The following is a 56812-nucleotide window of genomic DNA, read 5'->3' as shown; positions in this document are numbered from 1 at the left end:
CCGCCGCCGCGCACGCAGCACGGCCTGTCCAGACAACTGCGCCTGTACGCGGCCACCTTCGCGCGCAACAAGTCCGCCATGCTGGGCCTGGTCATCGTGATCGCATTCCTGCTGGTGGCGCTGTTCGCCCCCTGGCTCGCGCCCTATCCCGAAGACGCCGCCGGCTCCGTCAAGCTGGCGCAGAAGCTGCTGCCGCCCAGTTCCACCCACTGGTTCGGCACCGACGAAATGGGCAACGACGTGCTGTCGCGCGTCATTCTCGGCGCCCGCACCTCGCTGCAGATCGGCCTCACCATCACTTGCATCGCCGCGCTCATCGGCGTGCCGCTGGGCGTCATCGCCGGCTACTTCGGCGGCCGGGTGCAGGAACTGATCATGCGCGTCACCGACATCTTCCTGTCGGTGCCGGGCCTGGTGCTGGCCATCGCCATCGTGGGCGCGCTGGGCCCTGGCATCCTGAACGCCATGATCGCGCTGTCGCTGGTGTGGTGGCCGGGTTATGTGCGGCTGGTGCAGGCCAAGACCCTGTCCCTGAAGGGCGAGGTCTATATCGACGCGGCCCGCATGATGGGCGCGGGCCCCTTGCGCATCGTGTTCGTCCACATTCTGCCCAACTGCGTGTCGCCCATCGTCATCAAGGCGTCCATGGACATGGGCATGGCCATCCTCAGCGCGGCCAGCCTGGGTTTCCTGGGCTTGGGCGCTCAGCCGCCCTCGCCCGAGTGGGGCGCCATGATCTCGGTGGGCCGCAACTACCTGCCGCAATGGTGGTGGTACTCGGCTTTCCCAGGGCTGGCCATCTACCTTACGGTGTTGGGCTTCAACCTGATCGGCGACGGGCTGCGCGATGTGCTCGATCCCAAGCAAAGGAGCTGAGGGCATGAATGCTCCCCTGTTGGAATTCGACGATTTCCGCCTGCACTTCGATACCTTCGACGGCAGCTACCAGGCGCTGGACGGCGTCACGCTCAGCATCGCCGCCGGCGAAAGCCTGGGCATCGTGGGCGAAACCGGCTGCGGCAAGTCCGTAACTGCGAAAAGCGTGTTGGGCCTGGTTCCCAGTCCGCCCGCACGCATCGTCAGCGGCGACCTGCGCTACCGCGGCCAGAGCCTGCTGGGCATCGGCGAAGCCGCCATGCGCCGGATCCGTGGCGTGGAGATCTCCATGATTTTCCAGGATCCGATGACCTACTTGAACCCGCTTTTCACCATCGGCGACCAGATGTCGGCGGTGATCGCGGCGCACGACGCAGGCCAGCCGCGCAGCCAACGGCGCTCCGGCAGCCAGCGCCGGCGGCTCGCTGCCGAGATGCTGGAACGCGTGCATCTGCCCAATCCGGACACGCAGCTGGAACGTTATCCGCACCAACTATCGGGTGGACAGCGCCAGCGCGTGCTCATCGCCATGGCCCTGTCGGGATCGCCGTCGCTGCTGATCGCCGACGAGCCCACGACGGCGCTAGACGTCACCATCCAGGCGCAGATCCTGGATTTGCTGGACGAACTGCGGCGCGACCTGGGTCTGGCCATCCTTTTGATCTCGCACGATCTGGGCGTGATCTCGCGGGTGTGCGACAGAGTGGCCGTCATGTACGCGGGCACCGTCGTCGAAACGGCGCCCGTGGAAGACCTGTTCGACAACCCGCGCCATCCCTATACGCGCGGCCTGCTGGCCTCGGTGCCGCATCCGCGCAGACCGGCGCAAGCCCTGGCTGGCATACCCGGCACGGTACCCAATCTGCTGCATCCGCCCACGGGCTGCCGCTACCAGGCGCGCTGCGCGCAAGCCGTGCCCGCCTGCGCGCAGCAACGGCCGCCCACTCTGACGCTAGCTCCCCGCCACACCGCCGCCTGTCTCCTGCTGGCGCAAGACCACGCCTACGGCACTGCCACCCATGCTGCTTGAACTGCGCTCCGTTTCCCGTGATTTCCGCCTGAACGACGGGCGCGTGCTGCACGCGGTCAGCGACGTGAACCTGGCGATCGAGCCGGGCCAGGCGCTCGGCCTGGTGGGCGAATCAGGCTGCGGCAAGTCCACCCTGGGCCGGTTGTGCGCGCGCGCCCTGGACCCATCCCTCGGCAGCGTCCACTTTGATGGCCGCGACGTCACCCAGCTAAGTCCGCGCGACCTGCGCGCCTTGCGGCGTTCGGTGCAATTCATCTTCCAGGATCCGCATTCCGCATTGAACCCGCGCATGACCATCCAGCGCAGCGTGTCGGAGCCGCTGATCCTGCATACGGACTTGCGTGGCGCCAGGTTGCGCGCGCAGGCGGCCGAATTGATGGAGATGGTTGGGCTGCCTGCCCAGTTCCTCAGCCGCTACCCGCACGAACTTTCCGGCGGCCAGAAGCAGCGCGTATGCATCGCCCGCGCCATCGCGCTCAAGCCCAAGCTGCTGGTTCTGGACGAACCGACCTCGGCGCTGGACGTTTCAGTGCAGGCGCAGATCCTGTCGTTCCTGAAGGAACTGCAGTCGCGCTTCAACCTTTCCTACCTGTTCATCTCGCACAACCTGGCCGTGATCCGAGCGCTATGCCCGCGGGTGGCGGTCATGTACCTGGGCCGCATCGTCGAGCAGGGGCCCACCGAAGACGTCTTCGTCCAACCACGTCACCCCTACGCCGAGGCGCTGATCGACGCGATCCCCGTTCCCGAAGGCCGCCAGCCCGCGCGCCGCATCACGCTGCAAGGCGACATTCCCTCGCCCATCGACCTGCCGCGCGGCTGCGCCTTCGCCTCGCGTTGCGGCAAGGCCATCGCCGGCCTTTGCGGCGCCGCTCAGCCCGCCCTGTACGCCACCGGCCATGCGCACGAGGTGCGTTGCCACCTCTATGCGCCAGCGTGACCGCGGGCGGCAAGGCATGGCGCAAGATGGTAAAAATGCAGCTGATATGAGTCGCCCGGCATGACCGCTCTCTTGGACAAGTTCGCCAACCAGCTCGACTGGAACCTGCTGCGCACCTTCATGGTGATCGTGCAGGAACGCAGCATCACGCTGGCCGCCCACCGCCTGTCAGTGACGCAGCCTTCTGTCAGCGCGGCATTGCGTCGCCTGGAAGAACGCCTGGAGCGGCGCCTGATCGAACGCGGCGGCGCTGCCGCTTTCCAGCCCACCCCCGCGGGGGAAGTACTGTACCGCCATTGCGCCGACATCTACGGCGTCGTCACGGCCCTGCCCAACGCGCTGGACGCGGCCCATGCCGAAATCCAGGGCATCGTCACCCTGCACCTCAGCGGCCATGTCCACTGGCCGGAACTGCCCGGTTTGATCGCCGCCTACCGGCAGGACTATCCGCTGGTGCGGTTCCGCTTCAGGCGCGGCACCTGCGACGACATCCTCGGCCAGCTCGCGCAGAAGAACGCCGCGCTGGGCGTGGTGTCCGCGCACGACGCCCGTCCGGTGCTGGTGCAGCGCAAACTGTTCGACCAGGAAATGAGCCACTACGTCCGCGCTCCCGCGCCCGCCGATGACCTGCGCGCCGCACCGGTGCTAGGCTATGAAGGCGAGCAAGCGGGTTCGCCGCTGGCCGCGCTCTCCATGCATCGCATCCGCGCCGGCCTGGAAGGTCCGACCGTGGCGGAAGCGCCGGACGGCGAAGCGCTGGCCGCTCTGGTGCGCGCCGGCACCGGCATCGGGGCGCTGCCGCGCCGCCTGGCCGCAGGAGACGCCAGCCTGGCCGAACTGCCTCTTGCGCCAGTCATCTTGCCCGTCTATCTGGTCCGCCACGAACAGGGCGGGCTGAGCCCCGCAGACCAGAGTTTCCTGCAGTATCTGGACACGCGCGACGGCATCGCCTAGCGCCCCGCTGGGCGGGTGCGTGCAGAGCCAAGGACACGCCGCCACGTCCGCGTCACGAGGGCCCGCAGTATCATACGGCGATGGTATTTCCCCGGCTCCCCACCCCTCCCACGCTGACCGACACGGTCGCCAAGCGCCTGCTCGCCGAAATCGACGAGGGCCGCGTGCCGCCCGGAGAAAAATTACCCACGGAAAGCGCATTGGCGGAGCAGTTCGGCGTCAGCCGCACGGTCATCCGCGAAGCGGTGTCGCGCCTGCGGCAGGACGGCGTCGTGGAAGCCCGGCAAGGCAGCGGCGTGTACGTTACCGGCCAGTCCGGCAACCGCGCCCTGCGCATCGATGCCGCCGATCTATCCTCGCTGGATGCCGTGCTGCATATCGTCGACCTGCGGCGCGCGCTGGAAACCGAGATCGCGGCGCAGGCGGCGGCGGTACGCAAGAAGCAGGACATGGTGGAGATCGACGCCGCGCTGGCCGCCATTTCGCAGGCGGTGGCAAACGGCGGCGACGGCGTGCAGGAAGACGTGGCCTTCCATCGCAGCATCGCCCGCGCCACCGGCAACCCCTATTTCCTGACGACCCTGGCCTTCGTCAGCCAGTTCCTGGAAGCGGCCACGCGCGTCACGCGCGCCAACGAGGCCCGCCACGCCAGCCTCATGCGCGCCGTGCTGCAGGAACACATCGCCATCGTCGAAGCCATACGCGGCAAGGATGTGGATGGCGCCCGCGAGGCCGCGCGCATACACATGGTGAATGCGGCCAAGCGGCTGAGCCAGGCGCACCGCTGAGCCTGGCGGGCGCGGATAGGCGCCTAGCCGAATGCCTTGATGAAGAAATCCCGCGTGCCGAAGTTGCCCGACTTCAGCGCGATGTGGATGTCGACGTGCGCCGCGGAAGCATGGCCCGAGCACCAGGGCACGCCGGGATCGATCTGCTCGCCGATGGCGATCTGCCGCAGTCCCAACGCCTGCACCACCGCCCCGGAAGTCTCGCCGCCCGCCACGATCAGTTGCCGCACGCCGCGTTCAACCAGCCCCACCGCGACGCGCGCGATGGCCTCCTCGATCATGGCGCCTGCGCGGGCGGCGCCCAGCTCGCCCTGCGCCTGCCGCACCTGCTCTGGCTGCGCGGTGGAGTAGACCAGCACGGGACCGTCGTCGATGCGCGCCTCGGCCCAGGCCAGCGCCTCTCCCACGACATCATCGCCGGCCGCCAGCCGCAACGGGTCCAACGCCAGGGCCGGCCGGCCGCTTTCAATGAACGCGGCCACCTGGCCATTGGTAGCCGCCGAGCAACTGCCCGCCACCACCGCCTGCATGCCTGGCGCGCGCGCTTGCCGCGTTTGCGCGGACGCCGCCGTCAAGCCCCAGTTGCCCGGCAGTCCGATCGCCACGCCCGAGCCCGCCGTCACCAGCGGCATGCCGGCAAGCGCCGGCCCCAATGCCAGCAGGTCATCATTGGACACCGCATCCACGATGGCGATCTCGACCCCCTGCGCCTGCAATTCCCGGATGCGGGCGCGGATGGTCTCGCTGCCGCGCGCCACCACGCCATAGTCGATCAGGCCGACGCGGCGCGAGGTCTGGGCGGACAACACGCGCACCAGGTTGGGATCGGTCATGGGCGTCAGCGGATGGTGCTGCATGCCCGATTCGTTCAGCAGCACGTCGCCTGCGAACAGATAGCCCTTGAACACCGTGCGCTTGTTGTCCGGAAAGGCCGGCGTGGCGATGGTGAAATCCGTGCCCAGCCGTGTCATCAGCGCATCGGCGACCGGCCCGATGTTGCCCTCGGGCGTGCTGTCGAAAGTGGAGCAGTACTTGAAGTAGATCTGTTCCGCGCCCTGCGCCTGCAGCCACTCCAGCGCCGCCAGCGACTGCGCCACGGCCTCCGCCGCGGGCAGCGTGCGGGTCTTCAGCGCGACCACCACCGCGTCCGTCTCGCCGCGCAGCGGTTCGTCCGGTATGCCCATGGTCTGCACCGTGCGCATGCCGGCGCGCACGAGGTTGTTGGCCAGGTCGGTGGCGCCGGTGAAGTCATCGGCGATGCAGCCCAGTTTGATGCTCATTTGGCCTCCGGCAGGTCGATGCCCGGGAATATCTTGATCACCGCGCTGTCGTCCTCGCGGCCGTGGCCAGCGCTGGAGGCCTGCATGAACATCTGATGCGCGGTGGAGGCCAGCGGCAAGGGAAAGCGGGTATGCCGGGCGGTGTCCAGCACCAGCCCCAGGTCCTTGACGAAGATGTCGACTGCGGAAAACGGCGTGTAGTCGCCCGCCAGCACGTGGGCCATGCGGTTCTCGAACATCCAGCTATTGCCCGCGCTGTGCGTGATCACTTCATACAGGGCATCCGCGTCCACGCCTTCGCGCAGGCCCAGCGCCATGGCCTCCGCCGCGGCAGCAATGTGCACGCCCGCCAGCAGCTGGTTGATGATCTTGACCTTGCTGCCCGCGCCAGCGCGGTCGCCCAGGCGGTAGACCTTGCCGGCCATGGATTCCAGCACCGCGCCGCAGGCATCGTAGGCGGCCGCGCGGCCGGCGGTCATCATGGTCATCTCGCCCGAGGCCGCGCGCGCGGCGCCGCCCGAGATAGGCGCGTCCAAGTACAGGATGCCCTGTTCCTGGAGCCTTGCCTCCAGCGCGATCGACCAATTGGGATCCACGGTGGAACACATCACGAACACCGCCCCGGGGCGCAGCGCGGCGGCAAGGCCGCCCGCCCCATACAGGACCTCCTCGGTCTGCTGGGCGTTGACGACCACGCTGATGACAATGTCACAGGCGGCCGCCATTTCGGCCAGGGTGGCGCAGGCCACGCCTCCCTGCGCCGCGAATGCCGCGCCCGCCTCCTTGCGGATGTCGTATACGTGCACGTCGTGGCCGGCCCGGCGCAGGCTTTGCGCGATGCCCGCGCCCATGGCCCCCAGGCCGATGACGCCGACGCGGCGGGAGGGTGTTTGAGGATTGCTCATATCGTTGGCGGTCCGGCTACGGTGGAAATGAAATGCGGCCCGCGCTCAGCGCGTCAGGTCGTCGGCCATGTAGGCGCGGATGATGTCGGCGAAACTGGCGTCGCCGCGCAAACCCAGGCGTTCGGCCCGAGCGGTGTCCCAGCGGCCAGGCCAACTGCCCACGATGCGCTCGACGCGTTCGTCGGGCTGCCAGCCGACACGGCCGGCAACCTCGTCGCCCGCGACCTCGCGCAGCGCCTGCACCATCTCGCTTGCCGTGACCGACACGCCGGGCAGATTGATCGGCGCACGGTCCGCAACGGCGGCCGCTTCCAGTTCGCAGCCTGCGATCAGGGCCTGGATCGCGCCGCGCGGCGACAGCAGCCACAGGCGCGTATCGGCGCTCACCGGGCATGCCGAGTCGATGCCGTTCAACGGTTCACGGATGATGCCGCTGGCGAACGAGGAAGCCGCCGCATTGGGCCGCCCCGGACGCACGCTGATGGTGGGCAGGCGCAGCACGCGCCCGTCCACGTAGCCGCGCCGCGTGTAGTCCGCCAGCAGCAGTTCGGCGATGGCCTTCTGCGTGCCGTAGGATGATTGCGGATTGAGCGCGGTATCGTCGCGCACGGTGTCGGGCAGCGCGCCGCCGTACACCGCGACCGAACTGGTGAAGATCACCCGCGGCTTGTGGCCCAGGGCGCGGCAGGTCTCCAGCAGCGCGCGCGATGCGTCCAGGTTGATGCGCATGCCCAGATCGAAATCGGCTTCCGCCTGTCCGCTGACGATGGCGGCCAGGTGAAAGATGGCGCGGGTATCCGTGGCTATGGCTTGCCGCAGCACGGCGGAATCGGCGATGTCGCCGACCTGCGCACGTATGCGGGGATCGTCCGGGCCTGGTGCTTGAACCACGTCCAACAGATCGATTTGCGTGATGGCTTCGGGCTTGCCGCCATCAAGCGCCAGCGTGCCGCGCTCCAGCAGCTTGCGGGCCAGGCGCTGTCTCAGGAAGCCGGCGCCGCCGGTGATGAGTATCTTCATGTCGCGGTATGCCCCGTGTGTGTCAGGTAAGGCCTGGCCCAGCCCAGCCCGGCGGAGGTGCCGGCTCGCGGCCGGTATTCGCAGCCGATCCAGCCCGCATAGCCCAGCGCATCGATCTGCTCGAGCAGATAGGGATAGTTCAGCTCTCCCAGGTCCGGCTCGTGGCGGTCGGGCACGCCCGCGATCTGGATGTGGCCGATGCCCGCCATATCGCGCTTGAGCTTGACCGCGATATCGCCTTCCACGATCTGGCAGTGGTAGATGTCGAACTGGACTTTCAGATTGTCCGCGCCGACTTCGGCACAGACGGTCTGGGCCTCGTCTTGGCGGTTGAGGAAGAAGCCCGGAATATCGCGCGTGTTGATCGGCTCTATCACCACCGTCACACCGGCGGATGCCGCGGCGCGCGCAGCCCACGCGAGGTTCTCCAGATAGACCGCGCGATGCGCTGCACGGTCCTGCCCGGGCTGTATCAGTCCGGCCATCAGATGCAGCTTGCGGTTGCCCAGCGCGGCGGCATATTCCAACGCCAGGTCGACCCCGCGCCGGAACTCGCTTTCGCGGCCGGGCAGCGAGGCCGTGCCGCGCTCGCCCGCGGCCCAATCACCGGGCGGCGCGTTGAACAACGCCTGGGCCAGCCCCTGCGCTTGCAGCCGCGACTGGATGTCGGCGGCCGGATATTCGTAGGGAAACAGGAACTCCACTCCCGCGAACCTGTCCCCCGCGGCTGCCGCAAAGCGGTCCAGGAACGGATGCTCGGTGTACATCATGCTGAGATTGGCGGCCAGGCGCGGCATCGCGATTCCTTGATTCAATAGCGCGCGCCGAACACGGCGCGCAGTTCGTCGATGGCCGCTGTGCTCAATGGCGCCGGCCGGGGATCGCTCATCAGCCACAGGCGGGCGGTTTCTTCCAGCTCTTCCAGCGCGTAGGAGGCATGCGCCACGGAACGCTCCCACACCACCGGCCCCAGGCGCTCGAACAGCGCCCCGCGCACCTCGCTGGCCACGGCCGCGACCTCGGCGGCGGCTTGCGGATCGCCAGGGCGGCGATAAGGGATCAGCGGAATCCTGCCGACCTTCATGACCTGATAAGGCGTGATGGGCGGCAGCACTTCATCGGGCCGCCACACGCCCGCCAGCGTCAGCGCCACCAGATGCGTGGAATGCGTGTGCACGATGCCGCGGGCGCCGGGACTGGCCTGGTAGATGCCGCGATGCAGCTCCAGCGTCTTGGACGGCTTGCTGCCCGACACATGCCTGCCCGCGGCATCGACCTTGGACAGTTCGGCGGGATCCAGCCTGCCGAGGCAGGCATCGGTCGGCGTGATCAGCCAGCCGTCGTCCAGGCGCGCGCTGATGTTGCCGGCGGCGCCCACGGTATAGCCACGGTGGTAGAGGCTGGCGCCGACGGCGCAGATCTCTTCACGGATGCGGGATTCTTCGGTCATGGGCGCCCGCCGGCGGAACAAGGGGCGAGCATGCGAGATAAGGATGCCAAGGGCATGACGACGTTGCCTTCTGAAATTGAAGTCATAATGTCATCATACAAATTTGGCGTAAAGCACAGTGTCCGGGAAAACACTGAGCGGCCGGACGCCAATCCGGCCGCAGCGGTTTCAATCTTGCTTTCTGGCGCCCAGCTCCACCCCGGCCAGTTGCTCGGACAGGCGGGCGACGGCGGTGTGGTCCTGGCCCTTGCCCAGCGTCTTGCCGGCCGAGGCCCACAGTTCGCGGCACAGCGAGGCAAACGGCGTGGGCGTGCCGGTGTCGGTCGCGATGCCCAGCGCAATGCCCAGGTCCTTGACCATCAGGTCCAGGCCGAAGCCGGAATTGAACTGGCGCGACAGCACGAACTGCTTGAACTTCTTCTGGGTGGAATTGTTCATGCCGGTCGACGCGTTGAGCACGTCGACGATCACGTTCGGATCCAGGCCGAACTGCTGACCGATCAGCATGGCCTCGACGCCGATCAGGAAGCCGCCAGCCGACACCAGGTTGTTCAGCGCCTTCATGGCGTGGGCGCTGCCCACCTCGCCCACCGGCGTGATCGTCGTGCCCATGCTGGACAGCGCCGGACGCACCCGTTCCAGCGTCGCCGCAGGTCCGCCGTACATGATGGCCAGCTCGCCCGTGCGGGCGCGCGGCACGCCGCCGGAAACCGGCGCGTCGACCATGACGCCGCCGGCGTCAGCCACGGCCTGCGCCAGGCGCTGGGTATGCGCCGGCACGCCGGAACTCATGTCCACGATCACGCCGCCCGGGCGCAAGCCCGCCAGCACGCCCTGTTCGCCGTTCAGCACCTGCTCGACGATCCCACTGGTGGGCAGCATGGTGAAGATGATGTCGGACTGCGCCGCCAATTCAGCGCAGGTGGCGGCGGCCTGGCCGCCCACTTCCTGGGCGAACTTCGCGGCCTGGCCCGGCACGGCGTCGAACACCGTGACCGCAAAACCAGCCTGCACCAGGCGGGCCGCCATGGGCCAGCCCATGCTGCCGATGCCGATCAGGCCCACCCGTTCTTGCGGGGCGCTCATGCCTTGGACTCCTTGAAGGCGCCCTCTTCTTCCAGCACCTGGTTGGCGACCTTGAACGCGTCCAGCCCCGCCGGGATGCCGCAGTAGACCGTGGCCTGCAGCAGGATTTCCTTGATCTCCTCGACCGTTACGCCGTTGTTCAGCGCACCCTTGACGTGCAGCTTGATCTCGGCCGGGCGGTTCAGCGCGGTCAGCATGGCCAGGTTGAGCATGCTGCGGGTCTTCTTTTCCAGGCCAGGACGGCCCCAGGTATAGCCCCAGCACCATTCGGTGGTGATGTGCTGGAAGGCCATCATGAATTCGTTGGCGCGGGCCAGGGAACCGTCCACGTACTCGGTGCCCAGCACTTCGCGGCGCAGGTTCAGCCCTTGGTCGAACAGGGCCTGGGTTTCGGATTTGATGTCTGCCATGAGTTCCTCTTTGTGATGGGGTGAAGGGCGCTACATGGGTTTGCGCCCGCTTGTTTTGTCTGATTGTCAGGCAATTTTCCAGCAATCGTCAATAGTCTGATTGTCTGACAATATTCTTGACTATGAAAATGTGGCGCACCATAATTGCCGCAGGGAATGGACCGGCAAGCACGGCCTGTCGACGGGATATATTGGGTCTTTACATTGACACGGCAATTCGGGACGACGAGGCCATGAACCAGCGCCGCCACTCGAACCCTGCCGCCCGGATAAGCGAGAAATAGCAATGGCCAGCCAGACAGGCGCGGTATTCGAGAAGCCCAGCACTCTGCGCATACGCGTGGAGGAGTTCCTGCGAGCGTCCATCATGGACGGGCGGCTCAAGGGCGGAGAACGCCTGCGCGAGCAAGAGTTGTGCGATCAGCTGGGTATCAGCCGCAGCACCCTGCGCGAGGCGCTGCGCACCCTGGAAGCCGAACGCCTGATCTCCATCGAGCCGCACCGCGGCCCCACCGTAGTGCGCATCACCGAAAAGGCTGCCCGTGACCTCTATGCCCTGCGCGGACTGCTCGAAGGCTATGCGGCGCACGAGTTCGCGCGGCTGGCAAGCGACGCCGACATCGAGCGCCTGGGCAAGGCCGTCGACGCTCTGCACCGCCAGGCCAAGGGCAGCAACAAATCGGCCCTGCTGGCGGCCAAGCGAGAGTTCTACGACGTACTGCTGAGCGGCTGCGATAACGATCTGGTCAAGGATATGCTGCCCGGCCTGCTATCGCGCATCAACCTGCTGCGCGCCACTTCGTTCGCGCGCGCCGACCGCCTGCCCGAGAGCATGGCCGAAATCGATCAGATCTTCGGGCACATCCGGGCCAGGGACCCGCAAAGCGCGCAGAACGCCGCGCAAAGCCATATCGCAAACGCGGAACGCACTGCACTCGAAGTGCTCAAGCGCCAGCAACAAGAGACTTCCCAAAGTGAAGACGAGCGTCCTGCAACCAAAAAGCGGGGCGCCAGCACGGCTGGGTAGCGGCTTCATCCTGCCCGTCCTGCGCGCAACCGGAGCCCTCGCATGACGCTGCCCCACTACGAAGTCTATGCCCTGCGCTACGCCACGGTGGCGCGTAGGCGCAGCCAGAACTTCATCACGCCCCCGGACCCGCACGACGGTCCGATGCCCATGGACTACTTCGTCTGGGTCATCCGCAACGGCCAACGCGTCTATCTGGTGGATACGGGCTTCAACGAGGCCGCCGCCCGGGCTCGGGGACGCGAGTTTCTGCGCTGCCCGATAGAAGCGCTGGGAAAACTGGGCATCACGCCCGCGGACATCCGCGACGTCATCGTCACGCATCTGCACTACGACCATGCGGGCAACATCCGAAAATTGCCGCAAGCCCGCCTGCATCTGCAGGAAAGCGAGCTGCATTACGCCTGCGGCTGCAATATGCGTTTCGACATGCTGCGCCACGCCTATGCGGTGGAAGACGTGGTCGACGTGGTGAGGGGCGTGTACGACAAACGCGTGGCGTTCTACCACGGCCATGACGAAATCGCGCCGGGCCTGCAGTTGCTGCACATCGGCGGCCATACCCGCGGACTGCAGGCGGTGCGCGTGCATACCGTGCGCGGCTGGATGGTGTTGGCGTCGGACGCCAGCCACTATTACGACAACATGGGCCGGGACGCACCGTTTCCCATCGTCGACAACGTCGCCGACATGCTGGCGGGCTACGAGATCCTGCTGAAATTTGCGGAATCGCCCGACCACATCGTGCCGGGGCACGATCCCCAGGTCAGGACGCGGTATCCGGGGCTGGCCAGCGCGGATGCGGAAGTGGTGGCGCTGCATCTGGGCGGCGGCGCGCACCCCTGAACGCTGGCGCTTCGCACGTCAGCGGCGCGGCGTCACAAGCCGAGCGGCCGAATCGCCTCGCGCACGTCCTCCGCCGACATGTCCTGCACGATCATGACCATCGCGCCCGCGCGCTCCGCGCCCCCCGCCCCCGCGACTGGCTCCGGCACGGAAAAGACATGCCGCACGCCATGCACGGCGCGCAGGGTCCCGTCCGTCCAGTGCAAGAGCCCCTTCGCACGCAATAGCCGATCGCCGACCTGGCGCTGCATATGCCTGGTCCAGCGCGCGTAGTCCTCCCAGCCCACTGGCCGGCTCTGTGTGTAGGCATAGGACACGATTCCGTAGCGCAACACGTGCGCCAAAGGCCCCGCAGTTGGCGCCGCGCTCAGCGCCGCGGCATCCAGATGTTCGGCGCGCAGTCCGTCGAACAGCTCGGGCGCATCCTCATCCACGGTGTCCGGCGACACCGCGCGGATGGGTGCGCTGGCGTTATAGCCGCGCAACACGACGCGCAGGGCGCCGATGGCGGCCTCATCGGCCAGATCGGCCTTGGTCAGCGCGATGCGGTCGGCGATGGCGATCTGGGTGCTGGCTTCGCGGTACGCGTCCAGCGCAGCCATGCCATGCAGCGCGTCCGCCGTCGCCACCACGCCGCCGAAGCGATAGTGGCGGGCAATAAGCGGATCCGCCGCCAGCGTATTGATGACCGGGCAGGGATCCGCCAATCCGGAGGTTTCCACCACCACCCGCGTGAACGCGGGAATCTCGCCGCGCTGGCGTCGGTAATAGAGCGACTCCAGCGTGTCCTGCAGCGAACTGGTCGCCGCGCAGCACAGGCAGCCGGAATCCAGCAGCACCACGTCGGTATCGTCGGCGCGGCCCACCAGCATGTGGTCCAGGCCGATCTCGCCGAACTCGTTGATGATCACCGCCGTGTCGGCAAAGCGCGGGCTGCGCACCAGGCGCGACAGCAGCGTGGTCTTGCCGCTGCCCAGAAAACCCGTCAGCAGGTAGACCGGCAACGGTCCGGCGGTCATGGACATGGGCGGCTCAGGCCTGTTCCGCGGCGGGCGCGGGCAGGTTGCGCAGGTAGTCCTGTACCTCGCGCGACGGAATCACGTCGGCATACTTGCAGTTCAGGTCAAACAGGCTCATGGCATGGCTGGCCTGGAAACGGTCGAACGCGGCCTCTTCGGGAATGATGACCTTGAAGTTGTACGAATAGGCATCCACCGTGGTGGCGCGCAGGCAGCCCGAAGACGTGCAACCCACCAGGATCAGCGTGTCCACGTCCAGGAAGTTCAGGTGGCTCATGAAGATGGTGCCGAAGAAGCAGGACGGCTTCTGCTTGGTGATGCGGATGTCCTGCGGCCGCGGCGCCAGCGGCTCCACGGTCTGCGTGGCGTGGGTATTGGCCAGCACGGTCTTCTCGCCACCGCGATGGTTCTTGCCCACCTGCACGCCGCTGTCCAGCAGATCCGCGCGGCGGCCGCTTTCGGTATAGAAGACCGGAATGTTCTTGTCGCGCGCCAGCTCCAGCAGCGGCACGATATGCGCCACCGCATCCCAGGCCTCGCGGCCGCAATGGGTGCGGTACTGCTTCAGTCCTTCCAGGATGTCCTGGGGCGTATCGCCGCAGAAGTTGTACTGCACATCGATGATGAACAGGGCCGGACGCTTGCCGAAGCCGCCGCGCTTGCCATAGCCGGCCTGCGCCAGCACCTGCTTGTCGCGCTCGGTCAGAAAATCGTCCCAGATTCGCTTGGTTTCGCTCATGGTAGTGCCTGCCAGATGGAGAGTAGGTTCAGTTCAAAGACGCTTGAGATAGCGGCCGCCCGGGTTGCTGCGCGCGGCATCGGTGATGCGGCCGTCCAGCGCCACGGTGCGCCCGCGCACCAGGGTGCGCACGGGCCAGCCCTTCAGGGTCATGCCCTCGTAGGGCGAGTAATCGGAATTGGATTCGAGCGTGGCGGGATCGACGGTGCGCTCCAGGTCGGGGTCCACCAGCACCAGGTCGGCGTCCTTGCCGATCTCGATGCTGCCCTTGCCCGGCATTTGATAGATGCGGGCGGAATTCTCCGCGCTGACCTTCATCAGCGTTTCCAGCGGCACGCCACGGCGGTGATAGCCTTCATGCAGCAGAATCGGCAGCATCAGGCCGGTGCCGGGGAAACCGTTGCTGGCCGCCCAGATGTCGGTGTCCTTGGTGGCGCGCTTACGCGGCACGTGGTCAGTGCCGATGGTGGTGATGGAACCGTCCAGCACGCCCTCCCACATCGCGTCCACATCTTCCTGCCCGCGCACGGGCGGGTTAACCTTGGCATAGGTCCCGGCGGGCGATTCGTCGTTCAGGAACAGATAGTGCGGGCAGGTCTCGACATAGATGGGCGGCGCGTCCGGCGTGCGCCGGTGGCGCCGCGCCTCGTCCAGCGCCTCGCGGCTGCTCAGGTGCACGATATTGACCGCGGCGCCGGTCTTGGCCGCGAAGTAGCAGACGCGGTGTACGTTTTCCGCTTCCAGGAAGTCCGGGCTCTGCTCGTTCCAGGCTTTCAGGTCGTCGCGGCCGGCGGCGCGCAACGGATCCCGCAGGACGGGAATCACTTCGACGTTTTCGCAATGCACGCCCATGATCGCGCCCGGGATCGCCGCGGTGGCGCGCAGCGCCGAATACAGCAGGCCGTCATCGATGTCGGTAAAGCCCTTGGACAGGCCCGCGGCGCCCTTGTACATCATGTAGAGCTTGTAGGAATTCACGTTGAAGCGGCGCGAGATTTCCTCCAGCGTCTCCACGTGCAGATTGCTGGTGATGCCGAAATGAAAGCCAAAATCCACGCAGCTTTGCGACAGGGCGCGGTCACGCACCTTGTCAAAAGACTCGCGGATGTCCGCCGAACGGTGGAAGGACAGCACGGAGGTGGTTCCACCCAGCGCGGCGAAGCGCGATTCGGTTTCGAAGTCGGTTTCCGGCGAGCCGAAGCCGAAATGCACGTGCGGATCGATCAGGCCCGGCAACACCCAAAGACCCTGGCAGTCTATGGTTTCGCGTGCCTCCAGCGGGGTGCCCGGCTCGGCGATGATCGCGATGCGGCCGTCGATGACGCCCAGCACCCCCTCGGTCAGCCCCTGCTGCGGCAAATACAGTCTTGCATTGGTAAGTAAGAGATCCAGCATGATGTCGTGTTTCCCGGGAAATGCGCGTTATCAGCAATGGGCCGCGTTCGCGGCCGCCGTATCGTTCAAGAAGCCATTGAGGACGCTGGCGGGGATGCCGCCCTCCGCCATGAGTTTGCGTTCGGCGTGCGTAAGCACTTGCGCCTGGACCAGGAAGACGATGCGGCGCTCGCCGTCCTCGGCGATGACGGTGATGGGTTCGCCCTCGAGCACCCCATTGGCCACGTTCTCGAACCGCAGGATCTCCGCTCCGGTCAGGCCCAGCTGGCGCCAGCCCTCGCCCGGCGCAAAGGCCAGCGGCAACACGCCCATGCCCACCAGATTGGCGCGGTGGATGCGTTCGAAGGACTCCGCGATCACGGCGCGCACGCCCAGCAGCGCCGAACCCTTGGCAGCCCAATCGCGGCTGCTGCCCATGCCGTAGTCCTTGCCGCCCAGGATCACGCTGGCCACGCCCTCGGCCCGGTAAGCCTCTGCCGCGTCGACCACCGCCATGTCCTGGCCGTCGGGAAAATGGCGGGTCACGCCGCCCTCCACGCCCGGCACCAGGGAATTCTTGATGCGAATGTTGGCGAAGGTGGCGCGCGTCATCACATGATGATTGCAGCGGCGCGCCACATAGGTATTGAAGTCGCGCGGCGCCACCCCTTTGGCGATCAGGTAGACGCCTGCCGGCGTATCCGCCGGGATCTCGCCGCTGGGCGAGATATGGTCGGTCGTCAGCGAATCGCCGAAGGCGCCCAGCACGCGGCCATGCGTCAGGCTGGATTCCAGATCGGCCAGCGCATCGCGGCCCGGCTCGGTCTTGAAGAATGGCGGTTCCACCAGGTATTGCGATTCCGGGTCCCAGGGAAAGCGCAGGCCCGAGGGCGCGGGCAGATCGCGCCAAATCGCGCTGTCCAGGTTCGCCGGGTCATAGACTTCGGCGAACAGGGCGGGATCCGCGGCCAGCGGCAGCAAGGCCGTTATCTCTTCCTGGCTGGGCCAGACGTCGCGCAGATAGACGGGCGCGCCATCGGCGCCCGGCCCCAGCGGCTCACGCTCGAAGTCCAGATCCATCCTGCCGGCCAGCGCGTACAGCACCACCATGGCGGGAGAGCCGATGTAGTTGGCGCGCAGCAGCTTGTGGATGCGGCCTTCGAAATTGCGGTTGCCGGACAGCACCGCCGCAGCCACCAGGCCGCCCTCGGTGATGGCATCGGCCGCCGCCGTATCCAGGGGACCGGACTTGCCGCCGCAAGTGGTGCAGCCGTAGCCGATCACGTGGAAGCCTTGCGCCTGCAAGGCCTGCAGGAGGCCGGCGGATTCCAGATAGCGCGTCACCGCTCGCGAGCCAGGCGCCAGCGAGCGCTTGACCCATGCCGGCGGCTTCAAGCCCAGTGCCAGCGCCTTTTGCGCGACCAGGCCGGCGGCCAGCATCACGCCAGGATTGGACGTATTGGTGCAGGAGGTGATGGCCGCCAACGCCACGGAACCGTGGCCCAGGACGGCGCGGCTCGGCGGATGCGCGGCCAGGGAGGCTGCGTCCATGCCGAATCCGCCTTCGGCCAGCGGCTGGCCCAGGCGGCGGCGGAAATCCGCCGCGACCTCGCCCACGTCCATGCGGTCCTGCGGTCGGCGCGGACCCGCCACGCTGGGACGTGCCGCGGACAGGTCGATCTCTATGACGCGGCTATAGGCGGGCGCCGTTTCCCCGGCATTGCGCCACAGGCTGTTGGCGTGCGCATAGGCTTCGATCAGCGCCAGTTGCTCGTCACCACGCCCGGTCATGCGGGCATAGTCCAGCGTGCGCCCGTCGATCGGGAAGAAGCCGCAGGTGGCGCCGTACTCGGGCGCCATGTTGGCGATGGTGGCGCGCTCTGGCACGCTGAGCGCTTGCACGGCGGGTCCGAAGAACTCGACCATGCAGCCCACCACGCCCGCCGTGCGCAACTGCTGCGTGATCAGCAGGGCGGCGTCGGTGGTAAGCGCGGGCGCCTCGATGGCGCCACGCAGCCGCACCCCGACCACTTCTGGAATCGGGAATGTGTAGGCGTGGCCCAGCAGGGCCGCCTCGGCGTCGATGCCGCCCACGCCCCAGCCCAGCACGCCCAGGGCGTTGACCATGGGGGTATGGGAATCGCCGCCGATGACGAAATCGGGATAGGCCCAGTCGCCATCGGCCCGGGACTGGCGCGCGACTACCGGCGCCAGGTACTCCAGGTTGACCTGATGGATGATGCCGATGCCCGGTGTGATGACACGCAGTCCCTTATAGGCCTGTTGCGCCCATTTCAGAAACCGGTAGCGTTCGTCGTTGCGCTCGAATTCGCGGCGCAGGTTGCGCTGCACCGCGCCCTCGTCGCCCCAATGGTCGACCTGCAGGGAATGGTCCACGATCAGGTCCACGGGAATCCGGGTGTCCACCTGCGCCGCGTCCCCGCCGGCCTGGGCCACCGCGTCGCGCAACGCCGCCAGGTCCTGCAGCACCGGCAGGCCGCTGGAATCCGGCAGGATCACCCGCGCAACATGCAGCGGCAGGTCGGCGCCGACGTGCTCGCGCCAGTCCCAGAGCCTGCCGATCTCCTCTTCGGGCACGGCCGCGCCCCAGGCGCGATGACGCAACAGGTTCTCCAGCAGCACGCGGATGACATAGGGATATGCGTGGATGTCGCGCCCTGCCGCAAGAGCGGCGGCGGACAGGTCCGCGTAGCGCAGCGTCCTGCCGCAACAGGGGAAAGACTGGATCATGGCAGCGGTAATCGGGAAAATCTCAACTTGGGTCATCTTACGGCCTAGGAAATAATAGTGTCAACACTATTGCCTGGGCATATCCGAACACTAGACCCAATAAATACAGTTCAGAGAAGAGCCAAAGAAAGTGTAGATAGCTGACCGAACCTCTCTCGCCTAGGGATAACCCGAAAATACTTCGATAAAATAGGCGAATTACCCATGATATCGATAGCAGTCCAGCACTTCGCTCACAACAAAGACAACTCCAAAAGAGTTGACACTTTTTAAATTCCTTTGATAGGCTGTCAACACTATGAACACCGCCACGATCTCCATCGCCACCAAGGAAGACGCCTCCGGCCCGCTGGCCGACGTGGTGTTCGACCAGGTGCTGGACGCGATTTACCAGGGCCGGCTGGCTCCGGGCAGCGTCATCAATGAAGTCGCGCTGGCGCAAGAATTCGGCGTCAGCCGTGGTCCGGTTCGGGAGGCCGTGCGCCGCCTGCAGGGTATCCAGCTGATCACGCGCGAGCCCTACATCAAGGCGCGCGTGGTGACGCTGTCGGCAGAGTCCGCGCTGGAACTGTTCCAGATGCGCATGGCGCTGGAAGGCGTGGCCTGCAACCTGGCCACCCGCCGCATGAGCGACGACGAAATCGCGCAATTGCTGGCCGAGCTGGAACAGGACCGTCAGCGCCGCCTGGAAGCGGCGAATGGCGGCGCGTCCGCGCCGCGGGTCTTCGACTTCCATGAGCGCATCGTGCGGGCCAGCGGCAACAACCGCATCATCAATGCCCTTTGCGGCGACCTCTACCACCTGCTGCGTGTCTACCGCCGGCATTCCGGCACCGTGCTGGAACGCAAGGACGACGCCTACGCCGAACACTGGCAGATCCTGCGCGCGATCCGCGCGCGCGACGCCGAGTTGGCGGAATCGCTCATGCGCTCGCACATCGAACGCGCGGCGCAACACCTTTTTGAACATCTGGCCGAAGGGGCGTCCGGCATCGCCGGGCACCCTGTCTCGGCTGCCTGACATTCCTTTGGAGCAGTACGACATGAACAACCCGCGCCACCAGTTCCGGCAATTGCTGAAGAACGAACCCTTCATCGTCTCCCCCGGTGTGTACGATGGATACAGCATCCGCCTGGTCGAGGCCGCGGGCTTCAAGACCGCCTGCACCAGCGGCGCCGCCGTGTCGAATGCGCTGCTGGGCGTCGCCGACATCGGCGTGATGGGCCTGTCGGAAAACGTCACCCATTGCCGCCACCTCGCGCGCTCCGTCGCCATTCCCCTCACGGCTGACGCCGACACCGGCTACGGCAACCCGGTGAACGTCTACCACACGGTGCAGATGTTCGAGGAAGCCGGCGTCGCTGGCATCAACCTCGAAGACCAGGTCAGCCCCAAGCGTTGCGGCCACATGCCCGGCAAGGACGTGGTGAGCGAGGCGGAAATGGTCAAGAAGATCGAGGCCGCCTGCCTGGCGCGGCGCGACGATGACTTCGTCATCATCGCCCGCACGGACTCCCTGGCGATCGAAGGCATCGAAGGCGCGGTCAAGCGCGCCCGCGCCTATGCCAAGGCCGGCGCCGACATGCTGTTTCCCGACGCCGTGCGCACCGAGGACGACATCAAGCGCCTGGTCGACGCCGCCGGCATCCCGGTCAGCATCAACATGGGATTCGGCATCCGCAACCGCCCCACCACGCCGCTGATTCCGCTGCCCCGGCTGAAGGAAATCGGCGTCAAGCGCATCAGCCTGCCCCGCATGCTACCCGCCGCCGCCATCCACGGCATGCGCCAGGCCTTGCAGGTCATGCAGGGCGTGATTGCCAGCGGCGAGCCTGCGGACCGCCCCGACCTGCTGGTCGGCATCGAAGACATCATGCAGCTGATGGGCTACGAGCAGATGCGCGCCATGGAAAAGCGCCTGACGACGCTGGCTGACTGAGTACCCGGCCATGACTGAGCGGAATGCGCAGGCGCATTGCGTCCTGACGGGCTCATCGTCCGGCATCGGCCTGGCGCTGGCCGAGCTGCTGCTGGCGTCGGACTGGCGGGTGACGGGCGTGGACATCGCACCTGCAGCCATCCTGGACCACGGGCAGTATCGCCATCTGCGTTGCGATCTGGCCGACCCCGCCGCCTTGCGTGGCCTGTGCGCCCTGCTGGACGACTGCGCCCCGACCGCGCTGGCGCATTGCGCCGGCGTGGTGCGCACCGGCGGCGCGCTGGATACGCGGCCAGAAGACACGGAATTGCTGTGGCAACTGCATGGGGCCGCGCCAATGGCGCTGGTCCGCGCGTTGGCGCCGCAATTGCCGGACCGCCGCGGCCGCATCGCGCTGGTGTCCAGCCGCGCCGTGCTGGGGCGCGCCCATCGCCTGGCCTACGCCGCGACGAAGTCCGCACAGATTGGCCTGGCGCGCAGCCTGGCGGCCGAACTCATCGCCCGCGGCATTACCGTCAACGTAATCGCGCCCGGCGCGGTCGACACCCCGATGCTGCACGACCCGAAGCGCGGCGCGCCGCCGCGGGTGGACCTGCCGCTGGGACGCCTGATCGAAGCGCGCGAAGTGGCCGCGGCCATCGCCTTCTTCCTGGGCGAGCAGGCCGGCGCCATCACCGGACAGACGCTCTATGTCTGCGGCGGCGCCTCGCTGGGAGCGATGCCGCTATGACGACGACCGGCATACCTGCACTGAACGGCAAGACCGTGATCGTGACCGGCGCGGCCGGCGGACTGGGCCAGGCGATTGCAGCCCACTGCCTGCTTGCCGGCGCCCGCGTGGCCCTGTTGGACCGGGATCCGGAACTGCTCGCGCACTGCCGCCGGACACTGGACGCGCCGGATGCCCTCGTGCTGGCGCGCGCCTGCGACGTGACTGACGCGGACGCCACCCGCGAAGCCGTCGAGCAAACTGTCGCGCGCTGGGGCGCCATCCACGCCCTGGTGAACAACGCCGCCACCGTCACGCCGAGCAACAAGATCGCGGACTTGACGCTGGAACAATGGCGGCAGGCGCTGGACGTGAACCTGACCGGCGCATGGCTGATGAGCAAGCACGCCATCCCTCACATGGCGCGGACCGGCGGCGGCGTGGTGCTGAACATCGCGTCGCAGCTGGGCAGCGTCGCCGCGCCAGGCCGCGGCGCCTATGGCGCCAGCAAGGCCGGCCTGATCGCGCTGGCGCGCGTCATCGCGGTGGACCATGGGGCCGACGGCATCCGCGGCCTGAGCCTTTCTCCGGGCGCGGTGCTCACCAGCAGGCTGGTCGCACGCTACGGCAGCGCGCAAGCGGCCAGCGCCGCGCTGTCGGCCAAGTATCCAGCCGGACGCCTCGGCACCGCCGCCGAAATCGCCCAAACGGCAGTTTTCCTGATCAGCGATGCCGCATCGTTCATCACGGGCGCGGACATACGCGCGGACGGCGGATACACCGCGCTCTAGCGCAGCCGCCGCCAACTTCACGCAAGGCTTACATCACACTACAAGGGGCTTGAACCATGAAGTACTCGACCATCTCCGCAACTCACTCGCGGCCGACCACCCGCCGCACCATTCTGGCACTGTTCGCCGGCGCCATCGGGCTGGCCGCCGCTCCCGCCTTCGCGCAGGGCACGGACAATTTCCCCACGCGCGCAGTCACCATCGTCGTGCCCTTCCCAGCAGGCGGCGCCACCGACATCACCGCGCGCCTGGTGGCAGAGGGACTCTCCAAGAAGTGGGGACAACCGGTCGTGGTGGAAAACAAGCCCGGCGCGGGCGGCAACGTCGGTTCGGAGTACGTGGCGCGCGCCGCGCCCGACGGCTACACCCTGGTGCTGGGCGTAACGGGCTCGCATGGCATCAACACCTCGCTCTACAAGAACATGCGCTATGACCCGGTCAAGGATTTCGAGGCCATCACGCAAGCCACGCTGTATCCCAACGCCATCGTCGTCAACAACGACGTACCGGCCAACAATCTGCAGGAACTCATCGCCCTGCTGAAGAAGCCCGACGCGCACTACTCCTACGGTTCGGACGGCAACGGCACAGCGTCGCACCTGGGCATGGAACTGATCAAGAACCAGGGCAAGTTCGAGATCTCGCACATTCCTTACCGCGGCAGCTCGCCAATGGTGACCGACCTGCTGGGCGGCCAGATCCAGGTGGGCATTACCGGCCTGCCCGCCGTGCAGGCCTATGCCAAGAGCGGAAAACTGAAGATCGTGGCCCTGACCACGGGCGAACGCTTCGCCAGCGCGCCCGACTATCCCACGGTGGCCGAACAAGGCTTCGCGGGCTATGCCGCGCCGCCCTGGTCGGGTTTCTTCGCGCCCAAGGGAACGCCCAAGCCGCTGGTGGAGAAGATCTCGGCGGACATGCGCGAAGTCATGGCCGATCCGAAGACCAAGGAGAAGATCGTCGCGTCCGGCAGCGAATTCACGCCGTCCACGCCAGAACAGTTCCAGGCCTTCGTGCAGCAGGAAATCGCGAAGTGGGCCGAAGCCGTCAAGATCTCCGGCGCGCGCATCGACTGATCCGCAAATCCGCAGCGCCAGTCCCGCAAGAGCGGGGCTGGCGCGCTGCGCGTCAGTTGTACCGGAACGTGGCGGTCAGCATCGCCGAACGGCCCGGCGCCACATAGCTGAACAGGCCCACGTGCGAGGCCTCGTAGATGGTCTCGTCGGTCAGGTTGTTCAGGTTCAACTGCAGGCCGAAGTTCTTGTTGAACTGATACGCCGCCATCGCGTCGTAGCGCCAGTAGGAAGGCAGCTGATAGACGTTGGCGTCATCCACATAGCGCTTGCCCGTGTAGGTGGCGCCCGCGCCCACCGTCAATTCAGGCAGGAACTTGTAGGTCGTCCACAGGCTGGCGCTCTGGCGGGCAATGAACTTCATCTGATTGCCGCTGAAGTCGGTGCCGCCGCTCTGGTAGCTGGTGACCTTCGGGTCCATGTAGCTGTAGCCGCCCCAGACCTGCCACTTGGGGGTGATGGATCCCGCCACGCCCAGCTCGATGCCGCGCACGCGGTTGCTGCCGGCCAGCGTCACGTCGCCGGTGATGGGATCGGAGCTGCGCGCGTCGGTCTTGCGGGTTTCGAACACCGCCGCCGTCAACGACAGGCGCTCGTCGAACACATCCCACTTGGTGCCCAGCTCGATGCTGCGGCTCTTCTCGGGCGCCAGGGCCGCGGTGCCCGCGGTCAGGCGGCCGCCGGCCGCGCCGTCCGCGCCACCGGACTGGCCCGCCGTTTCGCCGGAAGGGTTGGACGAGGTGCCGTAGGACACGTAGATGCTGCCGTTGGGCGCGGGCTTGTAGACCAGGCCCAGCTGGTAGTTCCACATATTGTCGGTGCGCTCGACATTGCCGCTGGTCACGCGGTAGTTGTCATAGCGCAGGCCGGCATTGGCTTCCCATTGCTCGCTGAACTTGACGGTGTCGAACACGTAGGCGGCGCGCGTGATGGTCTTGGCGGCGTCGTAGCGCGGGCCCCAGCTCAGGCTGCCGGTGTAGGGCTGGCGGGGATTCGGGTTGTACAGGTCATCCACCAAGGTCTTGTCGAAGCCGCCCGAGGGCACGCCGTCGCGCTTGCTGATCGTTTCGGTGCTGAACTCCAGGCCGGCCACATAGCTGTGGCGCAGGCCGCCGGCGGTGAATTCGCCGAACATGTCGGTCTGGTTGATGAAGGAGCGGTTGGTCTGGTTCAGGCTGCGCAGCGCTTTGCTCATCTGCACGCCGTCAGCCTCGTTCGAGCACGGCGCCACGCCATAGGCGGGGTTGGGCCTGCCGCCCACGCGCGCCGCGCAATTGTCGAAGGACGGGCGCGTCATCACGTATTCGTTGGTGGACTCGCTGTAACGCGTGCCGTTGCGCAGCTTCAGCTTGTCGCTGAACTTGTGTTCGACCATCAGGGTGGTCATGTCGGCCTGGTTCTTGCGGTAGTCGCGGCCGATCAAGCCGTAGTAGTTGTCGCGGTCCACTTTGGGCGGCGTGACGCGGTCCGGGCGCGACTCGTTCTTGAACGGAATGCCCAGGTCGGGCGTGTCGTCGTTCTGCAGGTGGTAGTAGCTGAGCGTGACTTGCGTGGGCGTACCCAGGCCCCAGGAGAACGAGGGGGCCACGCCCCAGCGGTCGGTCTCGACGTGGTCGCGGCCCGGGATGTCGCCGCCCTGCTTCATGAAGTTCAGGCGGAATGCCGAGCTTTCGCCCAGCGCCCAGTTGCCGTCGCCGGTCAGGCGCCAGTTGTCGTCGGTGCCCACGCCGACGGTGCCTTCCGCAAAGTTCTCCAGCTTGGGGCTCTTGCTGACCAGGTTGATGCTGCCGCCGGTCGAACCGCGGCCGGAATAGGCGGAGCTGGGGCCCTTCAGGATCTCGACCGACTCCAGGTTGAAGGTCTCGTGCGAGAAGCGGCCCAGGTCGCGCATGCCGTCGACCATCATGTCGGTGCTGGCTTCGTAGCCGCGCACGAAGGGCCGGTCGCCGGTGGGCGTGCCGCCCTCGCCGGCGCCAAAGGTGATGCCCGGGGCAGTGCGCAGCACGTCCATCAGCGAGGTGGCCGCACGGTCGCGCATCAGCTGTTCAGTGATCACGGTGACCGAACGCGGTGTGTCCAGCAGGGGCGCCGTCATCTTGGGAGAGGAAGCGATGTTGGCCTCGTAGCCATCGCTGACCGCCTGACCCTGCACGTGCACCGGCGACAGTTCATGCACCGCGCCTGGCGCCACGCTGCCCTGCGCCAGGGCCAGGCCTGGCGACATCAGCGCGCCGCACATCGCTGCATAAATGGAGGCCGAAGTATTCCCACCGGCCTTGGCGTAGGCCGTCGATGTATCTGCTTTGTTCATTGGACTCTGTCGGAAACCGCCCCGCGGCGGCTGCGCTATCAGCGCGGTCTGGTTTTTTTAAGAGTGCCAATGATATTCATTCCTATTTTTACATTCAACAAATAGTCAGTTTTTATTCAGAAAACTGTCAATTTTGTGAAATTCGATAGGAAAAACAGGCCTAAGTGCGGCGCAATAGCAACAACTTGGGCGCACCAATCCGCTACCAGCATGCCGGCTTCAGTAGGTATCCGCAGGCTTCATGCATTAAAAATGCCCCTTTTCTCAGATTTCAAACTATCTGAAAAAAGGGGCTGGACTGGGTGGCTCCCGCCTCGCGCCAGCCTTACAACGAGTATCGATACGTGCAGTTCAAGGTGGCCTTCAACGGGGTATTGCCCTGCACGCCCGATACGCTGGACGGGCGCGGCGCCAACAGCTTGGCCTGGAACTTGCCGGCGTCGTCGCCGTTGTCTTGCCGCTTCACCGTCATGCTGGACGGGATGGCGTACAGCGTAAGCGGCTGGTCCTGCGTCACCACCACCAGCGTGAATACGGACCGCGCAAAGTCCGCCACCACGAAACCCTGGTTCGCATTCGAGTCGAACGTCAGGCTGCCGTCCGTGTAGCTCAGCTTCAGCTGCATTTCCTCGGACGATGGTGATGGGATCGCGCCTTCCAGTTTGACCTTGCCGCTTTCGGAAACGCAGTTCAGTTCGGCGGGCGCCGATCCCGCGTGGGCGACACCGCTCAACAACAAGCAGGCCGCAAGCCAAATTCCTCGCACTGCCATGAGACTCTCCTTCGTGGGACCCGGTCTTGATCCGGGATCATTACGCAATATCAGTGTGCGCTTTCGTCCGCCGGCTTCCCTCGGCACCCCGGCGGCGTCAAGGCGGATCGCCGACAGGCAACGCGCGACGATGACGCTAGGCAAGGCCGCTGCCCTTCCGACGCTCTTTGAATGGATCGCGACGGCCGTTGCCGCGCTGACCCTCGCGCCGCGAAGCATAGCGCTCATTGCACACGCGCGCTCGTCCCACTTGGCCCGGCCTTGCATCGCGCCGCGCGACATACGCTAGGATGTAGGAACCGCCCGAGCCCTCGGATGGGTTCGGGCCAGGATGTCCATCAGAAGGAGCCTGCCATGCCATCAATGAGACAACTCGCCCGCGCGGCCGCGTTTGCCGCTTTGTTGCCCTGCGCAGCATACGCCGAAACCGTCGTGCTGCAGGTGGCGCGGGCCACCGCCGGGGCCGACCCGCAGACCTCGGCCAGGACAGTGGATGTCGAGCTGAAGCCGGAAAGCCGCCAGGCCCTGGCCGACTTCACCCGCGACCGCGTGGGCAAGCGCATCCAGCTGCGTTCAGGCGGCGTGCTGCTGTCCTCCGCCACGCTGCGGAGCCCGCTGGAAGGCGACAGCTTCCGCATCACCGCGGGCGAACATGGCTTTGCCGGCAAGTCCGCCGAAGAGATCGCCCAGAGCATCATGAAAAGCGGCGGGCTGACGGTGGACGACGAAAACACGGCCCAGTAGCCGGGCCTCAAGCCTGCGGCGCGCGCAGCTCCAGCGTGGCCGTCAGCACCGTCTGCCCCGGCCGCGAGGCCACGTCCAGCGCGCCCCCTACCCTGGCGATGCGGGTATGCATGCTGCGCATGCCCACGCTAATGCCCGCGCGCAGCACCGCGGCCACGTCAAAGCCAGCGCCATCATCCTCGATGCGCAGTTCCAGGCAGTCGAATTCAGACTGCCGCAGCTCCAGCTCCACGCGCCGGGCGCGGCTGTGCTTGAGCACATTCACCAGCGATTCCTCCACCAACCGTGTCAGCGCCATGCATTGCAAGGCGCTGGGCGGCGTGCGCCACACCTCGGGAACCCGCCAGCTGGCGCTGATGTCCAGCTCGTCGAACAGCTGCATGAAGCGGTGGCGCAAGGGCGCGATCCATTCCCGCGGCGTGGCCGGCACCTTTACCCCCGCGCTGGAGCCGCTGTCTATGGTCTGGCGCAGGTCATCGCGCAGCAGCTTGAGCATCGACAGAAACTGCTGGCTCTGCAAGGGTTCGTTGGCCTGCTCCACCATGGCCATCATGCGCACCAGGGAGCCGCCCAGCCCATCGTGCAGATCGTGCGCAATCTGCAGCCGGTCCTGCAGCCGGGCGTTCGCCAGCGCCAGTCCATGTTCGCGCTCCAGCGTCGTGGCAAGTTCAGTGCGCGCCTGCTCGATGCCGTCGGCCAGCTCCTGGTTGAAACGCTCGATGCGGCGCACACTGCGCGCATGACGCAGCCCCAGCACGGCGGACATGCACAGCGTGACCACGACGCTGGTGAACGGCGTATATGCACTCTGGCTGTCGGTGAGCTTCAACACCCGCAGCAGATCATGGACGCTGGCGGCAAGAAAGATCAGCAGGCACACCGCCAGCATGCCGTGCTCCGGCCGGCGGGTCCGCCACGCATGCACCTGGAACTGCAGGCAATTGGCGAAGAAAATCGCCGACACGATCAGCACGACCCCCAACTGCACCTCGGCCAGATACGCCTGCGGCGCGAAGGCTTCGATCCCCAGCAATACGGCGGCCAGCGTCCACAGCGCCTTTTCGACGCGCGGCAACGACTGCCCGCCGAAGCGCCACGTGAAGATGCAAAAGCACACCACGTACAACACCAGGACCATGATGTTGGCCCGGGCCAGCATCACGCTGTTCGGGAACGGCCAAGGACTGGTCATCAGCACATTGGCGATGAACAGCACCCAGAACAAGGCCATGAGCGCGTACCAGCCATAGGTGCGTTGCTCGCGGCGCATAAGCCAGATGCAGAAGCACAGCCCGCCCATGACGGCCGAAACGATCAGGTTGAGCGTGAACAGGGTGCGATTGCGCCACCACAGGTCTTCGTACTGCCGCAGCACCTGCCATTGCCCGCCCAGATGGACGGGACCCAGGCCCGGTGACTGCCCCGCCACGCCGACCACCCGGATCCACAGCGTGTTTTCACCTGGACGCACCAGCGCATCGGGAATCAGCCAGTAGCGCGGCATGTTCCAGCTGCGCGAAAGCGGCTCGGTCAGTTGCAGATCGCTCCAGATGCGTTCGTCATTGATGTAGACCTCGCCCGCCATGATGATGGATTCCAGCGCCAACGCCACCTGCCCGGCGGCCCCGCCAGCGCAATCGCGCCGCCAGCCGATCCGGTACCAGGCGGTGCCGCTGTATCCCGGCCAGCGGGCGCTCCAGTCATCGGGCAGCTCGACCGTCCGCCATTGCGCCGACTCGGGCCGCGCGCCGTCGTCGCCGCCCCGGGCGACCTGGACGGAAAGCACCTGCGCGGTACAGGCGGCAGCGGGCTCCTGTGCCCATGCCGGCGCCAGCCACAGCGCCAGCCACAGGACGGCCAGCCACTTCAATCGAGCAAGCCGCGCGTGCGCGCCGCGTGTATGGCCCGGGTCCGCGAAGAAACGGCGAGCTTGCGGTAGATGTGCTTGACGTGGCATTCGACGGTGTAGCGCGACAGATGCAGTTCTTCGGCGATCTCGCGGTTGCCCAGCCCCTCGGAGACCAGGCGCAGGATCTGGCTTTCGCGCGGGCTCAGGGTTTCGCCCGGATCAGCGGACTCGCCCGGATCCTCTGCCGCCGTGCCAGACGGCTCGACTCGCCGGGGACGCAGCTCCTCGATGATGCGGCGGGCCACGAAGGGATCAATCGGCGCGCCGCCCCGCAGCACGCTGCGTATGGACAAGGACACCTCCAGGTCGTCACGTTCCTTGAGCACGTAGCCCGTGGCGCCCGCGCGCAAGGCGGCGAGAATCGCGTCCTCAGTGCTCCAGGCGGAAATCACCAGTATCGCCAGGCTTGGATCTTCCGCGTGCATCTCGGCGATCAGATCCGTGCCGTTGCCATCGGGCAAGCCCAGATCGACCAGCGCCAGCGCGAACGGCTGGTTGGCAAGCCGCTCGCGCGCCTGCGCCAGCGTGGCGGCAAACACCAGCGCCTCTGGCGCATACCCGAGTTGCAGCAGCAGGCCCTCCAGCCTGCGGCAGATCAGGGGTTCGTCCTCCACCAGCAGCACCGGGGCAGGCAGGGTCGACTCGGAAGCAAGCATGTGGGCGGTCATCGGATGAGAGCGGGCGGAATTGCCCAGCCTGAACTATGTCTCAGCCGGGCGTAACCGCATATCCCTGGAAGTTGGTATTTTCACAGGAATCAGGCCTGGGCGCGCCTGCCGTGCGCGGTTTTCGAGAAACTCGGAAAGCACGATAGGCGGGGACAGCACATAGCCCTGCCCATGGCTGCACCCCATGGATTGAAGCAGGGCGATGTCCGGCGCGCTTTCAATACCTTCGGCGATCACGCGCAGGCCTAGACTCTCGCCCAGCAGGACCGACAGGCGCGTGATTTCCCTGGCTTTCCTGTCGCGGCGGATGCGGCGCACGAAGCGCCCGTCGATCTTCAGCTCGGAGATGGGCAGCGCGTTCAAGAGCTGCAAGGAGGCGTAGCCGGTACCAAAGTCGTCCATGCTGACTTGGCAGCCGGCGCGGGCGAATTTCTTCAGGGACTTGCGCAGCGGTTCGAGGCGGGTGACGGGCTGGTCTTCGGTCAACTCGATCCGGAACCGCGCCAAGGGAATGTTCGCCGCGCCGGCATGGCGAGCCAGGGCATCAACCGCCTCGCCGCTGGACAAGGTCGAGGCCGAGGCGTTGATCGCCAGAGGCACGTCGATCCCCTGTTCATGCAGCGCCTGCGAGGCAGCGACGGCCAGGCGGCATATCTGTTCGAAAAAGGGCAGGTCCACGCCGAGGCGATGGACGGCGGGGACGAATTCGGCCGGCCCGATATCGCCCCGGGTCGGATGCTTCCAACGGGCCAGGCATTCCGCAGCGACCATTTCGCCATTCAGCAGATTGAACTGCGGCTGAAGTACGACGCTCAAGCCGTCTCCGCGCTGTGCCATCAACATGACTTCTCTGTCGCCAAGCTGCTGGCCTTGCGCTGCTGCGCGTTTCATACTTCATTCCTGGTGGGCTGGGGACGAAAATCGGATTCCATCACTCTACGGCGCTTCGGGAACGAAAAATGTAGGACGATTCAGAATGTGCGGCTCACGCGTTCCAGGACTGCACTCAAATTTTCGACTACCGGCACATAATCGGCCAATAACTCCGCGCGCGCCTTGTCGGTCTCTTTGAAAAGCATCTCTTCAACCCGCAGGCAAAGTCCGACCAAGGCGCCGCAGCCCAGCAATTGCGCGGTGTTCAGGATTCTATGCGCATACCGCCTGACCTCCGCCCACTGCTCCTGCTTGATCGCCAGCAGCAACGCGCCAACGTCCTCCCTGTGGTTGAGGTGCAGGCTCCGAGCAAGCTCCGCCGCGATCTCCAGGTCGTTGCCGACCTTGGAAAGCAGCTCGCCGCGCAACGCCGCCACTGCCTGCGCCTGCGAGGTTTCGTGCACGGGATAAAGGGCCGGAGCCGCTGGGTTCTTCACGCGGGAATACGCCGTATCAAGTTCTTCACATCGCTATTTTCGATTTTCTGGCGAAATCGACCAATTCAACCAGAGAGCCGATCTGCAGTTTGTTCATTATCCTGGTCTTGTGCGTACTGACCGTCTTGTTGCTGATGAACAGCGCGTCGCCGATTTCCTTGTTGCTCAGCCCTTGGGCCAGCATCTGGGTAACGACCATTTCCTTGTTCGAAAGCAGGTCGAGCTTCTTCTGATAGGCGTCCACCACATCCGCGGAGCTGGCCGCCTTGGCGGAATTCGGGAACACGCTATAGCCCGCCAGCACGGATTCGATGCAGCGCACCAGTTCCTTGATTTCCAGACGCTTGCTGGCGTAGCCGCAGGCGCCGAGTTCGGCCACGCGCGACGCAAAGACCGAAGGGTCATGCGCCGACACCACCAGTATCCGCAAGTCCGGATTGACGGCGAGGATCCTGGAAATAGCCTCCAGGCCACCCATCTTGGGCATGTCCAGATCAAGCACGATCAAATCCGGGCGCTCGCTCTTGGCCAGCGCCAGCGTATCCACCCCGTTGTCCGCCTCGAGGATCCGGCTGGCGCTGGGCAATAGTGCAATCTGCGTTCTCAGGACCAGACGAAACGCTGGATGATCATCAACAATCAAGACCGTTGACATGGTCGTCCCCCTTCAGTGGATCGTAGCCCGGTCGGCAGGCGGCCGCCTGCCGTGCGCGAGGATGAAGGATTGCAGCGTCTGCAGATCCACAGGCTTGATCAGCACGGCGTTCATGCTGGCACGCGCGCCGGAAGCCAGATCGAGTTCAAGTTCGCTCGCGGTATAGCCCAGCACCGGCGTTGCCGCATTCAGGCTGCCGCCGGATCTCAAGGCAGCCGTGAATGCCGCGCCGTCCATGACCGGCATGACGCAGTCGCAGATGATCAGATCGAACTCGAGCCGCTCCGCCAATGCCAGGCCAGCCGCGCCGTTCTGCGCGAATTGTGCGGAGTGTTTCAACATCCGCAATTGATGCTTGAGCAGCAGCCGGTTGGCCTCATGGTCGTCGATGACGAGGATGCGCAGGCCGCCGGCGTCGGCCGCCATTGTCGCGGGAGCCTCCGCCACGGCGGCATTTTCCGAGGGAGGCAGCGCCAGCGGCAACTGCACCGATATTCTGGTGCCCAGTCCGGCCGTGCTGGAAATTTCCATGGAACCGCCCATCAGCCGCGTCAGTTCGCTACAGATGGACAACCCCAGCCCGATGCCGGCACCTTGCTCCCGGAGCATGGGTTCAAACTGTGGCGCGGCCAGTCTGGCCTGAATGTCCTCGGCAATCCCGGGGCCGCTGTCCGCGACGCATAGCGTGATCCACTGCACCTCTTGCGTGGCGGCCCCGGCGCTCAGCGCGACGTCGATACGGCCATGGTCCGTAAAGCGGACCGCATTGGACAACAGTTTATCCAGCAGTTGCCTCAAGCGGATCGGATCCGAAAAATGACGTTCAGCAAGGTCGCGGCCGATGTCCAGGTTCAGCTGCAGGCCCTTTGCCTGGGCGGCAACGCGGAACGGCGCAAGCGTGTCGGACAACAGCGCGCGCAGGTCGACGTTCTGCCGCCGCAGCTGGAAGTGCCCGGTTTCCAGCTTGGATATGTCGATCAATCCGCTGATCAGGGCCAGCAGCGACTGGGCTGACTGGCGCGACACCGTCAGCTTCTCCTGGGTCTTGCTGGAGAGTCCGCCGCGCGACAGCATCAGTTCGAGCATGCCGATGATCGCGTTCAGGGGAGTCCGGAGTTCATGGCTGATGAACGCAAGGTACGTCGATTTCATCAGGTTGGCCCTTTCCATGTTCAACCGGGTTTCGGACACGTCCCGCAGCATGTCGGGGAATCCGCGAAAGCGCGCGCTGCCCCCGACCAAACCAATGACGGCGCCGTCCGCCCCGCGCAAAGGCGCGGCCCATGCGGCGACGCCGCACGTGGGATCATGCTCGAAGGGGTGCTCGCGGACCACGGTTTCGCCGCCGGCCAGCACCTGGCGATAGTCGCGGATGACTTCGTCCAGGTTGGGCGGCAGTTCACTGCCGGGGGCCGGCGCGGACAAGGAATCCAACGAGACATGCAGAGGGCGGGTCCAACCCTCGCTGCGGCAGGTAGCGGCGTACTCCTTGAGCCCATCATTGCGCGTCATCAGATTCAGGTCGAGATCCCGGATGAAGATCCCGGCAGGCAGCGTATCCGCCAAGCGCGCCAGGCTGACCAACTCGCCGCGCGGCGAGTTGGCGCCGCGGATGCGCAGCGCGATCCAGACCAGCATGACGACCAGCGCCGCCGCCAGCGCCATGTTCAGGAACACGGAAAGGGTGAGCATGGAGCCTGCCTCGCGATCGACCACTATGCTGCTCCATCCCGCGCCAGTGCGCCTGCTGCATATGCCGCCGGCAGGCAGGAAGCAACGGCGACATCCAGCGCGAGCAGACCAGCAGGCTTGACCAACACCTCTTTCATGCCAGCCCGCAAGCCCGCCTCACGATCTTCCGTACGCGCGTCGGCCATGTATCCCAGCACGGGAACGACTGCGTTCTCGCCCTCGGCCGCACGCAACATCCGCGTGAATTCGGCGCCGTTCATGTCCGGCAGCAGGCCATCGCAGACAACCAGATCGAAGCTGCCGCCTCTGGCCAACGCCAAGCCCTGCGCGCCATCCTCCGCCGTCTGAACGGAATGGCCGAGGAATTCCAATTGGCTATTCAGCAGCAGGCGGTTGCCAGCCTGGCTTTCGACAACCAGCATCCGCAGCCCAGTCGTGGGCCGCTGCGTCATTCCGGGCATAGCATCTTGCGGCGAGTCGCGCAGCTCGCCGGATCCAAGCGTCAGCGGCACGCGGACATGGACATGCGTGCCCTCGCCCACAGCGCTGGAAATGTTGATGGTCCCGCCTATGCGGTGCACCATCTGCTGGCAGTAGTGCAGGCCCAGCCCGGCGCCTTCGGGCGAGGCGCTCAGCCCGGCTTCGTAGCGGGACGCCGACAGTTTCTGCTGTATATGCGGCTCGATGCCGCTGCCGGTATCGATGACCGAGAGCGTGACCCATTGCCTGCCATCCTCCACCGGGGCGCCGTCCAGATGTATCCGGACGCCGCCGCGTTCCGTGAACCGGATGGCGTTGGACAGGAAATTGTTGAGCAACTGATTCAGCCCCTGAGCGTCCGTCACGTGGCTGGCGGCAACCCCGGGAGCCACCTCCAGCGTCAGGCTTATGCCCTTTTCGTAGGCGCTGGGCGCGAACAGCGCGACCACGTCGGCGGCAACCCTGCGCAATGAAACCGACATGCGGGCGCATGCCAGATCGCCTGTCTCCATTCTGCGGGTATCGACGATGGACGGAATCAACTGGAGCAGGGATTGGGTGGACGAACGCACGGTCGCCAACATCTCTTTCGACTGGCGCGGCATCGAGGAGTCGACCGACGCCATCTCCAGCAGGCCCGCCATGGCATTCAAGGGATTGCGCACATCGCGACTGACCGCCGCAAGGAATCGGGTCTTCATGTCGTTGATGCGCTCAGCCCGGCGATGCGCGCTTGCCGAATCGTCCAGCGACTGCCCATGGCCCAGAAGATACATGCCGATGGACAACATGCCTATCACTGGATCGCCGGCGCCCCGCAGCGGAAAAACCCATGCCTGATGTGCCGCCCGGATACCGACAGCCTCCACCTCGTGAGCGAAGTCATAGGCTCTCGGCTCGCCGCTGGCCACCGCGGCCTGGAACTCGCCCACCATGGCGACCATGTTTGGAGGCAACGGGATCCGGTCCTTCTCGCCATTGGACAGGAAGGCCAGGTCGAGGTACTCCGGCCTGGCCCATCCATTCTTGATGACTATGTCGGAAAAGCGCTGCATGCCGGCACTGCATCCGACCAGGCGCAGCGATTTTTCCCGCACTCCCATATCCACGGGCGCGGCGGCGATCAAACGGGTGACCTGCTTCAAGCGCCGCAGCGGATCGCCGTCCTTTTTCGCGGCACCCCGCAATACTCCCGCCGCCGACAGAAGGGCAATGGACAGCACGCCGTTCAACGCCCAGGACCAGATTGCGGCCGAGGCAAGCGGCTGCATGCGCGCGGCAACGAGCGGCGCGCCAAATGCGCATAGGGTTATGAGAATCGCGACCGCCCCAACCGCAATCCGGGTGCGGACAACGCCGCTGCGCTGCATAGCGCTCGCATGAACTTCCGGCTTCATTCTAGGAGTGTCGGTGGTCGTGCCTGTGGCTGGATTCGGTACGCGCTGCGCAGCGGCGATTTTATCGCAGAAGGCATACCACCAACCTGTTGCGCAGTGCAGAGCCCCAACAAAATCCACTAACCGTTGCTTTCAAATCACGAAAAAAAAGGCCCAAGAAATACCAATTAAACCGCCTCATTTCGGCAAGTTTTGCAATTATTAGCAAGAATCGCCCATCATTGTTTTCATATGAAATTTCATACAACAAGAAGAGAGGATTCCTACATTTCAGAAACCCTGGTTCTTTTAACTTTCAACTGCCGACGAAATGCAGGATTCAGGATTCGGATGAGGCAAGAGAATTGATTATCTTGCCGCACTCTTTTATCAATATTCGAATTGAATGTTGATAACAACCTGATCAAGTTGAAGTTGCTTCCTGAAAATCGATCCAAAGCATTTCATAAATCGGCCGCCATCTGTTTTCAATAATTCCCAGGCGGCGCTTTTGATTATTAATCGACTATCAGGATATTTACTTCCATGAACAAGAACACCCTTGCCAAGTTTGCCCTGCTCGCCACGGCTGCCGCGGTTTCTCAAGCCGCCCTGGCCGAAGACGGGCGTATTCAATTCAACGGTGAAATCGTTGACGCGCCGTGCTCCGTCTCGCCCAGCGCGACCAACCTGGTCGTGCCGCTCGGCAAAGTATCGCGCGCCAGCATGGACGGCGCTGCGGGCAAGCATTCGACCCCCGCTCAGTTCGAGATCCAGCTGACCGATTGCAGCGCATCGGCCAAGGGCGCGAGCGTGACGTTCAGCGGCACGCCGGACAGCATCAGCAACGACGTGCTGGCCATCTCGAATTCGGGCGGACTGACCGCCAACGCCACCGGCGTGGCCGTCGAAATCCGTGATGCCTTGCATGCAAAGATCGCATTGGGTTCGGCCTCCCCGAAGTACTTCCTCGGCCTCGGAACCAACAACCTGAAGTTCGAAGCCGCCTACGTTTCAACTGGTGCCTCCGTCACCCCCGGCCCGGCCAACGCCACCGCGCAGTTCACGGTGAACTACAACTGACGCCGCTTTGCCAGACCGCCAGCCCCACGGTAGCGGGGCTGGCCGCAAGCCTCCACGCGGCGGGCGGTTCCCTCAGAACCGCGGCCTGAATCGCCGCCATCGCCCACGAATGGCTTGCGAGCAAAACACATCGAGACCCTCATGCTGAAAGACATCGCGCAACGGTGCGTGCTCACGGCGCGCCCCATCATGATCTTCGCCCTTGCGGCCACGCTGGCGCACGCCACTGCCGGAGCCGGCGTACTGGTCGGCGGCACCCGCGTCATTTTCAACGAGAAAGAGCGCGAGTCGTCCATCCCCGTCAAGAACACCGGCACGGCCCCCTACGTCGTGCAAGCCTGGATCGATGCCGGCGAAGGCAACACCAAGACGCCGTTCGTGGCCACCCCGCCGCTGTCGCGCCTGGATCCGGGCCAGGAGAACGTGCTGCGCATACTGCGCCTGGCCGGCAATCTGCCCCTCGACCGCGAATCGGTGTTCTGGCTGAACGTCAAGGAAATTCCGGAAAAAAGCCAGGACGAAAACGTGCTGCAGATCGCGGTGCGCACCCGCATCAAACTGTTCTACCGGCCCGCGGGCCTGGCGGGCAAGCCTGGTGAACAGCGCCAGCAATTGCAATGGGCGGTCGCCGCCGGCGGCAAGGGCGCGGTGCTGAAGATCGGCAATCCGTCCGCTTATCACGTCACCTTCGCCACGCTGAACGTCAACGGCGGCCAACAGGAGATCAACGGCGGAATGGTGCCGCCCGGCGGCGTGCTGGAGTACCCCCTGTCGGGATTGTCCGCGCCCAGGGACGTGGACGTCGTGTTCACCACCATCAATGACTACGGCGCCGAGACCTCCGAGGAAAAAGTCCGCGTGCCCAGCGCGCAAACCCCCGTCCACGTCAAGGCCGAGCCCGTCGCGCCTGCCGCAGGCCGCTAGCGCCCGGAGTTCATCGTATGAAAGGCGTATCGCAGGTCCGCATGCCGACATCCACGGCCTTGGCGTCGCTGTTGCTGGGCCTGGCCTCCTTTTCGGGCCAGGCCGCCGAGCCGGCGGGCGCAGTCTTCAATCAGGACTTCCTGGGCACGGGCGGAGACCAGCCGCAGGCCGATCTGTCCATCTTCAGTTTCGGCAACAGCGTCCTGCCGGGCGAGTATCTGGCCGACGTGATCGTCAACGACCAGTCCGTGGGCAAGAGCAGGATCATCGTCGAGGCACAGGACGGCCAGAAGCCCTCGGTCTGCCTGACGCGCAATCAGCTGGAAACCTGGGGCGTCAATATGGCCGCGCTGCCGGAGTCGGCTGGCGCGGATGGCGCCTGCGTGGACCTGGCCGCCTTGATACAGGATGCGACCGTGAGCTTCGATGGCAGCAAGCAGCGCCTGCGTCTGAGCATTCCGCAAGTCGCGGTCAAGCGTACTGCCCGCGACTCCGTCGACCCCTCGCGCTGGGACAAAGGCATCACCGCGGCCCTGCTGGACTATCAGCTCAACATATCCCGCCAAGGCGGCGGGGGCTCGTCCAACCGCGACAGGGACTCGTTCAACCGCGACGGCGACTCGTCCAGCCGCGGCGCCGAATCGCCCTACATGGGGTTCGCCGGATTGCGCGGCGGCCTCAACTTCGGCGACTGGCGCTTGCGCCATAGTTCCAACTACAACCGCGGCTCCGACGGCCGTGGCACATGGCAGACGGTGGAAACCAATCTGCAGCGGGACTTGCACTCGATCAATGGCCAGCTGCTGATCGGCGACGGCAACACGCCCGGCAACTTCTTCGACAGCATGCCGTTCCGCGGCGTGCAGGTCTCGTCGGACGACTCGATGCTGCCGGACAGCATGCAAGGATACGCGCCGACCATACGTGGCATCGCCCGGACCAACGCACAGGTCACTGTCAGGCAGAACGGCTATATCGTCTATAGCACCTATGTTGCGCCCGGCGCCTTCGTGCTGGATGACCTGTATCCCTCGTCTTCCGGCGGTGACCTGGAGGTCACGGTCACGGAATCGGACGGCCGGCAAAGCCGCTACGTGCAAGCCTATGCCTCCGTGCCCACGCTGTTGCGCGAAGGCACCTGGCGCTACAGCGCCACCGCCGGACGCTATCGCAGCGCCTACGGGTCGGACGAACGCGAGCCTACCTTTGTGCAAGGCACGGTCGCGCGCGGCCTGGGCCAGGAGTTCTCGCTGTACGGCGGCGTCACCGCGGCCGGCATCTATCAATCGGGCCTGGTGGGCGTGGGCAAGAACCTGCGCAGCTTCGGCGCGATTTCCCTGGATCTGTCGCATGCCCGCACCGCCACCGAGCGCTTGAAGGCCCAGGGGCAATCCGTGCGCTTCCTGTATGCCAAGTCCTTCGACGAAGCAGGCACCAACTTCCGCATCGCCGGCTATCGCTATTCCACCAGCGGCTACCGGACTTTCCAGGAAGCGACTGGCGTCGATGATTTCGAACCGGGAGACAAAATGCCCAACCGCCGCAACGAACTGCGCTTGGACGTGGCCCAGTCGCTCGGCTCCTGGGGTTCGGTCTACGCGTCGGCGCGCCAGCAGTCGTACTGGCAGACGAATCAGAAGGAGCGGCTGATCCAAGTTGGCTACTCCGGCTTCTACAGGCAGGTCAGCTACAACGTCTTCGTCAATATGAACACCGGCCGCAATGGCTCGAATGACCGCCAGGTCATGCTGTCGCTGTCGATCCCGCTGGGGACGTCGCGCAGCAGCGCCCAGTACTCCGTGGTCACGGGCAACAACGGCCAGACCAGCCACCAGGCCAGCGTTTTCGGCTCCGCGCTGGAAGACGATCAGCTTACCTACAACCTGACGGCCGCAACGTCCAATCAGAACGGCATCAGCAGCACCGGCAACGCCAGCTACCTGTCCAAGGTCGGTCGCTTCGACCTGGGCGCGTCGCAGGGACGTGGCTACAACCAGATCAGCGCGGGCCTGTCAGGCGGCATCGTAGCGCATGCCGGCGGCGTGACGCTCGGCCAGCCCCTGGGCGAAACCGTGGCGCTGGTGCGCGCTCCGTCGGCCGAGGATGTGCGCTTCGAATCGCATCCTGGCGTCAGCACCAACGCCAGCGGCTACGCCATCGTCCCGAGCCTGAGTCCCTACCGTTCCAACCGCCTGGCCATGCGCACCGCCGACCTGGGCGACACCGTTGAAGTCAGGAACGCGGCGGTAAACCTGGTGCCCACCCGCGGCGCGGTGATACAGGCGGGATTCGAGACGGTCGTGGGCTTTCGCCTGATGATGACGCTGACCCGCAAGGACAACAGCGTGGTGCCGTTCGGCGCGCGCATCGACGACGAGGCGGGCCAGGAAATCGGCATCGTGGGCCCGGACGGCCAGGCCTTCGTGACGGGGGCACAGCAATCCGGAACGATTCGCATCGTCTGGGGCCGCGGCGCCAACGACAGCTGCGGCGTGTCCTACAGCCTGCCGCAAGAAGACCGTCCCGCACCCATACGGGAAGTCAGCTACACGTGCCAGTGATGCGCACATCGAAGATCGCAAGACATATGAACAGGCATGAAATGAAACTACATCACCGCAAGGGAACACGCACGGGCGGCATGCTGATATTGGCATGCATGGCGCTGATGCTGTGCGGCTATGCGCCGCAAAGCCTCGCGGCATGCGCGCTGGGAGAGGGAATGGACAAGAATGTGATCAACATCGCACTCGGCTCCGTACTTGTGCCGACGAATATGCCCGTCAACTCCGTCATTGTTGAAAGAAGATTCCCCATTTCTCACAAGGGCAACGTGATCATTCAGTGCGACAAGAACGGCGGCGCTTCGTGGCAAAGTTCCGTTCATATGGGAGAACTGGTGGCCAACACCAACCGGGTCTACCGGACCAACATTCCCGGCATCGGAATTCGGCTTGGCTTCCGGGACTGGGACTCGGTTCCTCCTGATCATTTTCCGTTTTCGATGCCCACCACCACTTCCAGGACTAGCACCAGCAAGAACTGGACCATCACTGTCGAACTCTTCAAAATCGCAAGAGACACAGGAAACGGCTCTCTGCAGGACGGGCTATACGCCACCATGTACTCGTCGAGCGATCCGCAAAAAGCCCTGCAAGTGCAGGTCAGCGGACGCGCCACGACCATCGTCACCCCTTCCTGCACCGCCGCCCCCACCCCTCCCGTCCAACTCGGCAAGGTCTGGAAGAACCTGTTCAGCTCGGTAGGCAGCACGGCGGCCGAAAAAAGCTTCAACATCACGCTGAACTGCCGCGAGGCCAAGCCGAAACTGAATGCGGTGTACCTGCGGATGGACGCCAAGCCCGACGCCTCGGGCGCGCCAGGCGTGATCGCCTTGAGTCCCGACGCCAATGCCGCGACAGGCGTCGGCATCCAGATTCTGGACAAGGGCCGTCAGCCGGTCACCTACGGCCAAGGCGCCTTGGTGGGCATGTCCAAGGACGGCGTCTACAACGTGCCGTTCCATGCCCGCTACTACCAGACCGCGAATCAGGTGACCGCCGGCCAGGCGAATGGCTCGGCCACCTTCACGCTTGAATACAAATGACCCCCTCCGAACCCAGGAAAAACCGGCCCGATATTCCACGGCTACCGGCGCGCCCATGCGGCAAGTCAGCTACGCGTGCCGGTGATGCGTGTTCCAGAAATTGCAGGCCATAGAAACAAACCAAAAATGAAAGACACTCAGTCCACCAAGGAAAAACGCGCAATCGGCCTGTTGGCCCTCGCGTGCCTGGCGCTGGCGCTGAGCGCATATGCACCACAGAACCAGGCGGCATGCACCCTGGGACCGGGGATAGCCCGGAATGTCATCAATATCAACCTCGGCAACATACTCGTTCCACTGGAGAGGGGACCGAGCAGGCTCGATCCCATCGTCGAGAGAAGATATCCCATAAGTCATGGAGACAGCGCGTTCCTCAGGTGCGGTGACGGCGGCGGAAAGGCAATGGCGTCCATCCACATGGGCACACGCCTGGACGACACCTTCATCTATCGGACAAACATTCCCGGAATCGGCATTCGTATCGGGCTGCGTCCAAGCGACCATGTCGGAACCTTCCCCTTCCCTTACTCCTGGAGCCTGCATCAAGCAGGCACGCTACCCCTCGGCCCCAAAGGCTGGATTCACGTCCAACTCTACAAGATCGGTTCCATCACCGGCAACGGCGCTCTTGCAGCAGGACATTACGCCAGCCTGTACGCGCAAGACGCGCCAGGGGAGGCATTGACCGTGAGGATCGACGGCAGAACCACCGCCATCGTCACCCCTTCCTGCACCGCCGCCCCCACCCCTCCCATCCAACTCGGCAAGGTCTGGAAGAACCTGTTCAGCTCGGTCGGCAGCACGGCCGCGGAACAAGGCTTCAACATCAAGCTGAACTGCCGCGAGGCCAAGCCGGAGCTGAATGCGGTGTACCTGCGGATGGACGCCAAGCCCGACGCCTCGGGCGCGCCGGGCGTGATCGCCTTGAGCCCCGACGCCAATGCCGCGACCGGTGTCGGCATCCAGATCCTGGACAAGGACCGCCAGCCGGTGGCCTACGGCCAAAGCGCCTTGGTGGGCATGTCCAAGGACGGCGTCTACAACGTGCCGTTCCATGCCCGCTACTACCAAACCGCAAACCAGGTGACCGCGGGTCGTGCCAACGGCTCGGCCACCTTCACCCTTGAATACAAATGACCTCCTCCGAATCCACGAAAAACTGGCCCAGGATCATGAACAGACCTACCTTCAATCACACCGTCCATGTTTGCGTCGAAGCCATCGAGCCAGCCACGGCGCTAGTGCAGGGGCTGGGCGACCGCGCCCAGATGATATGCCTGACCCAATCCGCCACCCGCTTGCAGGAGCAGCTCGCCGAGCCCGGCCTGCACTATGTGGTCATGCACGGCAGCGCGGAATGGCTGGCCGCCATGCTGGGCGCGCGGCGCGGCCCCTACGTCGCGGGATTGGTGGCCATGATCACCGCCAACGATTCCTCCAATACCCGGGCGGAACTGATCTGCGCCGGCGCGGACGCCTGCCTGCCCTCGAACGCCGGCATCGGCGAATTGTTGGCGGCGCTCAGCAGCCTGGAGCGCCTGTCTTCGGCCTTGCGTACCCGCCTGCAGCGCGAGGCCGCGCCCGCCGCGGAATCGCTGGCGCGCAGGCGGCGCGCCCTGGCGGCAACTGTCGCGACCGTCCGCGTCACGCCGGTCCGCGAGTGGGCGCTGATGGAGGCAGAGAAGACGCTGCGCGCCCCGGACAGCGCCGGCTTGCTTGCGTTGAGCAACAAGGAGTATGCCCTGCTGTCGTGCCTGAGCGGCCATGACTTCCAGTACTGCAGTATTGCGGACCTCCACAAGGAGGTCTGGCCGGACGCGGCAGGCCGCCCGGTGCATCTGCAGCGCGCCATCGTCTCCAGCGTGGTTGGGCGCCTGCGCCGCCGGGCGCGGATGGCGGGAATCGAACTGCCGCTGCGCACGAGCTACGGCCAGGGCTACACCTTTGTTCATCCGCTGAGCAGCGCGGGCTAAAAACTCTGCTAACAGGCGAGGCTCGGGATTACGGGCCTTGACACTCCTTTTTCTCCATCGTTATATTTATGAACAACGTTCACATTAATGAACAACTAGAACAATGACGCGCCCGGCCGAAGCCCGTCGGGCAAACCTAGCCACATGAGGCCCTATGAGTTCCACCGCATTCACAGAGGCAAGCCGCATCGTCAATCGCAGTCCCTTGAACCGATGGCTGGGCATGTCCGTACTGCGAGCCGATGACGACGGCATCACGCTCGGCATCCGCTGGCGCGAGGAACTCATTTCGAACCCGGATGCCCGCTCCACGCATGGCGGCATACTTGCGACGTTGATCGATGCCGCCGGCGACTATGCAGTCGCCCTGAAAGTAGGCGTTCCCGTCCCCACGATCGATATGCATGTGGACTTTCACCGCATCGCCAAACCCGGCGACTTGCGGGCCGAAGGCCAGGTCATACACCTGGGCAGGCGCTTCGCGACCGCCCATGCCCGCGTGTTGGACACGGAGGGCAATCTCATCGCCAGCGGCCGCGCGCTTTACCTCGTGCCGGCATCCGCTGGCCCGGCGCCTGGCGCCGAGACGCCCCTGGCCAGTCAGGGAGAGGCATGATGGGTCCGCTCAAGGGAATCAAGATCATCGAGTTCGCGGGCATAGGCCCCTGCCCGATGACCGCAATGCTGCTCGCCGACCTGGGCGCCACCGTGCTGCGCATAGACCGGTCGGAACCCCCATCGCTGGGCATCGAGCGTCCGCTCAGGTTCAACTTGCTGTTGCGCAACCGCAAGGCCATCGCCCTGGACCTCAAGAACGCTGCGGCGCGGGACCTGGCGCTGCGCCTCATCGAAGGCGCCGACGCCCTGCTCGAGGGTTTCCGGCCCGGCGTGATGGAACGCCTGGGACTGGGGCCCGACGTCTGCCTGACGCGCAATCCACGGCTGGTCTACGGCCGGATGACGGGATGGGGCCAGACCGGGCCGCTGGCCCAGGTAGCCGGCCATGATCTCAATTACATCGGCCTGACCGGCGTGTTGCACGCCATGGGCCGCGAAGGCCAGCCGCCCACCCCACCCCTGAATCTGGTGGGAGACTTCGGCGGCGGCGCGCTGTACCTGGCCTTGGGCGTCCTCGCCGCCATCATCGAAGCGGCCCGTTCAGGACTGGGCCAGGTCGTCGATGCCGCCATCGTGGACGGCACCGCATCGCTGGCGACCGCCCTGTTCGGCCTGCACGCGGCCGGCCTTTGGAACGACAAGCGTGGCCACAACATGCTGGACTCCGGCGCCTACTTCTATGATGTCTACGAGTGCGCCGATGGCAAATGGGTTTCCGTCGCGCCGCTGGAGCGCAAGTTCCACGACAAGCTGCTCGAGCTCATGGGCCTGGACCGCGAATCGCTCGGCCGCCAGGCCGACCGCGACGGATGGCCGCTGGCCAGATCCATCCTCGCCGACGCCTTCAGGAAGAAGACGCAGGCGCAATGGTGCGAGCTGCTCGGTACCACGGACGTGTGCGTGGCGCCGGTGCTATCGCTGGACCAGGCCGCCGGACACCCTCATATGCGGGAGCGGAAGGTCTTGATCGACGTCGACGGCGTCATGCAGCCGGCGCCTGCCCCGCGCTTCTCGCGTACGGCCCCCGCAAAGCCGACGCCGCCCGAGGCCGCCAGCGCCAGCACGATGGAAGCGGCGCTGGCCGGATGGTTATCGCCCGCCGAACAGACACGATGGCGCAGCCAGCTGGAGGAAGTCTCAGTTGCCGGGCATATGCCGTAAGGTTGTGGAGGCGTCCGCGGCCACTTCCTGCAGCAGCTGCCGCAAGGCGGGCAACGACTGCGCGAAACGGTCGCTGGGCGCCGCAATCATCAGGGCGTAGCTGGCGGTGCCGTCAGCCTTGATGATCGGCGCGGCAATGCCGGACGCGCCTGCAACCGCCTCGCCCATGCTCACCGCAATTCCGGAAGCGCGTATTTCCTGCAGCTGCGACTCGAAAGCCTCCTTGTCCGGCAGAGGCTTGCCCGTCATGGGCTTGAGTTTGGCGGTCTTGAGGTATTTCTTTTGCCAAGCCTGGTCCTGAAACGCGAACAGCAGCTTGCCCGCGGCCGACACGTGCAGCGGCCGTTTCGTGCCGATCGGCACCGAGTACCGGACAGGTTGCTTGCTGTCGATGCCGTCGATATAGGTAACCGTCTTCGCTTCCTTGTCGATCAGCGCCAGGAACACGCTTTCCTCGCAGCGCGCCGCCAGCTCCTCGACATAGGGCCGCAAGATCTTGGTAACGCCCGCGCTGGCCAGCACCTCGGCCGACAACTGGAAGATGGATGGCCCCAGCTCGTAGCGCCCGGCCGCGTGCATCAGGTACTTATGGGCCACCAAGGGCCGCAGCAGCAAGAGCAGGCTGCTCTTGGGGGCCTCGAGCTCGCTGCTCAGTTCCGCCAGCGTGGCGCCGCCGGTCCCGCGCGCCAGCACCTCGAAGATGCCGAGAATCCGCAGCAGGGAGCGGGGCTCGGAAGTAGCGGGACTCGTTTCGGATCGGGTTTTCATGAATGGGTCGGATCAGCCTGGAGCAATGTGCATGCACTGCGTTCATATTCTCGAATGATACCTGTAAACACGGCGCCGCTTGAACCGGCGCAACGATCAAAAAGCAGCGGGAACAAGGAGATCTCAATGCAATCAGCACCCAAGGACGGCACACCAGGCCACGGCACATTCCGCGCCTACCAGATCCGGCGCGACGGCCCGATGACCTCTGGCCTCGCGCGCCTGGCCCTGGCCGATCTATCGCCGGGAGATGTGGTCATACGCACGGCGTACGCCGGCGTCAATTACAAGGATGCGCTGGCCACGACCGAGCAGGGCAACGTCATCCGGAAGTTCCCCCGCGTCGCAGGCAGTGACGCCTCGGGATGGATCGTGGCATCCGGCGACCGCAGGTTCCGGGAAGGCGACGAAGTGGCCGTCCTTGGACGGGGCTTCGGCGTGGACCATGACGGCGGATTCTCGGAGTACTTGCGCGTACCCGCAGACTGGGTCATCAAGCTGCCCGGCGGCTTCGCGTTGCGCGATGCCGCCACGCTCGGGATCGCCGGCTATACCGCCGCGCTCGCCGTCCATCTGTTGCAGGAGGCGCGCTGCCAACCCGAGCGGGGCGAAATCCTCGTCAACGGAGCGACCGGCGCTGTCTCGGGCATGGCCATCGAAATGTTGGCGCGGCTGCAATACCGGGTCGCGGCGGTCAGCGCCAAGCCTGATCGGGCGGCCTATCTGCAAACGCTGGGAGCCCAGGCAGTTCTAGGCGCCACGGATCTGGCCGACCAAGGCCGGCCGCTGGAGCCGGCCCGCTGGGCTGGCGGGCTGGACGCGCTGGGAGGCAAGCCGCTGGACCTGATGCTGCGCTCCATCATGCCGCGCGGATGCGTGGCCAGTTTCGGCAATGTGGCCGGCAACGAATTGTCCACCAGCGTACTTCCCTTCATCCTGCGCGGTGTGCGCCTCATCGGCGTCAACCTGACCTACTACCTGGATCTGGAAGCCGAGCTTTGGGCTCGCCTCGCTGGCGACCTCAGGCCGCAGCACACAATTGAACAGGTGAAAACCATAACGCTCGATGGGTTGGCCCAACAACTTCAGTACATGCTGGACGGTCAATCCTGGGGTAGGACCATCGTGGAATTTCCGGCCTGACATCCGGTAAAGGCCGCGGGCCGCAACGACCTGCGCGTTGCGGCCCGCAGCAATTGGCCTGGCGTCAATCCAGCGTTACGCCGGCCTTCTTGATGACCTTGGCCAAGGCGTCAATCTCCTTGTTGAGGAACGCACCATACTCCTGCGGCGTGGACGACGAGGCCTGCGCGCTCTGGTTGGCGAAATATGCCTGCACTTCCTTGTCGGCCAAGGCCTTTTCAACTGCGCCATTGAGCTTGGCGACGATCGCCGGCGGTGTTGCCGCTGGCGCCATCATCCCCGACCACGCCGACATCTCCAGGCCCCTGGCTACCGTTGCATCCAGCGTGGGCACATCCGGCAGGGTATCCAGCGGCGCCTTCGTCGCAACCGCCAGCGCCTTCAAACGTCCTGACTTGACCGCGGGAATGGCACCGGCCGAAGTCGCGAAGTAGTAATCAACCATGCCGGCCATCAGGTCGACCAGCGCGGGCGCCTCGCCCTTGTACGGAATGTGCATGCCCTTGATGCCAACGGCATCCTCGAACGACAGCGCGGCCAGATGAGTCACGTTGCCGTTGCCCGCCGACGCGTAGTTGAGCTTGCCGGGATTCGCCTTGGCGTAGGCCACCAGTTCCTCCACCGTCTTGAATGGCGACTTTGCCGGCACCACCAGCACGATCGGCAGGCTGGCCGTGAGCGCGATTGGCGCGAGGTCCTTGCTCACGTCGTAGGACAGCCGTTTGCTGTAAAGCGCGGGACTCGAGGCGATGGATGAGGTGTTGTACAGCAGGGTATAGCCGTCGCCCGCCGCCCGGCTGACTTCCTCGGCGGCAATGTTGCCGTTGGCGCCGGGCTTGTTGTCGATCAACACGTTCGCACCCAGCGTGCCGGCCATGTGCTTCGCCAGCGCGCGCGCGATCGCATCGGTGCCCCCGCCGGCGGAGAACCCCAGGACGACCTTGATGGGTTTGGAAGGATAGTTTTCCTGGGCCATGGCATCAGGCGCCGCCACGCCTGCCACGATCGCCAGAACAGCCGTGCCCGTGATGCCGGCCAGCCATGCGTATCCGCGACGGCCGCCGCCAACCGTCCCGCGGGATTGCTTGCAGTGAATCATGTTTGTCTCCTGTTCCTGCCTTTCTGCCACGGGCGCTGCGCGCCCTGTTTTGCCGGCGGAATCTAGCCCGCCATGGTCAATCCACCCGACACCGAGACAACCTGGCCGGTAATGAATGCCGCGTCGTCCGACGCCATGAAGCACACCGCGCCGACCACATCGCCGGGCTGGCCCAGCCTGCCGAACGGGATGGCCTTCTCCAGTGCGTTGCGCAGCTTGGCGCCGCTTTCGCCTTCGCCGGCGAAATCACGGAACAGCGGAGTGTCAGTCGGACCGGGGCAGACCACGTTGACGTTGATCTGCTTGCGTGCGACCTCGCGCGCCATGGTCTTGGTGAACGCAATGATCCCGCCCTTGCAGGCCGAATACACCGATTCCCCGGAAGAACCGACGCGGCCGGCATCGGACGCGATGTTGACGATGCGTCCCTTGCCGCGGGCGACCATGCCCTTGAGCACCGCGTGGTGCAGGTTGATGGGACCTTTCAGATTGATGCTGATGATCTTGTCCCACAGTTCCGGATCCGTATCGAGGAACCGCGCGGCATGGTCCCAGCCCGCGTTGTTCACCAGCACGTCGATCGGCCCCTGCTCGGCCTCGGCTCGGGCGACGGCGGCGACGATCCCGGCATAGTCGGTGATGTCAACGCGGTATGCGGATGCCTGGCCGCCCTGTACCCGGATGCGCGCGGCGACCTGCCCCGCCCCTTCGGCGTTCAGGTCGAAGATGGCGACCTTGGCGCCTTCCTCGGCGAAGCGTTCGCACAGCGCGGCGCCGATGCCGCCGCTGCCGCCCGTGACGATCACAACTTTGTCTTTCAAACCCTTCATGGCTACTCTCCTGGCTAGTCTTAACTGCGGCACTTGATCATGCGCAGGGGGGTGTACGTCATCACGACCGTACCGTCCTGCTTGACCACTTTGTTGAAGGTACGCACCAGGCCCCGCCCCGGGCGACTGTTGGACAGGCGCGCTTCTATCACTTCGCACTCGACGTGGATGGTGTCGCCGACGAAGGCCGGACCTTTGATGTCCAGTTCCATGTTCAGAAAGGCGTAGCCCGTCTTCTGCATGGTCGATTGAGTCAGCAACCCTTCCGAGATGCCATACACGAACGATCCCGGCGCGAAACGGCCCTTGATATCGGATTCGTTCTTGACGAATTCCATGTCGGTGAACAGCACCTCGGTCATATGTATGCAGTTGATGAAGGCGCATACGTCCGCATCCTGGATCGTGCGTCCCAGCGTCTTGAATTTGCGTCCGACCGGCAGGTCTTCGAAGTACATGCCCAGGCCTACGGTTTCGATTTCTTCGCGGTTCATCGCGGTCTCCTTGTGTGGGTGTTGTTACTTGCGGGCGGGACGGCCCAACAGACTGTTCGAAATGATGTTGCGTTGGATCTGGTTGGTGCCTTCGATGATCTGCAGCACCTTGGCATCCCTGAAATAGCGGTTGATCGGATACTCCGACGAGATTCCCGCCGCGCCGAACAGCTGCACGGCATCGGTCGCGACCTTCATGGCCGTGTCGCTGGCAAAGCATTTCGCCATCGCCGCCACCGGAGCCAGGACCGCCGCCGGCGCGCCGCCATCCACCAGCGAGGCGGCGCGGTAAACCAGTTGGCGTGCGGCTTCGGTCTGCATCGCCATGTCGGCCAGCATCCAGCGCACGCCCTGGAATTCGCTGACTTGTTGGCCGAAAGCCGTGCGATTGGTGACGAATTCGATTGCGTGGTCCAGCGCGCCCTGGGCCAGGCCGACGCCACGCGCCCCGATCAGCGGGCGGCTGGCGTTGAAGGCCTCCATGACCGCCCTGAATCCACCGCCCAGCATGTTCGCGTCGGGCACAAACACGTTGTCGAGAAACAATGGGCAGGACGGCACGCCGCGCGCCCCCATCTTTTCTTCCTTGCGTCCGACCTGCAGGCCGGACGTACCCTTCTCGACGATGAACAGGCTGATTCCGTCCTTGCCCTCTTCGCGGTACTTTGCCGCCACCAGGATGAAGTCCGCGATGTCCGAATTGGTGCACCAGATCTTGGCGCCGTTCAGCAGAAAGCCGCCGTCGACTTTCTCGGCGCGGGTCTTGATGCCGCTGACGTCAGAACCGCTCTGGGCCTCGGTGGTGGAAAAGGCGCCGCGCAGGTCGCCGCTGGCCAGGCCGGGCAACAGCCGCGCCTTCTGCTCCTCGGTGCCGCCGTGAAGGATCGCGCCGAACGGCACCCACTGGACCAGCAGCAGGTAGGCGGTGTTGTAGCAAACGCGACCGAACTCTTCGATTGCCAGGCATGCCGACAACATGCTGCCCGCCCCGCCATACTGCTCGGGGAACGGCAGCGTGAACAGTCCCAGCTCTTTGAGCAGGGCATACATGTCATGGGGATACTCGGCGCTGCTGTCGATCTCGTTGGCTCTCGGCGCGACCTTTTCTCGCGCCACGCGCCTGATGAGATCCTGTATCTGCAGCTGATCGTCGTTCAAAGCGTATTGGCTGTCATGCATGGGATGTTCCTGATCTCGATGATTCGTGTTGCTTCCAGCGCCCCGATGTCGGCGTCGGACTTATTGAGCAGCGATGCGAGCACCTCGGCGGTGTGTTGTCCGCGCAATGGAGGCGGATACCTGTACTCCACCGGCGTATCGGACAGGCGGATCGGATTGGCGACCATGCCTACCGTCGTGCCCCCCGGATGCGGCATGTCCACGCGCAGGCCGCGGTGTATCACCTGCGGGTGCTCGAATACCTGCGCATAGTTGTTGATGGAGCCGTTCGGGACTTCGGAGTTGGCGAGCAGGCCCAGCCAATGCTTGGACGGCTGCGTCCGGAACAGCGCTTCCAACGCACCCACCAGGGCGGCGCGGTTGACGTTGCGGCCGGGCATGTCCGCGAAGCGAGGATCGCTGAGCATTTCAGGCATGCCGATCAGTTCGCACAATCTGCGGAACTGGCCGTCGTTGCCGCAGCCGATGATGATGTGCCCGTCTGCCGTGGGAAAGGTTTGATAGGGCGCAAGGTTAGGATGCTCGTTGCCCCAGCGGCGTGGAATCGCCCCGCTGGCGAAATAGCTGGCTATCTGGTTGGCGCCGAAATTGACCACCGTATCCAGCAGCGCGACGTCGATATGCTGGCCAACGCCGGTCGCGTGCCGGCTCTCGATGGCCGAAAGTATGCCTATGGTGGCGTTCAGGCCAGTCAGCACATCGGCGACGGCGATGGCCGATTTCATCGGCCCGCCGCCCGGCTTGTCGTCGCGCTCGCCGGTGATGCTCATCAACCCGCCTTCGCCCTGAAAAATGAAGTCGTACCCCGGCAGGTGCGCGCACGGTCCGTCCTGTCCATAGCCTGTGATGGAGCAATAGATCAGACGCGGATTCACTTCGCGCAAATGGGTGTACGACAGGCCGTAGCGGGCCAGGTCGCCGACCTTGTAGTTTTCCACCAGCACGTCGCACTGGCGCGCGAGCTCGCGCACCAGCTCCTGCCCCTGCGGGGTCGAGATGTCGATGGCGACGGAGCGCTTGTTGCGATTGGCGGACGTGAAGTAGGCCGAGTCGCCCACACGCTCGCCGTCGTCATTCTCGATCCACGGCGGCCCCCAGTGCCGGGTGTCGTCACCCAGCACCGGACGCTCCACCTTGATGACATCGGCCCCAAGGTCGGCGAGCATCTGCGTGCACCAGGGCCCGGCCAGCACACGGGTCAGGTCCAGCACGCGCAAGTGAGAGAGAGATCCAGCCATATGCCTAGCCTCAGATTCAAGATCGTTCATATTTATGAATGCCGTTTATTATTTTATGTTCCATCATGCTGATGGGCAACGAAATTTTGGTTCTTTTTTGCTCATTTAGATCAATATCATGATGTATATGGGCGCATTGCGGCATTAAAGGGGCAAGCTCGCGGATGTATTCTTCGGCCCAGCCAACGGGCGTGCGGCATTAGTCCAGCTTGATGCCCGAGGTTTGCACCACGTCTCTCCAACGTTCGATTTCGGCCTGCAGGAAGCTCCGGAACTCCTGCGGCGAGGTCGCCTTGGGCACTGCTCCCTGCGCTGCCAATTGGGCGGTCACCTTGGGGTCGCTCAACGCCTTCGCGTAAGCCTGATTCAGGCGGGCGATGACTTCCGGCGGCGTTCCCGCCGGCACCATCAAGGCTTGCCAGGCGCCCATCTGGAACCCGGGCAGGATTGCCTCGGAGGCGGTGGGCACATCGGGCAACAGGTGCGACCGGTCCTTGCCGGTCACCACCAGCGCCTTGACCCGTCCGTCCCGGACGTAGGGATAGGCCGAATTGATCGGGTCCGCAAACAAGTCGAGACGCCCCGCGATGAAGTCTGGGAACGCTCCCGCGCCGCCCTTGTAGGGAATATGCGTAGCCTCGATTCCGGCCGCCTGCAGCAGCACGAACATGGCCAGATGGGTCAGGTTGCCCGTGCCTGACGAGCCGTAGTTCAGCTTGCCAGGGTGCTTCTGCGCATAGGCCGTCAGCTCCTGCACGTTCGCCACGCCCAGGGGGTTGCTGGCCATTACCAGCAAAGGCTGGTCGATCAGCAGAGAAACCGGGGCCAGATTCTTGTCCAGGTTGTATGAGACCTTTTGGCCAAATGCCGCCGTGAAGCCCAGCGCGGATGTGCTGTGCAGAAGCGTATAGCCGTCGGGCGCAGCCTGGGCCACGGCTTCGGCGCCGATGTTGCCATTGGCGCCCGGGCGGTTCTCCACCACCACGGGCACACCCAGCTCGCCGGACACCTGAGCGGCCAACAGGCGTGCGACCTGGTCGGTAGCGCCACCCGGCGCGAACGGCACGATTACCCGGATGGGCTTGGCGGGGAAGACCGGCTGGGCGCCTGCCGCACCAGGGCCAAGGATCAGACTGCTGGCGAGCGCGGCCGCCAGTGTGCGCAACAGTTTCATGGGTGTCTCCTCTGCGTGCCGACTCGCGGACCGGGCACATCCCCGTCCGCTGTCATGCGTCTTTTGCGTTCATTTATATGAACGATGTTCAGAATTATATGTTTGCGATTGCGCCAAAGGCAAATTTTTCCTTTACAAGCGCTCCGAATTTAAATCATGATGTTGATATAAATTCAAAACCGGAGACAAGCATGACCGTTGTGACGGAGTTTCGCGATCAGGTGGCCGTAATCGAGCTGAACCGCCCGCAGGCCCTCAATGCGCTGAACGAGCAGATGCTCGCCGACCTGCGCACGGCGGTGGACGATGCGGAGGCTGCCGGCTGCCGCGCCATGGTGTTTACTGGCGCGGGCGACAAGGCGCTGTGCGCCGGCGCGGACATCGCGCAACTCCAGGCCCGCGCGCCCGCTACCCACCGCTCGAACGTGGCCCAGGCTCAGGCCCTCTTCGATCGCATCCAGCAATCAGCCCTGCCCAGCGTGGCGGTCATACATGGATTTGCGTTTGGCGGCGGCCTGGAACTGGCGCTCGCCTGCACCTTCCGCATCGCCACGGCCAAGGCCAGGATGGCATTGCCCGAGGTCAAGCTGGGTCTCATTCCCGGCTATGGCGGCACCCAACGCCTGCCGCGTCTGATAGGCGAGGCCCGCGCGGCGGAACTGGTTCTCTCCGGCCGGGCCGTCGACGCCGAGGAGGCCCTGCATATCGGCCTGGTCAACCGCATCATGGATGGCGGCGCCCCGGCGGACCTGGGACGCGCCTTCCTGGAGCCCATGATCAGGCACAGCAAGGTCGCGACATCCATGGCCCGCGAAGCCATGCGCCGTGGCCTGGACGGCGCGCTGGCGCCCGGGCTGGCCATGGAAGCCGACCTGTTCGCGCTCTGCGTGCAGTCGCACGACGCGGCCGAAGGCATGGCCGCCTTCCTGGCCAAGCGGCCTGCCGCGTTCACCGACAACTGAAACGCGTCCGCCCCGTCCATCCCCAGACTTCCGCAAATCCGGGTGAATCATGCACACGTACCCCAGCCTGCTTAAGCCCTATGACTTCGGCTTTCTCGCGTTGCGCAACCGCATGGTCATGGGCGCGATGCACACCCGCATCGAGACCCTGGATCAACCATTGGCGCGGCAGGTGCAGTTCTTCCGTGAACGCGCGCGCGGCGAAGTCGGCCTGATCCTCACCGGGGGATACGCGCCAAACCAGGCGGGCCGGATGGAGGAGGATGCGCCCCTACTGGAACACCCGGAGCAGTTGGCGCCGCATCTGGCCGTCACGCGCGCCGTGCACGAGGAGGGCGGCAGGATCGTGCTGCAGATCCTCCATGCCGGACGCTATGCCAGGCATCCCTTGTGCGTCGGCCCCACGGAGCTGCGCGCCCCAATCAATCGCCATGCGCCTCGCGCGTTGACGGCGCAAGGCATTGCCCAGACCGTGCAGGCGATAGCCCATACCGCCCGACTCGCCCAGGAGGCGGGCTACGACGGCGTGGAGATCATGGGCTCCGAAGGCTATCTGCTCAACGAGTTCACGAGCCCATGCACCAACCTCCGCGACGACGCCTATGGCGGCAGCTTCGAGAACCGCATCCGCTTTCCCATCGAGACCGTAGCGGCCGTGCGCGCCGCCGTCGGCGCCCGCTTCCTGCTCATCTACCGGATCTCGGCCATAGATCTGGTGCAAGACGGGCTTACGGGCGACGAGACCGCGCAGCTCGCGCAGCGCCTGCAGCAAGCCGGCGTCGACATGCTCAATACGGGTGTCGGCTGGCACGAGTCGGCCATTCCCACGATTGCGGCGTCCGTCCCGCGCGCCGCCTGGGAGTTCGCCGTCCACAATATCAAGCGCGCGGTTTCCATTCCCGTCATCGCCTCCAACCGCATCAGCACGCCCGAAGTCGGCGAGCGCCTGCTGGCTGGCGGCAGCGCCGACTTCGTGTCAATGGCAAGGCCTCTGCTTGCCGACCCCGAATTCGCCGCCAAGACACGCAAGGGTCGTGCCGATCTCATCAATAGCTGTATCGCCTGCAACCAAGCCTGTTTGGACCATATCTTCACCGAGCGCGCGGCATCGTGCCTGGTCAACCCCCGCGCCGGGCGCGAACTGGACTACCCGACAGGCCGGGTCGCAACGCCGCGACGCATCGCGGTGGCAGGCGGCGGCGCCGCCGGCATGGCCTTCGCCGTCTACGCGGCCGAACGTGGCCACGCGGTCGCGTTGTACGAGGCGGGACCGGACCTGGGCGGCTTGCTGAACCTGGCCCGCCGCATACCGGGCAAGAGCGAATTCAACGAAACGCTGCGCTACTTCCAGGCGAGGCTCGCCGAACTTGGCGTAGCCGTCGCGCTGGGCCGACGCGTCACCGCCGCGGAATTGCGGGCGGGAGGTTATGACGCTGTCGTCGTGGCCACGGGCGTGACCCCGCGGCTGCCCGACATAGACGGCATCGATCATCCGAAAGTCGCCCTCTACGATGAAGTCCTGTCGGGGCGCCGCCGCGTCGGCGCCCGCGTGGCCCTGATCGGCGCCGGCGGCATTGCCTTCGATACCGCGGAATTCCTCCTGGGCGACGCAGACGAATCGCTGTCGCCTGAACAATTCCGGCAGCACTGGGGCATCGACGCGTCCTTGCGCAATCCAGGCGGCTTGAAAGACACCCCGCCGCGCGCCCCCCGGCGCGTCATCCACATGCTGCAGCGCAGCCCCGAAAAGCCGGGCGCGCGCCTGGGCAAAAGCACCGGTTGGATCCTCAAGACCCGCCTGAAGCGCGCTGGCGTTCGGATGATTTCCGGCGCCGCCTATCACCACATCGACGACGCGGGCCTGACCTACTCCCGCGATGGCGTCACGGAAGTGCTTCCGGTGGACGACGTCATCATATGCGCGGGCCAGATGGCGCAGGACGAACTGAGCCGGTCCCTGGCTGGCTCCGGCTTGCGCGTGGAAACCATAGGAGGCGCGCGGCGCGCGGCCGAACTCGATGCCGCGCGCGCCATCGAGGATGCGCTGCGGCTGGCACATGCCTTCTAACCGAGATCTCGCTGTTCGCGGGAGCCACTCCCGCCATGACTCCGCCGCCGGCTATCGCCGCGGCTTCCCATCTCCTCATCACAGGAATCGCTGACCATGAACGACCGCTATGCCTCCTACACCCGGCTCAAGTTCGACCGGCCGCACCCCCGCGTGCTGCGTATCACCCTGGCCTCGCCGCTCAAGATGGGCGCCATGGACGCAGCCATGCATCGCGAAGTTTCCCAGATCTGGCGGGACGTGGACGCCGACCCCACGGTCTCGGCCATTCTGCTGACCGGAGAAGGCCGGACTTTCTCCGCCGGTGGCGATCTCAATCATGAACGCCATGGCGCCGACGACTACGACACCCGCATGCAGACGATGAAGGAAGCGCGCGACATCGTCTACGGCATGATCAATTGCTCCAAGCCCATCGTGAGCGCAGCGCGCGGCTGGGCCGTCGGGGCCGGCCTCGCATGCGTGGTTCTCGCCGACATTTCCATCGCATCCAAGGACGCCCGCTTCTCCGACGGACACATGAAAATCGGCGTGGCCGCCGGGGACCACGCCACCATCATCTGGCCGCTGCTATGCGGCATGGCCAAGGCAAAATACTATCTGCTCACCGCGGACAGCTTCACGGGCGAGGAAGCCGAGCGCATGAATCTCATCTCTCTCGCGCTGGACGACTCGGAGGTCGAAGCCAAAGCCGTCGAGCTCGCATCCCGGCTGGCCGATGGCGCGCCTGGCGCCATTCGCTGGACCAAGCACGCGCTGAACAACTGGCTGCGGCAGGCTGGTCCGATCTTCGACGCCTCGCTGGCGATGGAATTCATCGGCATGGCGAGCCCGGAAGGCAAGGAGGGCATGGACGCCTTCCTGCAAAAACGGCCAGCCCGGTTCCCGGTCGAAACGCCCTTCTAAGCAGCGTGTCCGGCAAGGCCATGAGGTAATCTCGCTTCCATTCATCTGTTGCAAGGGCGAAAACATCGTGGCAAACAAATCAGGCGCCGAGATCCACAATCGGTTGTTCTTCCGTCTGTTCCAACTGGGCAACTCCCTGCAGCGCCAAGCAAGCAACGAACTCGGCATCAGCACGGTGCAGTGGGCCGTGCTGGGCGCGCTGACGCGGCCGCAGGCGGCAGACGGCATGACCTTCGGCGAACTGGCTGACTATCTCGTCGTCAGCCGGCAAAGCCTGGACGGCGTGCTCAAGCGCCTGGAACGCGAAGGCCATGTGCGCCGTGTTCCCGATAAGAATGACCGGCGCGCGCGCGTCGTCATTCTGCTGCCGGCCGGCCAGCGCTTCTGGGACGAGATCCAGCCCAACATCTACGAGTTCTACCGGCAAGCGATGAAGAGCTTTCAGTTCGACGATAGCGTGACCTTCCTGCATTTCCTTAATCGGCTGCAGCACGATATCGCCGAAGTAGAGCTTTGACGCCTGCCCATCGCATAGGAAACCCATGAAAATACTGGTACCTGTCAAACGCGTCGTTGACTACAACGTCAAGGTGCGCGTCA

At 65.2% G+C, this 56812-nt stretch carries 53 protein-coding genes (1 of these 53 cut by a window edge); 26 read left to right on the top strand and 27 right to left on the bottom strand.

What is annotated here, in order from left to right:
* The 5 genes from nikC to BRO63_RS29335 all read left to right on the top strand — a co-directional run.
* Nucleotides 1-876, top strand: the 3' portion of a protein-coding gene (gene nikC, locus BRO63_RS29355) for a nickel transporter permease (RefSeq protein ID WP_088143157.1). The gene continues 21 nt to the left of window position 1, outside the view; the window shows 876 of its 897 coding nt (coding positions 22-897); its start codon lies beyond the left edge, outside the window; the stop codon is at nt 874-876.
* 4 nt (nt 877-880) lie between these two features.
* On the top strand, nt 881-1906 hold the full coding sequence (locus tag BRO63_RS29350; protein ID WP_088143156.1) for an ABC transporter ATP-binding protein: 1026 nt from the start codon (nt 881-883) through the stop codon (nt 1904-1906).
* Nucleotides 1896-2846, top strand: coding sequence for an ABC transporter ATP-binding protein (locus BRO63_RS29345; protein ID WP_088143155.1), 951 nt, complete (start codon nt 1896-1898; stop codon nt 2844-2846). Before BRO63_RS29350 ends, BRO63_RS29345 begins: the two co-directional genes overlap by 11 nt.
* Before the next feature lie 60 nt (nt 2847-2906).
* Complete coding sequence (locus BRO63_RS29340; protein ID WP_088143154.1) at nt 2907-3800, top strand: LysR family transcriptional regulator; 894 nt, start codon at nt 2907-2909, stop codon at nt 3798-3800.
* Nucleotides 3801-3880: 80 nt separating this feature from the next.
* Nucleotides 3881-4588, top strand: coding sequence for a FadR/GntR family transcriptional regulator (locus BRO63_RS29335; RefSeq protein ID WP_088143153.1), 708 nt, complete (start codon nt 3881-3883; stop codon nt 4586-4588).
* 23 nt (nt 4589-4611) lie between these two features.
* Here the strand turns inward: BRO63_RS29335 and otnK are convergent, their stop codons facing one another.
* From otnK to BRO63_RS29300, 7 genes are all read right to left on the bottom strand, one after another.
* Nucleotides 4612-5868 (bottom strand): 3-oxo-tetronate kinase, encoded by a 1257-nt coding sequence (gene otnK, locus BRO63_RS29330; protein WP_088143152.1) that lies wholly within the window; start codon nt 5866-5868, stop codon nt 4612-4614.
* Nucleotides 5865-6773, bottom strand: a complete 909-nt coding sequence (ltnD, locus tag BRO63_RS29325; protein ID WP_088143151.1) for an L-threonate dehydrogenase — start codon at nt 6771-6773, stop codon at nt 5865-5867. The genes otnK and ltnD overlap by 4 nt, the downstream gene beginning before the upstream one ends.
* 45 nt (nt 6774-6818) lie before the next feature.
* A complete protein-coding gene (gene denD, locus BRO63_RS29320) occupies nt 6819-7793 on the bottom strand; it encodes a D-erythronate dehydrogenase (protein WP_088143150.1) in 975 nt (324 codons plus the stop codon).
* Nucleotides 7790-8590, bottom strand: coding sequence for a 2-oxo-tetronate isomerase (gene otnI, locus BRO63_RS29315; RefSeq protein WP_088143149.1), 801 nt, complete (start codon nt 8588-8590; stop codon nt 7790-7792). Before otnI ends, denD begins: the two co-directional genes overlap by 4 nt.
* Before the next feature lie 14 nt (nt 8591-8604).
* The gene (otnC, locus tag BRO63_RS29310; protein WP_088143148.1) at nt 8605-9243 is read right to left on the bottom strand and encodes a 3-oxo-tetronate 4-phosphate decarboxylase; all 639 of its coding nucleotides are present in this window, start codon (nt 9241-9243) and stop codon (nt 8605-8607) included.
* 168 nt (nt 9244-9411) lie between these two features.
* A complete protein-coding gene (locus BRO63_RS29305) occupies nt 9412-10329 on the bottom strand; it encodes an NAD(P)-dependent oxidoreductase (RefSeq protein ID WP_088143147.1) in 918 nt (305 codons plus the stop codon).
* Nucleotides 10326-10739 carry a carboxymuconolactone decarboxylase family protein gene (locus BRO63_RS29300; RefSeq protein ID WP_042796185.1) on the bottom strand — a complete coding sequence of 138 codons (414 nt, stop codon included), beginning with the start codon at nt 10737-10739 and terminating at the stop codon, nt 10326-10328. Before BRO63_RS29300 ends, BRO63_RS29305 begins: the two co-directional genes overlap by 4 nt.
* A gap of 286 nt (nt 10740-11025) precedes the next feature.
* On the opposite strand from BRO63_RS29300, the gene BRO63_RS29295 reads away from it, so the two are divergent.
* Both BRO63_RS29295 and BRO63_RS29290 read left to right on the top strand, forming a co-directional pair.
* Entirely contained in the window at nt 11026-11766 is a 741-nt protein-coding gene (locus tag BRO63_RS29295; protein ID WP_088143146.1) for a GntR family transcriptional regulator, read from the top strand.
* Between the two features lie 42 nt (nt 11767-11808).
* A complete protein-coding gene (locus BRO63_RS29290) occupies nt 11809-12612 on the top strand; it encodes an N-acyl homoserine lactonase family protein (protein WP_088143145.1) in 804 nt (267 codons plus the stop codon).
* 32 nt (nt 12613-12644) lie between these two features.
* Here BRO63_RS29290 and BRO63_RS29285 read toward each other — a convergent pair whose 3' ends face one another.
* Genes BRO63_RS29285 through acnA form a run of 4 tightly spaced genes read right to left on the bottom strand, consistent with a single transcriptional unit; the run spans nt 12645 to nt 18495 of the window.
* The gene (locus BRO63_RS29285; RefSeq protein WP_088143144.1) at nt 12645-13637 is read right to left on the bottom strand and encodes a CobW family GTP-binding protein; all 993 of its coding nucleotides are present in this window, start codon (nt 13635-13637) and stop codon (nt 12645-12647) included.
* Between the two features lie 7 nt (nt 13638-13644).
* Nucleotides 13645-14370, bottom strand: a complete 726-nt coding sequence (locus BRO63_RS29280; protein ID WP_059378098.1) for an isochorismatase family protein — start codon at nt 14368-14370, stop codon at nt 13645-13647.
* A 33-nt stretch (nt 14371-14403) separates the two neighbouring features.
* A complete protein-coding gene (locus BRO63_RS29275; RefSeq protein ID WP_088143143.1) occupies nt 14404-15765 on the bottom strand; it encodes a dihydroorotase in 1362 nt (453 codons plus the stop codon).
* A gap of 30 nt (nt 15766-15795) precedes the next feature.
* Nucleotides 15796-18495 carry an aconitate hydratase AcnA gene (gene acnA / locus BRO63_RS29270; protein ID WP_088143142.1) on the bottom strand — a complete coding sequence of 900 codons (2700 nt, stop codon included), beginning with the start codon at nt 18493-18495 and terminating at the stop codon, nt 15796-15798.
* Nucleotides 18496-18793: 298 nt separating this feature from the next.
* On the opposite strand from acnA, the gene BRO63_RS29265 reads away from it, so the two are divergent.
* The 5 genes from BRO63_RS29265 to BRO63_RS29245 are packed head-to-tail and all read left to right on the top strand — an operon-like array spanning nt 18794 to nt 23011.
* Complete coding sequence (locus BRO63_RS29265; protein ID WP_088143141.1) at nt 18794-19516, top strand: GntR family transcriptional regulator; 723 nt, start codon at nt 18794-18796, stop codon at nt 19514-19516.
* A gap of 22 nt (nt 19517-19538) precedes the next feature.
* Entirely contained in the window at nt 19539-20435 is an 897-nt protein-coding gene (locus tag BRO63_RS29260; protein WP_088143140.1) for an isocitrate lyase/PEP mutase family protein, read from the top strand.
* A gap of 10 nt (nt 20436-20445) precedes the next feature.
* Nucleotides 20446-21165: an SDR family NAD(P)-dependent oxidoreductase gene (locus BRO63_RS29255; protein ID WP_088143139.1), complete on the top strand. Its 720-nt coding sequence runs from the start codon at nt 20446-20448 to the stop codon at nt 21163-21165.
* Nucleotides 21162-21935, top strand: coding sequence for an SDR family NAD(P)-dependent oxidoreductase (locus BRO63_RS29250; protein WP_088143138.1), 774 nt, complete (start codon nt 21162-21164; stop codon nt 21933-21935). The genes BRO63_RS29255 and BRO63_RS29250 overlap by 4 nt, the downstream gene beginning before the upstream one ends.
* A 56-nt stretch (nt 21936-21991) precedes the next feature.
* Nucleotides 21992-23011, top strand: coding sequence for a Bug family tripartite tricarboxylate transporter substrate binding protein (locus tag BRO63_RS29245; protein WP_088143137.1), 1020 nt, complete (start codon nt 21992-21994; stop codon nt 23009-23011).
* Between the two features lie 52 nt (nt 23012-23063).
* On the opposite strand, the gene BRO63_RS29240 is transcribed toward BRO63_RS29245, so the two are convergent.
* Together BRO63_RS29240 and BRO63_RS29235 are read right to left on the bottom strand one after the other, a co-directional pair.
* A complete protein-coding gene (locus tag BRO63_RS29240) occupies nt 23064-25319 on the bottom strand; it encodes a TonB-dependent receptor (protein WP_088143136.1) in 2256 nt (751 codons plus the stop codon).
* A 325-nt stretch (nt 25320-25644) separates the two neighbouring features.
* Complete coding sequence (locus tag BRO63_RS29235) at nt 25645-26091, bottom strand: hypothetical protein (protein ID WP_088143135.1); 447 nt, start codon at nt 26089-26091, stop codon at nt 25645-25647.
* Between the two features lie 354 nt (nt 26092-26445).
* Between BRO63_RS29235 and BRO63_RS29230 the strand changes: the two genes are divergently transcribed.
* The gene (locus BRO63_RS29230; protein WP_088143201.1) at nt 26446-26835 is read left to right on the top strand and encodes a SecDF P1 head subdomain-containing protein; all 390 of its coding nucleotides are present in this window, start codon (nt 26446-26448) and stop codon (nt 26833-26835) included.
* Nucleotides 26836-26842: 7 nt separating this feature from the next.
* Here the strand turns inward: BRO63_RS29230 and BRO63_RS29225 are convergent, their stop codons facing one another.
* The 7 genes from BRO63_RS29225 to BRO63_RS29195 all read right to left on the bottom strand — a co-directional run bounded on the left by BRO63_RS29225 (nt 26843) and on the right by BRO63_RS29195 (nt 35006).
* The gene (locus tag BRO63_RS29225; protein ID WP_088143134.1) at nt 26843-28705 is read right to left on the bottom strand and encodes a sensor histidine kinase; all 1863 of its coding nucleotides are present in this window, start codon (nt 28703-28705) and stop codon (nt 26843-26845) included.
* Nucleotides 28702-29412, bottom strand: coding sequence for a LuxR C-terminal-related transcriptional regulator (locus BRO63_RS29220; RefSeq protein WP_088143133.1), 711 nt, complete (start codon nt 29410-29412; stop codon nt 28702-28704). Before BRO63_RS29220 ends, BRO63_RS29225 begins: the two co-directional genes overlap by 4 nt.
* A gap of 33 nt (nt 29413-29445) precedes the next feature.
* A complete protein-coding gene (locus tag BRO63_RS29215) occupies nt 29446-30303 on the bottom strand; it encodes an EAL domain-containing protein (protein ID WP_256943432.1) in 858 nt (285 codons plus the stop codon).
* 80 nt (nt 30304-30383) lie between these two features.
* Entirely contained in the window at nt 30384-30782 is a 399-nt protein-coding gene (locus BRO63_RS29210; protein ID WP_088143132.1) for an Hpt domain-containing protein, read from the bottom strand.
* Nucleotides 30783-30807: 25 nt separating this feature from the next.
* Nucleotides 30808-31437 (bottom strand): response regulator transcription factor, encoded by a 630-nt coding sequence (locus tag BRO63_RS29205; RefSeq protein WP_088143131.1) that lies wholly within the window; start codon nt 31435-31437, stop codon nt 30808-30810.
* Between the two features lie 12 nt (nt 31438-31449).
* The gene (locus BRO63_RS29200; protein ID WP_143219525.1) at nt 31450-33129 is read right to left on the bottom strand and encodes an ATP-binding protein; all 1680 of its coding nucleotides are present in this window, start codon (nt 33127-33129) and stop codon (nt 31450-31452) included.
* Between the two features lie 23 nt (nt 33130-33152).
* Nucleotides 33153-35006 carry a hybrid sensor histidine kinase/response regulator gene (locus BRO63_RS29195; RefSeq protein WP_088143129.1) on the bottom strand — a complete coding sequence of 618 codons (1854 nt, stop codon included), beginning with the start codon at nt 35004-35006 and terminating at the stop codon, nt 33153-33155.
* A gap of 525 nt (nt 35007-35531) precedes the next feature.
* Between BRO63_RS29195 and BRO63_RS29190 the strand changes: the two genes are divergently transcribed.
* From BRO63_RS29190 to BRO63_RS29155, 8 genes are all read left to right on the top strand, one after another.
* Nucleotides 35532-36068 carry a fimbrial protein gene (locus BRO63_RS29190; RefSeq protein WP_088143128.1) on the top strand — a complete coding sequence of 179 codons (537 nt, stop codon included), beginning with the start codon at nt 35532-35534 and terminating at the stop codon, nt 36066-36068.
* Between the two features lie 141 nt (nt 36069-36209).
* Complete coding sequence (locus BRO63_RS29185; protein ID WP_256943431.1) at nt 36210-36992, top strand: fimbrial biogenesis chaperone; 783 nt, start codon at nt 36210-36212, stop codon at nt 36990-36992.
* Nucleotides 36993-37009: 17 nt separating this feature from the next.
* Nucleotides 37010-39553 carry a fimbria/pilus outer membrane usher protein gene (locus BRO63_RS29180; protein ID WP_088143126.1) on the top strand — a complete coding sequence of 848 codons (2544 nt, stop codon included), beginning with the start codon at nt 37010-37012 and terminating at the stop codon, nt 39551-39553.
* A gap of 41 nt (nt 39554-39594) precedes the next feature.
* Nucleotides 39595-40599 (top strand): fimbrial protein, encoded by a 1005-nt coding sequence (locus tag BRO63_RS29175; protein WP_179215251.1) that lies wholly within the window; start codon nt 39595-39597, stop codon nt 40597-40599.
* A gap of 126 nt (nt 40600-40725) precedes the next feature.
* Entirely contained in the window at nt 40726-41736 is a 1011-nt protein-coding gene (locus BRO63_RS29170; RefSeq protein ID WP_179215250.1) for a fimbrial protein, read from the top strand.
* Between the two features lie 35 nt (nt 41737-41771).
* Nucleotides 41772-42572 carry a winged helix-turn-helix domain-containing protein gene (locus tag BRO63_RS29165; protein ID WP_179215249.1) on the top strand — a complete coding sequence of 267 codons (801 nt, stop codon included), beginning with the start codon at nt 41772-41774 and terminating at the stop codon, nt 42570-42572.
* Between the two features lie 154 nt (nt 42573-42726).
* Nucleotides 42727-43188 (top strand): PaaI family thioesterase, encoded by a 462-nt coding sequence (locus BRO63_RS29160; RefSeq protein WP_088143122.1) that lies wholly within the window; start codon nt 42727-42729, stop codon nt 43186-43188.
* Nucleotides 43188-44351 (top strand): CaiB/BaiF CoA transferase family protein, encoded by a 1164-nt coding sequence (locus BRO63_RS29155; RefSeq protein ID WP_088143121.1) that lies wholly within the window; start codon nt 43188-43190, stop codon nt 44349-44351. Before BRO63_RS29160 ends, BRO63_RS29155 begins: the two co-directional genes overlap by 1 nt.
* Here BRO63_RS29155 and BRO63_RS29150 read toward each other — a convergent pair.
* On the bottom strand, nt 44328-45119 hold the full coding sequence (locus BRO63_RS29150; RefSeq protein WP_088143120.1) for an IclR family transcriptional regulator: 792 nt from the start codon (nt 45117-45119) through the stop codon (nt 44328-44330). The genes BRO63_RS29155 and BRO63_RS29150 overlap by 24 nt on opposite strands.
* A 126-nt stretch (nt 45120-45245) precedes the next feature.
* Between BRO63_RS29150 and BRO63_RS29145 the strand changes: the two genes are divergently transcribed.
* Entirely contained in the window at nt 45246-46262 is a 1017-nt protein-coding gene (locus tag BRO63_RS29145) for an acrylyl-CoA reductase family protein (protein ID WP_088143119.1), read from the top strand.
* Between the two features lie 64 nt (nt 46263-46326).
* Here BRO63_RS29145 and BRO63_RS29140 read toward each other — a convergent pair whose 3' ends face one another.
* The 6 genes from BRO63_RS29140 to BRO63_RS29115 all read right to left on the bottom strand — a co-directional run bounded on the left by BRO63_RS29140 (nt 46327) and on the right by BRO63_RS29115 (nt 52276).
* On the bottom strand, nt 46327-47361 hold the full coding sequence (locus BRO63_RS29140; protein ID WP_088143118.1) for a Bug family tripartite tricarboxylate transporter substrate binding protein: 1035 nt from the start codon (nt 47359-47361) through the stop codon (nt 46327-46329).
* A gap of 62 nt (nt 47362-47423) precedes the next feature.
* Complete coding sequence (locus tag BRO63_RS29135; RefSeq protein ID WP_088143117.1) at nt 47424-48191, bottom strand: glucose 1-dehydrogenase; 768 nt, start codon at nt 48189-48191, stop codon at nt 47424-47426.
* 20 nt (nt 48192-48211) lie between these two features.
* Complete coding sequence (locus BRO63_RS29130; protein ID WP_088143116.1) at nt 48212-48685, bottom strand: MaoC family dehydratase; 474 nt, start codon at nt 48683-48685, stop codon at nt 48212-48214.
* A 24-nt stretch (nt 48686-48709) separates the two neighbouring features.
* Nucleotides 48710-49864 carry an acyl-CoA dehydrogenase family protein gene (locus BRO63_RS29125; protein ID WP_088143115.1) on the bottom strand — a complete coding sequence of 385 codons (1155 nt, stop codon included), beginning with the start codon at nt 49862-49864 and terminating at the stop codon, nt 48710-48712.
* Nucleotides 49840-51102 (bottom strand): CaiB/BaiF CoA transferase family protein, encoded by a 1263-nt coding sequence (locus tag BRO63_RS29120; RefSeq protein ID WP_088143114.1) that lies wholly within the window; start codon nt 51100-51102, stop codon nt 49840-49842. The genes BRO63_RS29125 and BRO63_RS29120 overlap by 25 nt, the downstream gene beginning before the upstream one ends.
* 199 nt (nt 51103-51301) lie before the next feature.
* A complete protein-coding gene (locus BRO63_RS29115; protein ID WP_088143113.1) occupies nt 51302-52276 on the bottom strand; it encodes a Bug family tripartite tricarboxylate transporter substrate binding protein in 975 nt (324 codons plus the stop codon).
* 191 nt (nt 52277-52467) lie between these two features.
* Here BRO63_RS29115 and BRO63_RS29110 point away from each other — a divergent pair, with 191 nt between their 5' ends.
* The 4 genes from BRO63_RS29110 (at nt 52468) to BRO63_RS29095 (ending at nt 56729) form a co-directional block, all read left to right on the top strand.
* Complete coding sequence (locus BRO63_RS29110) at nt 52468-53238, top strand: enoyl-CoA hydratase/isomerase family protein (protein ID WP_088143112.1); 771 nt, start codon at nt 52468-52470, stop codon at nt 53236-53238.
* A 49-nt stretch (nt 53239-53287) separates the two neighbouring features.
* Nucleotides 53288-55306, top strand: coding sequence for an NADPH-dependent 2,4-dienoyl-CoA reductase (locus tag BRO63_RS29105; RefSeq protein ID WP_088143111.1), 2019 nt, complete (start codon nt 53288-53290; stop codon nt 55304-55306).
* A gap of 96 nt (nt 55307-55402) precedes the next feature.
* Nucleotides 55403-56212, top strand: coding sequence for an enoyl-CoA hydratase/isomerase family protein (locus tag BRO63_RS29100; protein ID WP_088143110.1), 810 nt, complete (start codon nt 55403-55405; stop codon nt 56210-56212).
* Nucleotides 56213-56279: 67 nt separating this feature from the next.
* Nucleotides 56280-56729: a MarR family winged helix-turn-helix transcriptional regulator gene (locus tag BRO63_RS29095; RefSeq protein ID WP_088143109.1), complete on the top strand. Its 450-nt coding sequence runs from the start codon at nt 56280-56282 to the stop codon at nt 56727-56729.
* The last annotated feature ends 83 nt before the right edge of the window (nt 56730-56812 follow it).

Source organism: Achromobacter xylosoxidans (genome assembly GCF_002192695.1).
Classification (GTDB): domain Bacteria; phylum Pseudomonadota; class Gammaproteobacteria; order Burkholderiales; family Burkholderiaceae_B; genus Achromobacter; species Achromobacter xylosoxidans_C.
The sequence above is the reverse complement of the archived record's forward strand: the minus strand, read 5'-3'. Positions and strand labels throughout refer to the sequence as shown.

Excerpts from the sequence above, each read along its gene's own strand:
- BRO63_RS29335 (WP_088143153.1), top strand. The coding sequence starts at position 3,881 with ATGGTATTTCCCCGGCTCCCCACCCCTCCCACGCTGACCGACACGGTC.
- BRO63_RS29130 (WP_088143116.1), bottom strand. The coding sequence starts at position 48,685 with ATGAACCGCGAAGAAATCGAAACCGTAGGCCTGGGCATGTACTTCGAA.
- BRO63_RS29140 (WP_088143118.1), bottom strand. The coding sequence starts at position 47,361 with ATGATTCACTGCAAGCAATCCCGCGGGACGGTTGGCGGCGGCCGTCGC.
- BRO63_RS29185 (WP_256943431.1), top strand. The coding sequence starts at position 36,210 with ATGCTGAAAGACATCGCGCAACGGTGCGTGCTCACGGCGCGCCCCATC.
- BRO63_RS29250 (WP_088143138.1), top strand. The coding sequence starts at position 21,162 with ATGACGACGACCGGCATACCTGCACTGAACGGCAAGACCGTGATCGTG.
- BRO63_RS29255 (WP_088143139.1), top strand. The coding sequence starts at position 20,446 with ATGACTGAGCGGAATGCGCAGGCGCATTGCGTCCTGACGGGCTCATCG.
- BRO63_RS29160 (WP_088143122.1), top strand. The coding sequence starts at position 42,727 with ATGAGTTCCACCGCATTCACAGAGGCAAGCCGCATCGTCAATCGCAGT.
- BRO63_RS29350 (WP_088143156.1), top strand. The coding sequence starts at position 881 with ATGAATGCTCCCCTGTTGGAATTCGACGATTTCCGCCTGCACTTCGAT.
- BRO63_RS29340 (WP_088143154.1), top strand. The coding sequence starts at position 2,907 with ATGACCGCTCTCTTGGACAAGTTCGCCAACCAGCTCGACTGGAACCTG.
- otnK (WP_088143152.1), bottom strand. The coding sequence starts at position 5,868 with ATGAGCATCAAACTGGGCTGCATCGCCGATGACTTCACCGGCGCCACC.
- BRO63_RS29200 (WP_143219525.1), bottom strand. The coding sequence starts at position 33,129 with ATGCTCACCCTTTCCGTGTTCCTGAACATGGCGCTGGCGGCGGCGCTG.
- BRO63_RS29305 (WP_088143147.1), bottom strand. The coding sequence starts at position 10,329 with ATGAGCGCCCCGCAAGAACGGGTGGGCCTGATCGGCATCGGCAGCATG.
- BRO63_RS29295 (WP_088143146.1), top strand. The coding sequence starts at position 11,026 with ATGGCCAGCCAGACAGGCGCGGTATTCGAGAAGCCCAGCACTCTGCGC.
- BRO63_RS29220 (WP_088143133.1), bottom strand. The coding sequence starts at position 29,412 with ATGACCGCCCACATGCTTGCTTCCGAGTCGACCCTGCCTGCCCCGGTG.
- BRO63_RS29345 (WP_088143155.1), top strand. The coding sequence starts at position 1,896 with ATGCTGCTTGAACTGCGCTCCGTTTCCCGTGATTTCCGCCTGAACGAC.
- BRO63_RS29260 (WP_088143140.1), top strand. The coding sequence starts at position 19,539 with ATGAACAACCCGCGCCACCAGTTCCGGCAATTGCTGAAGAACGAACCC.
- BRO63_RS29215 (WP_256943432.1), bottom strand. The coding sequence starts at position 30,303 with ATGAAACGCGCAGCAGCGCAAGGCCAGCAGCTTGGCGACAGAGAAGTC.
- BRO63_RS29285 (WP_088143144.1), bottom strand. The coding sequence starts at position 13,637 with ATGTCCATGACCGCCGGACCGTTGCCGGTCTACCTGCTGACGGGTTTT.
- BRO63_RS29290 (WP_088143145.1), top strand. The coding sequence starts at position 11,809 with ATGACGCTGCCCCACTACGAAGTCTATGCCCTGCGCTACGCCACGGTG.
- BRO63_RS29275 (WP_088143143.1), bottom strand. The coding sequence starts at position 15,765 with ATGCTGGATCTCTTACTTACCAATGCAAGACTGTATTTGCCGCAGCAG.
- BRO63_RS29175 (WP_179215251.1), top strand. The coding sequence starts at position 39,595 with ATGAAACTACATCACCGCAAGGGAACACGCACGGGCGGCATGCTGATA.
- BRO63_RS29165 (WP_179215249.1), top strand. The coding sequence starts at position 41,772 with ATGAACAGACCTACCTTCAATCACACCGTCCATGTTTGCGTCGAAGCC.
- BRO63_RS29110 (WP_088143112.1), top strand. The coding sequence starts at position 52,468 with ATGACCGTTGTGACGGAGTTTCGCGATCAGGTGGCCGTAATCGAGCTG.
- BRO63_RS29155 (WP_088143121.1), top strand. The coding sequence starts at position 43,188 with ATGGGTCCGCTCAAGGGAATCAAGATCATCGAGTTCGCGGGCATAGGC.
- BRO63_RS29205 (WP_088143131.1), bottom strand. The coding sequence starts at position 31,437 with ATGTCAACGGTCTTGATTGTTGATGATCATCCAGCGTTTCGTCTGGTC.
- BRO63_RS29230 (WP_088143201.1), top strand. The coding sequence starts at position 26,446 with ATGCCATCAATGAGACAACTCGCCCGCGCGGCCGCGTTTGCCGCTTTG.
- BRO63_RS29195 (WP_088143129.1), bottom strand. The coding sequence starts at position 35,006 with ATGAAGCCGGAAGTTCATGCGAGCGCTATGCAGCGCAGCGGCGTTGTC.
- denD (WP_088143150.1), bottom strand. The coding sequence starts at position 7,793 with ATGAAGATACTCATCACCGGCGGCGCCGGCTTCCTGAGACAGCGCCTG.
- BRO63_RS29300 (WP_042796185.1), bottom strand. The coding sequence starts at position 10,739 with ATGGCAGACATCAAATCCGAAACCCAGGCCCTGTTCGACCAAGGGCTG.
- BRO63_RS29105 (WP_088143111.1), top strand. The coding sequence starts at position 53,288 with ATGCACACGTACCCCAGCCTGCTTAAGCCCTATGACTTCGGCTTTCTC.
- BRO63_RS29150 (WP_088143120.1), bottom strand. The coding sequence starts at position 45,119 with ATGAAAACCCGATCCGAAACGAGTCCCGCTACTTCCGAGCCCCGCTCC.
- BRO63_RS29125 (WP_088143115.1), bottom strand. The coding sequence starts at position 49,864 with ATGCATGACAGCCAATACGCTTTGAACGACGATCAGCTGCAGATACAG.
- BRO63_RS29145 (WP_088143119.1), top strand. The coding sequence starts at position 45,246 with ATGCAATCAGCACCCAAGGACGGCACACCAGGCCACGGCACATTCCGC.
- otnI (WP_088143149.1), bottom strand. The coding sequence starts at position 8,590 with ATGCCGCGCCTGGCCGCCAATCTCAGCATGATGTACACCGAGCATCCG.
- BRO63_RS29265 (WP_088143141.1), top strand. The coding sequence starts at position 18,794 with ATGAACACCGCCACGATCTCCATCGCCACCAAGGAAGACGCCTCCGGC.
- BRO63_RS29170 (WP_179215250.1), top strand. The coding sequence starts at position 40,726 with ATGAAAGACACTCAGTCCACCAAGGAAAAACGCGCAATCGGCCTGTTG.
- ltnD (WP_088143151.1), bottom strand. The coding sequence starts at position 6,773 with ATGAGCAATCCTCAAACACCCTCCCGCCGCGTCGGCGTCATCGGCCTG.
- BRO63_RS29235 (WP_088143135.1), bottom strand. The coding sequence starts at position 26,091 with ATGGCAGTGCGAGGAATTTGGCTTGCGGCCTGCTTGTTGTTGAGCGGT.
- BRO63_RS29280 (WP_059378098.1), bottom strand. The coding sequence starts at position 14,370 with ATGAGCGAAACCAAGCGAATCTGGGACGATTTTCTGACCGAGCGCGAC.
- BRO63_RS29245 (WP_088143137.1), top strand. The coding sequence starts at position 21,992 with ATGAAGTACTCGACCATCTCCGCAACTCACTCGCGGCCGACCACCCGC.
- BRO63_RS29180 (WP_088143126.1), top strand. The coding sequence starts at position 37,010 with ATGAAAGGCGTATCGCAGGTCCGCATGCCGACATCCACGGCCTTGGCG.
- otnC (WP_088143148.1), bottom strand. The coding sequence starts at position 9,243 with ATGACCGAAGAATCCCGCATCCGTGAAGAGATCTGCGCCGTCGGCGCC.
- BRO63_RS29135 (WP_088143117.1), bottom strand. The coding sequence starts at position 48,191 with ATGAAGGGTTTGAAAGACAAAGTTGTGATCGTCACGGGCGGCAGCGGC.
- BRO63_RS29120 (WP_088143114.1), bottom strand. The coding sequence starts at position 51,102 with ATGGCTGGATCTCTCTCTCACTTGCGCGTGCTGGACCTGACCCGTGTG.
- acnA (WP_088143142.1), bottom strand. The coding sequence starts at position 18,495 with ATGATCCAGTCTTTCCCCTGTTGCGGCAGGACGCTGCGCTACGCGGAC.
- BRO63_RS29190 (WP_088143128.1), top strand. The coding sequence starts at position 35,532 with ATGAACAAGAACACCCTTGCCAAGTTTGCCCTGCTCGCCACGGCTGCC.
- BRO63_RS29100 (WP_088143110.1), top strand. The coding sequence starts at position 55,403 with ATGAACGACCGCTATGCCTCCTACACCCGGCTCAAGTTCGACCGGCCG.
- BRO63_RS29115 (WP_088143113.1), bottom strand. The coding sequence starts at position 52,276 with ATGAAACTGTTGCGCACACTGGCGGCCGCGCTCGCCAGCAGTCTGATC.
- BRO63_RS29240 (WP_088143136.1), bottom strand. The coding sequence starts at position 25,319 with ATGAACAAAGCAGATACATCGACGGCCTACGCCAAGGCCGGTGGGAAT.